Origin of the sequence: Bacillus sp. es.036 (genome assembly GCF_002563635.1) — a bacterium.
In the GTDB taxonomy this organism is placed as follows: domain Bacteria; phylum Bacillota; class Bacilli; order Bacillales; family Guptibacillaceae; genus Guptibacillus.
The window spans coordinates 113,437-171,107 of sequence record NZ_PDIZ01000003.1 but is presented as its reverse complement, the minus strand read 5'-3'; the positions used below and the strand labels follow the sequence as shown (position 1 = coordinate 171,107).

At 43.0% G+C, this 57,671-nt stretch carries 47 protein-coding genes, 16 tRNA genes, 5 rRNA genes and 2 riboswitches (2 of these 70 only partly in view); of the genes, 7 read left to right on the top strand and 61 right to left on the bottom strand.

What is annotated here, in order from left to right; translation table 11 throughout:
- The 9 genes from ATG70_RS19640 to ATG70_RS19600 form a co-directional block, all read right to left on the bottom strand.
- Positions 1–1,522: ribosomal RNA gene (locus tag ATG70_RS19640) — 23S ribosomal RNA — on the bottom strand (it extends 1,408 nt beyond the left edge of the window).
- A gap of 155 nt (positions 1,523–1,677) precedes the next feature.
- Positions 1,678–1,753, bottom strand: a tRNA-Ala gene (locus tag ATG70_RS19635).
- 12 nt (positions 1,754–1,765) lie between these two features.
- A tRNA-Ile gene (locus tag ATG70_RS19630) sits at positions 1,766–1,842 on the bottom strand.
- 174 nt (positions 1,843–2,016) lie between these two features.
- A 16S ribosomal RNA gene (locus ATG70_RS19625) occupies positions 2,017–3,569 on the bottom strand.
- The 16S and 23S rRNA genes sit together here with 2 tRNA genes alongside, the layout of an rRNA operon.
- A gap of 571 nt (positions 3,570–4,140) precedes the next feature.
- Complete coding sequence (locus ATG70_RS19620; RefSeq protein ID WP_098446103.1) at positions 4,141–5,436, bottom strand: NCS2 family permease; 1,296 nt, start codon at positions 5,434–5,436, stop codon at positions 4,141–4,143.
- A 184-nt stretch (positions 5,437–5,620) separates the two neighbouring features.
- Positions 5,621–5,722, bottom strand: a riboswitch (purine riboswitch).
- 85 nt (positions 5,723–5,807) lie between these two features.
- Positions 5,808–7,346 (bottom strand): glutamine-hydrolyzing GMP synthase, encoded by a 1,539-nt coding sequence (gene guaA / locus ATG70_RS19615; RefSeq protein WP_098446102.1) that lies wholly within the window; start codon positions 7,344–7,346, stop codon positions 5,808–5,810.
- A gap of 150 nt (positions 7,347–7,496) precedes the next feature.
- Positions 7,497–7,598: riboswitch (purine riboswitch) on the bottom strand.
- A 37-nt stretch (positions 7,599–7,635) separates the two neighbouring features.
- The gene (locus tag ATG70_RS19610) at positions 7,636–9,807 is read right to left on the bottom strand and encodes a DUF4129 domain-containing transglutaminase family protein (protein ID WP_098446100.1); all 2,172 of its coding nucleotides are present in this window, start codon (positions 9,805–9,807) and stop codon (positions 7,636–7,638) included.
- Entirely contained in the window at positions 9,794–11,044 is a 1,251-nt protein-coding gene (locus ATG70_RS19605) for a DUF58 domain-containing protein (protein WP_098446099.1), read from the bottom strand. The genes ATG70_RS19610 and ATG70_RS19605 overlap by 14 nt, the downstream gene beginning before the upstream one ends.
- Positions 11,041–12,015: an AAA family ATPase gene (locus ATG70_RS19600; RefSeq protein WP_098446097.1), complete on the bottom strand. Its 975-nt coding sequence runs from the start codon at positions 12,013–12,015 to the stop codon at positions 11,041–11,043. Before ATG70_RS19600 ends, ATG70_RS19605 begins: the two co-directional genes overlap by 4 nt.
- A gap of 363 nt (positions 12,016–12,378) precedes the next feature.
- Between ATG70_RS19600 and fdhA the strand changes: the two genes are divergently transcribed.
- Positions 12,379–13,596 carry a formaldehyde dehydrogenase, glutathione-independent gene (fdhA, locus tag ATG70_RS19595; protein ID WP_098446096.1) on the top strand — a complete coding sequence of 406 codons (1,218 nt, stop codon included), beginning with the start codon at positions 12,379–12,381 and terminating at the stop codon, positions 13,594–13,596.
- A 94-nt stretch (positions 13,597–13,690) separates the two neighbouring features.
- Positions 13,691–14,044: a DUF488 domain-containing protein gene (locus tag ATG70_RS19590; RefSeq protein ID WP_098446095.1), complete on the top strand. Its 354-nt coding sequence runs from the start codon at positions 13,691–13,693 to the stop codon at positions 14,042–14,044.
- 73 nt (positions 14,045–14,117) lie between these two features.
- Here the strand turns inward: ATG70_RS19590 and ATG70_RS19585 are convergent, their stop codons facing one another.
- The 9 genes from ATG70_RS19585 to groES form a co-directional block, all read right to left on the bottom strand.
- Positions 14,118–16,085: a catalase gene (locus ATG70_RS19585; protein ID WP_098446608.1), complete on the bottom strand. Its 1,968-nt coding sequence runs from the start codon at positions 16,083–16,085 to the stop codon at positions 14,118–14,120.
- Positions 16,086–16,307: 222 nt separating this feature from the next.
- On the bottom strand, positions 16,308–17,567 hold the full coding sequence (locus tag ATG70_RS19580; protein WP_098446094.1) for an MFS transporter: 1,260 nt from the start codon (positions 17,565–17,567) through the stop codon (positions 16,308–16,310).
- Between the two features lie 140 nt (positions 17,568–17,707).
- On the bottom strand, positions 17,708–18,415 hold the full coding sequence (locus ATG70_RS19575; protein ID WP_098446093.1) for a LutC/YkgG family protein: 708 nt from the start codon (positions 18,413–18,415) through the stop codon (positions 17,708–17,710).
- Positions 18,415–19,839 carry a LutB/LldF family L-lactate oxidation iron-sulfur protein gene (locus ATG70_RS19570; protein ID WP_098446092.1) on the bottom strand — a complete coding sequence of 475 codons (1,425 nt, stop codon included), beginning with the start codon at positions 19,837–19,839 and terminating at the stop codon, positions 18,415–18,417. Before ATG70_RS19570 ends, ATG70_RS19575 begins: the two co-directional genes overlap by 1 nt.
- Before the next feature lie 12 nt (positions 19,840–19,851).
- Positions 19,852–20,568 (bottom strand): (Fe-S)-binding protein, encoded by a 717-nt coding sequence (locus tag ATG70_RS19565; protein WP_098446091.1) that lies wholly within the window; start codon positions 20,566–20,568, stop codon positions 19,852–19,854.
- Positions 20,569–20,647: 79 nt separating this feature from the next.
- Entirely contained in the window at positions 20,648–21,352 is a 705-nt protein-coding gene (locus ATG70_RS19560) for a FadR/GntR family transcriptional regulator (RefSeq protein ID WP_098446090.1), read from the bottom strand.
- 77 nt (positions 21,353–21,429) lie between these two features.
- Positions 21,430–23,016, bottom strand: a complete 1,587-nt coding sequence (locus ATG70_RS19555; RefSeq protein ID WP_098446088.1) for an L-lactate permease — start codon at positions 23,014–23,016, stop codon at positions 21,430–21,432.
- A 262-nt stretch (positions 23,017–23,278) separates the two neighbouring features.
- Positions 23,279–24,922: a chaperonin GroEL gene (gene groL, locus ATG70_RS19550; RefSeq protein WP_098446087.1), complete on the bottom strand. Its 1,644-nt coding sequence runs from the start codon at positions 24,920–24,922 to the stop codon at positions 23,279–23,281.
- A 41-nt stretch (positions 24,923–24,963) separates the two neighbouring features.
- Entirely contained in the window at positions 24,964–25,251 is a 288-nt protein-coding gene (groES, locus tag ATG70_RS19545) for a co-chaperone GroES (protein WP_048313430.1), read from the bottom strand.
- A 336-nt stretch (positions 25,252–25,587) separates the two neighbouring features.
- Between groES and ATG70_RS19540 the strand changes: the two genes are divergently transcribed.
- Both ATG70_RS19540 and ATG70_RS19535 read left to right on the top strand, forming a co-directional pair.
- Entirely contained in the window at positions 25,588–26,298 is a 711-nt protein-coding gene (locus ATG70_RS19540; RefSeq protein ID WP_098446085.1) for a CPBP family intramembrane glutamic endopeptidase, read from the top strand.
- A 17-nt stretch (positions 26,299–26,315) separates the two neighbouring features.
- A complete protein-coding gene (locus ATG70_RS19535) occupies positions 26,316–26,519 on the top strand; it encodes a YdiK family protein (protein ID WP_373560802.1) in 204 nt (67 codons plus the stop codon).
- A 27-nt stretch (positions 26,520–26,546) separates the two neighbouring features.
- Here ATG70_RS19535 and tatC read toward each other — a convergent pair whose 3' ends face one another.
- Genes tatC through moaC form a run of 4 tightly spaced genes read right to left on the bottom strand, consistent with a single transcriptional unit; the run spans position 26,547 to position 28,702 of the window.
- Positions 26,547–27,314: a twin-arginine translocase subunit TatC gene (gene tatC / locus ATG70_RS19530; RefSeq protein WP_098446082.1), complete on the bottom strand. Its 768-nt coding sequence runs from the start codon at positions 27,312–27,314 to the stop codon at positions 26,547–26,549.
- A gap of 20 nt (positions 27,315–27,334) precedes the next feature.
- On the bottom strand, positions 27,335–27,517 hold the full coding sequence (locus tag ATG70_RS19525) for a twin-arginine translocase TatA/TatE family subunit (protein WP_048313069.1): 183 nt from the start codon (positions 27,515–27,517) through the stop codon (positions 27,335–27,337).
- Positions 27,518–27,541: 24 nt separating this feature from the next.
- On the bottom strand, positions 27,542–28,180 hold the full coding sequence (locus ATG70_RS19520; RefSeq protein WP_142329620.1) for a redox-sensing transcriptional repressor Rex: 639 nt from the start codon (positions 28,178–28,180) through the stop codon (positions 27,542–27,544).
- Between the two features lie 39 nt (positions 28,181–28,219).
- Complete coding sequence (gene moaC / locus ATG70_RS19515) at positions 28,220–28,702, bottom strand: cyclic pyranopterin monophosphate synthase MoaC (protein ID WP_098446081.1); 483 nt, start codon at positions 28,700–28,702, stop codon at positions 28,220–28,222.
- A 264-nt stretch (positions 28,703–28,966) separates the two neighbouring features.
- On the opposite strand from moaC, the gene ATG70_RS19510 reads away from it, so the two are divergent.
- Positions 28,967–30,889 (top strand): ABC-F family ATP-binding cassette domain-containing protein, encoded by a 1,923-nt coding sequence (locus ATG70_RS19510; RefSeq protein ID WP_098446080.1) that lies wholly within the window; start codon positions 28,967–28,969, stop codon positions 30,887–30,889.
- A gap of 297 nt (positions 30,890–31,186) precedes the next feature.
- Here the strand turns inward: ATG70_RS19510 and tsaD are convergent, their stop codons facing one another.
- From tsaD to ATG70_RS19390, 24 genes are all read right to left on the bottom strand, one after another.
- A complete protein-coding gene (gene tsaD, locus ATG70_RS19505) occupies positions 31,187–32,203 on the bottom strand; it encodes a tRNA (adenosine(37)-N6)-threonylcarbamoyltransferase complex transferase subunit TsaD (protein ID WP_098446079.1) in 1,017 nt (338 codons plus the stop codon).
- Complete coding sequence (gene rimI / locus ATG70_RS19500) at positions 32,193–32,651, bottom strand: ribosomal protein S18-alanine N-acetyltransferase (protein WP_098446077.1); 459 nt, start codon at positions 32,649–32,651, stop codon at positions 32,193–32,195. Before rimI ends, tsaD begins: the two co-directional genes overlap by 11 nt.
- Before the next feature lie 10 nt (positions 32,652–32,661).
- Positions 32,662–33,357 carry a tRNA (adenosine(37)-N6)-threonylcarbamoyltransferase complex dimerization subunit type 1 TsaB gene (gene tsaB, locus ATG70_RS19495; protein WP_098446076.1) on the bottom strand — a complete coding sequence of 232 codons (696 nt, stop codon included), beginning with the start codon at positions 33,355–33,357 and terminating at the stop codon, positions 32,662–32,664.
- Positions 33,338–33,808, bottom strand: coding sequence for a tRNA (adenosine(37)-N6)-threonylcarbamoyltransferase complex ATPase subunit type 1 TsaE (gene tsaE, locus ATG70_RS19490; RefSeq protein ID WP_098446075.1), 471 nt, complete (start codon positions 33,806–33,808; stop codon positions 33,338–33,340). The genes tsaB and tsaE overlap by 20 nt, the downstream gene beginning before the upstream one ends.
- 9 nt (positions 33,809–33,817) lie before the next feature.
- Entirely contained in the window at positions 33,818–34,798 is a 981-nt protein-coding gene (gene thiL, locus ATG70_RS19485) for a thiamine-phosphate kinase (protein WP_373560795.1), read from the bottom strand.
- A 189-nt stretch (positions 34,799–34,987) separates the two neighbouring features.
- Positions 34,988–35,063, bottom strand: a tRNA-Asp gene (locus tag ATG70_RS19480).
- Positions 35,064–35,074: 11 nt separating this feature from the next.
- A tRNA-Met gene (locus ATG70_RS19475) sits at positions 35,075–35,151 on the bottom strand.
- A gap of 146 nt (positions 35,152–35,297) precedes the next feature.
- Positions 35,298–36,437, bottom strand: coding sequence for a trans-sulfuration enzyme family protein (locus ATG70_RS19470; protein ID WP_098446074.1), 1,140 nt, complete (start codon positions 36,435–36,437; stop codon positions 35,298–35,300).
- 660 nt (positions 36,438–37,097) lie between these two features.
- Positions 37,098–37,214, bottom strand: a 5S ribosomal RNA gene (gene rrf / locus ATG70_RS19465).
- A 176-nt stretch (positions 37,215–37,390) separates the two neighbouring features.
- A 23S ribosomal RNA gene (locus tag ATG70_RS19460) occupies positions 37,391–40,320 on the bottom strand.
- A 237-nt stretch (positions 40,321–40,557) separates the two neighbouring features.
- Positions 40,558–42,110, bottom strand: a 16S ribosomal RNA gene (locus ATG70_RS19455).
- A gap of 170 nt (positions 42,111–42,280) precedes the next feature.
- A tRNA-Ile gene (locus ATG70_RS19450) sits at positions 42,281–42,357 on the bottom strand.
- An 8-nt stretch (positions 42,358–42,365) separates the two neighbouring features.
- Positions 42,366–42,439 (bottom strand) — tRNA-Gly (locus ATG70_RS19445).
- 8 nt (positions 42,440–42,447) lie between these two features.
- A tRNA-Pro gene (locus ATG70_RS19440) sits at positions 42,448–42,524 on the bottom strand.
- Between the two features lie 19 nt (positions 42,525–42,543).
- Positions 42,544–42,620 (bottom strand) — tRNA-Arg (locus tag ATG70_RS19435).
- Between the two features lie 10 nt (positions 42,621–42,630).
- Positions 42,631–42,716, bottom strand: a tRNA-Leu gene (locus ATG70_RS19430).
- Between the two features lie 39 nt (positions 42,717–42,755).
- Positions 42,756–42,840, bottom strand: a tRNA-Leu gene (locus ATG70_RS19425).
- Positions 42,841–42,847: 7 nt separating this feature from the next.
- Positions 42,848–42,923: transfer RNA gene (locus ATG70_RS19420), tRNA-Lys, on the bottom strand.
- A 4-nt stretch (positions 42,924–42,927) separates the two neighbouring features.
- Positions 42,928–43,002: transfer RNA gene (locus ATG70_RS19415), tRNA-Gln, on the bottom strand.
- Positions 43,003–43,036: 34 nt separating this feature from the next.
- A tRNA-Asp gene (locus ATG70_RS19410) sits at positions 43,037–43,112 on the bottom strand.
- Between the two features lie 50 nt (positions 43,113–43,162).
- A tRNA-Glu gene (locus tag ATG70_RS19405) sits at positions 43,163–43,237 on the bottom strand.
- A 7-nt stretch (positions 43,238–43,244) separates the two neighbouring features.
- Positions 43,245–43,335: transfer RNA gene (locus ATG70_RS19400), tRNA-Ser, on the bottom strand.
- Positions 43,336–43,338: 3 nt separating this feature from the next.
- Positions 43,339–43,413 (bottom strand) — tRNA-Asn (locus tag ATG70_RS19395).
- A gap of 175 nt (positions 43,414–43,588) precedes the next feature.
- Entirely contained in the window at positions 43,589–44,041 is a 453-nt protein-coding gene (locus ATG70_RS19390; RefSeq protein WP_098446073.1) for a SprT family protein, read from the bottom strand.
- 101 nt (positions 44,042–44,142) lie between these two features.
- Between ATG70_RS19390 and cmpA the strand changes: the two genes are divergently transcribed.
- Positions 44,143–44,256, top strand: coding sequence for a cortex morphogenetic protein CmpA (gene cmpA, locus ATG70_RS19385; RefSeq protein ID WP_098446072.1), 114 nt, complete (start codon positions 44,143–44,145; stop codon positions 44,254–44,256).
- A 15-nt stretch (positions 44,257–44,271) separates the two neighbouring features.
- On the opposite strand, the gene ATG70_RS19380 is transcribed toward cmpA, so the two are convergent.
- The 15 genes from ATG70_RS19380 to acpS form a co-directional block, all read right to left on the bottom strand.
- The gene (locus ATG70_RS19380; protein ID WP_179886380.1) at positions 44,272–46,440 is read right to left on the bottom strand and encodes a Tex family protein; all 2,169 of its coding nucleotides are present in this window, start codon (positions 46,438–46,440) and stop codon (positions 44,272–44,274) included.
- Between the two features lie 162 nt (positions 46,441–46,602).
- Positions 46,603–47,205 (bottom strand): PP2C family serine/threonine-protein phosphatase, encoded by a 603-nt coding sequence (locus ATG70_RS19375; protein WP_098446069.1) that lies wholly within the window; start codon positions 47,203–47,205, stop codon positions 46,603–46,605.
- 2 nt (positions 47,206–47,207) lie between these two features.
- Complete coding sequence (sigB, locus tag ATG70_RS19370) at positions 47,208–47,999, bottom strand: RNA polymerase sigma factor SigB (protein WP_098446067.1); 792 nt, start codon at positions 47,997–47,999, stop codon at positions 47,208–47,210.
- Positions 47,968–48,423: an anti-sigma B factor RsbW gene (gene rsbW / locus ATG70_RS19365; RefSeq protein WP_048313049.1), complete on the bottom strand. Its 456-nt coding sequence runs from the start codon at positions 48,421–48,423 to the stop codon at positions 47,968–47,970. Before rsbW ends, sigB begins: the two co-directional genes overlap by 32 nt.
- Positions 48,424–48,446: 23 nt before the next feature.
- Entirely contained in the window at positions 48,447–48,776 is a 330-nt protein-coding gene (locus ATG70_RS19360) for an STAS domain-containing protein (protein WP_098446066.1), read from the bottom strand.
- 75 nt (positions 48,777–48,851) lie between these two features.
- Complete coding sequence (locus tag ATG70_RS19355) at positions 48,852–49,862, bottom strand: PP2C family protein-serine/threonine phosphatase (protein ID WP_098446065.1); 1,011 nt, start codon at positions 49,860–49,862, stop codon at positions 48,852–48,854.
- Positions 49,863–49,878: 16 nt separating this feature from the next.
- Positions 49,879–50,280, bottom strand: a complete 402-nt coding sequence (locus tag ATG70_RS19350) for an anti-sigma regulatory factor (protein ID WP_098446064.1) — start codon at positions 50,278–50,280, stop codon at positions 49,879–49,881.
- 3 nt (positions 50,281–50,283) lie between these two features.
- Positions 50,284–50,640 (bottom strand): STAS domain-containing protein, encoded by a 357-nt coding sequence (locus ATG70_RS19345; RefSeq protein WP_048312990.1) that lies wholly within the window; start codon positions 50,638–50,640, stop codon positions 50,284–50,286.
- Between the two features lie 12 nt (positions 50,641–50,652).
- Positions 50,653–51,474: an STAS domain-containing protein gene (locus ATG70_RS19340; RefSeq protein WP_098446063.1), complete on the bottom strand. Its 822-nt coding sequence runs from the start codon at positions 51,472–51,474 to the stop codon at positions 50,653–50,655.
- A 276-nt stretch (positions 51,475–51,750) separates the two neighbouring features.
- Entirely contained in the window at positions 51,751–52,101 is a 351-nt protein-coding gene (ndoA, locus tag ATG70_RS19335; RefSeq protein WP_048312992.1) for a type II toxin-antitoxin system endoribonuclease NdoA, read from the bottom strand.
- Between the two features lie 4 nt (positions 52,102–52,105).
- On the bottom strand, positions 52,106–52,390 hold the full coding sequence (locus tag ATG70_RS19330) for a CopG family ribbon-helix-helix protein (RefSeq protein WP_048312993.1): 285 nt from the start codon (positions 52,388–52,390) through the stop codon (positions 52,106–52,108).
- Between the two features lie 128 nt (positions 52,391–52,518).
- Positions 52,519–53,685: an alanine racemase gene (gene alr, locus ATG70_RS19325; RefSeq protein ID WP_098446062.1), complete on the bottom strand. Its 1,167-nt coding sequence runs from the start codon at positions 53,683–53,685 to the stop codon at positions 52,519–52,521.
- A gap of 177 nt (positions 53,686–53,862) precedes the next feature.
- A complete protein-coding gene (locus ATG70_RS19320; RefSeq protein ID WP_098446061.1) occupies positions 53,863–54,864 on the bottom strand; it encodes a LolA family protein in 1,002 nt (333 codons plus the stop codon).
- 62 nt (positions 54,865–54,926) lie between these two features.
- Positions 54,927–56,456, bottom strand: coding sequence for an NAD(P)H-hydrate dehydratase (locus ATG70_RS19315; RefSeq protein WP_098446059.1), 1,530 nt, complete (start codon positions 56,454–56,456; stop codon positions 54,927–54,929).
- A 57-nt stretch (positions 56,457–56,513) separates the two neighbouring features.
- The gene (acpS, locus tag ATG70_RS19310) at positions 56,514–56,873 is read right to left on the bottom strand and encodes a holo-ACP synthase (protein WP_098446058.1); all 360 of its coding nucleotides are present in this window, start codon (positions 56,871–56,873) and stop codon (positions 56,514–56,516) included.
- Positions 56,874–57,040: 167 nt separating this feature from the next.
- On the opposite strand from acpS, the gene ATG70_RS19305 reads away from it, so the two are divergent.
- A protein-coding gene (locus ATG70_RS19305; protein ID WP_098446057.1) for a rhomboid family intramembrane serine protease crosses the window boundary here: on the top strand, positions 57,041–57,671 show its 5' portion. It continues 131 nt past the right edge of the window; the window shows 631 of its 762 coding nt (coding positions 1–631); its start codon is at positions 57,041–57,043; its stop codon lies beyond the right edge, outside the window.

Sequence of the window (57,671 nt, the reverse complement as noted above, 5' to 3'; positions counted from 1 at the left end):
CCTAATCGCTTGGACGCGCATTTCCAGCAGCGCGCTCTCCCTATCTTTCTGCGTCCCCCCGTCGTTCAAACGGAAAGGAGGTGGTACAGGAATATCAACCTGTTATCCATCGCCTACGCCTTTCGGCCTCGGCTTAGGTCCCGACTAACCCTGAGCGGACGAGCCTTCCTCAGGAAACCTTGGGCTTTCGACGGACAAGATTCTCACTTGTCTTTCGCTACTCATACCGGCATTCTCACTTCTAAGCGCTCCACCAGTCCTTTCGGTCTGACTTCACAGCCCTTAGAACGCTCTCCTACCATTGTCGTAAGACAATCCACAGCTTCGGTGATACGTTTAGCCCCGGTACATTTTCGGCGCAGCGTCACTCGACCAGTGAGCTATTACGCACTCTTTAAATGATGGCTGCTTCTAAGCCAACATCCTGGTTGTCTAAGCAACGCCACATCCTTTTCCACTTAACGTATACTTTGGGACCTTAGCTGGTGGTCTGGGCTGTTTCCCTCTCGACTACGGATCTTATCACTCGCAGTCTGACTCCCGCGGATAAATCGTTGGCATTCGGAGTTTGACTGGATTCGGTAATCCGGTAAGGACCCCTAGTCCAATCAGTGCTCTACCTCCAAGATTCTTGCCGCGAGGCTAGCCCTAAAGCTATTTCGGAGAGAACCAGCTATCTCCAGGTTCGATTGGCATTTCACCGCTACCCACACCTCATCCCCGCATTTTTCAACATGCGTGGGTTCGGGCCTCCATTCAGTGTTACCTGAACTTCACCCTGGACATGGGTAGATCACCTGGTTTCGGGTCTACGACCACGTACTATTTCGCCCTATTCAGACTCGCTTTCGCTGCGGCTCCGCCTTATCAGCTTAACCTTGCACGGGATCGTAACTCGCCGGTTCATTCTACAAAAGGCACGCTGTCACCCATTAACGGGCTCCAACTAGTTGTAGGCACACGGTTTCAGGTTCTCTTTCACTCCCCTTCCGGGGTGCTTTTCACCTTTCCCTCACGGTACTGGTTCACTATCGGTCACTAGAGAGTATTTAGCCTTGGGAGATGGTCCTCCCAGATTCCGACGGGGTTTCACGTGTCCCGCCGTACTCAGGATCCGTCTCGGAGGGCAGCGGATTTTGACTACAGGATTGTTACCTTCTGTGATGGACCTTTCCAGGTCGCTTCGTCTATCCGTGCCTTTGTAACTCCAAAGAGACGTCCTACAACCCCAGAGGGCAAGCCCTCTGGTTTGGGCTGATTCCGTTTCGCTCGCCGCTACTCAGGAAATCGCATTTGCTTTCTCTTCCTCCGGGTAATGAGATGTTTCAGTTCCCCGGGTCTGCCTTCCATTCCCTATGTATTCAGAAATGGATACCATCCTATTAAAGATGGTGGGTTCCCCCATTCGGAAATCTCCGGATCAAAGCGTACTTACAGCTCCCCGAAGCATATCGGTGTTCGTCCCGTCCTTCTTAGGCTTCTAGTGCCAAGGCATCCACCGTGCGCCCTTAGTAGCTTAACCTTCGATTTGTTAGGCATTGCTGCCATAACGCATCAGTTATTACTAAGTTCTTGCATAAAAATAATTATTGGATGTCGTTGTTTATGCTATCTAGTTTTCAAGGAACAATGGCTACTAGTTAATTAAACGTTTGTTTAACTATATAGTAGATGTGTTGGTGGAGCCTAGCGGGATCGAACCGCTGACCTCCTGCGTGCAAGGCAGGCGCTCTCCCAGCTGAGCTAAGGCCCCAGGATTCTTTTATGGTGGGCCTGAGTGGACTCGAACCACCGACCTCACGCTTATCAGGCGTGCGCTCTAACCAGCTGAGCTACAGGCCCACAAAAGAAAAGCAAATACCCCGACATAGCCATTAGCCGGAGGTGTTTCTACGAAGAGACTTGCTCTTCTTCAAAACTTACCTTTTCAGTTGAAAGAAGTAATCATTCTTTCAAAACTAAACGAAACGCTCATGTAAGGTTGGTAACGTAAGTTACCTTCGTAATTCTCCATAGAAAGGAGGTGATCCAGCCGCACCTTCCGATACGGCTACCTTGTTACGACTTCACCCCAATCATTTGTCCCACCTTCGGCGGCTGGCTCCATAAAGGTTACCCCACCGACTTCGGGTGTTACAAACTCTCGTGGTGTGACGGGCGGTGTGTACAAGGCCCGGGAACGTATTCACCGCGGCATGCTGATCCGCGATTACTAGCAATTCCGGCTTCATGCAGGCGAGTTGCAGCCTGCAATCCGAACTGAGAACGGCTTTATGGGATTTGCTTCACCTCGCGGTGTTGCTGCCCTTTGTACCGTCCATTGTAGCACGTGTGTAGCCCAGGTCATAAGGGGCATGATGATTTGACGTCATCCCCACCTTCCTCCGGTTTGTCACCGGCAGTCACCTTAGAGTGCCCAACTAAATGCTGGCAACTAAGATCAAGGGTTGCGCTCGTTGCGGGACTTAACCCAACATCTCACGACACGAGCTGACGACAACCATGCACCACCTGTCACTCTGTCCCCCGAAGGGGAACGTCCTGTCTCCAGGATTGTCAGAGGATGTCAAGACCTGGTAAGGTTCTTCGCGTTGCTTCGAATTAAACCACATGCTCCACTGCTTGTGCGGGCCCCCGTCAATTCCTTTGAGTTTCAACCTTGCGGTCGTACTCCCCAGGCGGAGTGCTTAATGTGTTAACTTCAGCACTGAGGGTGGAACCCCCCAACACCTAGCACTCATCGTTTACGGCGTGGACTACCAGGGTATCTAATCCTGTTTGCTCCCCACGCTTTCGCGCCTCAGCGTCAGTTACAGACCAGAGAGCCGCCTTCGCCACTGGTGTTCCTCCACATATCTACGCATTTCACCGCTACACGTGGAATTCCACTCTCCTCTTCTGCACTCAAGTCCTCCAGTTTCCAATGACCCTCCACGGTTGAGCCGTGGGCTTTCACATCAGACTTAAAAGACCGCCTGCGCGCGCTTTACGCCCAATAATTCCGGACAACGCTTGCCACCTACGTATTACCGCGGCTGCTGGCACGTAGTTAGCCGTGGCTTTCTGGTTAGGTACCGTCAAGGTACCGCCCTATTCGAACGGTACTTGTTCTTCCCTAACAACAGAGCTTTACGACCCGAAGGCCTTCGTCACTCACGCGGCGTTGCTCCGTCAGACTTTCGTCCATTGCGGAAGATTCCCTACTGCTGCCTCCCGTAGGAGTCTGGGCCGTGTCTCAGTCCCAGTGTGGCCGATCACCCTCTCAGGTCGGCTACGCATCGTCGCCTTGGTAAGCCATTACCTTACCAACTAGCTAATGCGCCGCGGGCCCATCCTGCAGTGTTAGCTCAGAAAGCCAACTTTCAACATTGCACCATGCGGTGCGATGTATTACCCGGTATTAGCTCCGGTTTCCCGGAGTTATCCCAGTCTGCAGGGCAGGTTGCCCACGTGTTACTCACCCGTCCGCCGCTAAGATCAGGGAGCAAGCTCCCATCTCTTCGCTCGACTTGCATGTATTAGGCACGCCGCCAGCGTTCGTCCTGAGCCAGGATCAAACTCTCCGATAGAAAGCTTAATCTAGCTTTTAAAACAATTTTTGTTTCCGTAGAAACAACTACTTACATGGCGTTTCGTTCAGTTTTCAAAGAGCAATTCGTTTCTTTCGTTGTCGTTTTCAGCGACCCAACTAATATATCATGTTGTCCCGTTTGATGTCAACAACTTTTTTAAAATGTTTTGAATGGTGTTACGCGCTTTATTTCAGCGGCAACGTTATCTATAATACATGAAGATTAAAATGAAGTCAATCATTTTTTTATGTGTTTGCTGTCGTTTTCTTAACAACGTTCTCTACTTTATCAGTAAAGTACGATATGGTCAATGGTATTTAACAAATTCAAAGAAAACATTCTAGTAAAGGTTGCTTAAAACAGAACAGGTAAAGTAAACTCTTTTCACATTTACTCATTTCCATTTAATGAAGTTTTTCTTTTAATTCAGTAAGTGAATCAATTTTTTTATGATTAAACAAACGTTTGATTAGCTTCTCTCCGCTTCAAGAATAAATGATTCTTTCAATGACTCCCTTTGCTTTTACCCCACAAAAAAAAGCAGCCGGTTTGGCTGCTTTTAAACTTACTATGCTAAAAATACAAAATAGGCGATAAACACGAAGAACAGTCCGTACATAATTGGATGAATGTTCTTTCCTTCCCCTTTTACAACCATCGTGATCGGGTACATGACGAATCCAAGCGCAATTCCTGTTGCGATGCTATAAGTCAGCGGCATCGCTATAATGGTTAGAAACGCGGGAACCGCAATCTCAAATCGTTTCCACTCAATGTTACCTAGTACGCTCACCATCAGGACACCTACGATAATCAACACTGGTGCTGTGACCGAAGGAGTCACGACTGCTAATAATGGAGAGAAGAATAATGCAAGCAAGAAAAAACCTGCTGTTACGACCGAAGTAAAACCAGTTCGTCCTCCAGCCGCTACTCCTGATGATGACTCAATGTAGGCAGTCGTTGTTGACGTTCCAAGTACAGCGCCAAGAACTGTTGCAGATGAATCTGCAAATAAAGCTTTTCCCGCTCTTGGGAGTTTATTGTCTTTCATTATCCCAGCTTGTGTTGCTACAGCAATTAAAGTACCAGCCGTGTCAAAGAAATCAACGAATAAGAAGGTTAAAACAACGACAAGCATGTCAATCGTTAACAAATCACCAAGGTGACCAAAAGCGACGCCGAACGTTGGTTCAAGGCTTGGCACACTTCCCACAATGCCATCTGGTATTGGTACCTGATTAAAGATCATTCCTACGATCGCTGTAATCACCATTCCGTAAAAAATACCACCCGTAACGTTACGGACCATTAGAATAACCGTGATAATTAATCCGAATACAGCAAGCAACGTTGGTCCCGCAAGAAGGTTCCCTAGCTGTACAAGGGTAGAATCGTTATTTTGAACGATTCCTGCACTTTGAAGACCAATAAATGCAATAAAGAGTCCAATTCCACTCGCGGCTGCATATTTTAATTCCATTGGAATGGCGTTAATAATCATTTCTCTTATTTTAAAAATAGTAATAATAATAAAGATAATTCCTGAAACAAGTACCCCGGCAAGGGCTGTTTCCCATGGTACACCCATAACAGTGACAACTGAGTAGGTGAAGAACGCATTCAATCCCATTCCTGGTGCTAGAGCAATCGGATATCCAGCTAACACACCCATAATTAATGTACCAAGAGCTGCAGCAAGAGCTGTAGCGGTAAACACGGCGCCTTGATCCATTCCCGCGTCAGCCAATACTGCCGGGTTAACGAATAGAATATAAGCCATTGATAAGAACGTCGTTAATCCCGCAATTGTTTCTTTTCTATATGTTGTATTGTGTTCTTGGAAGCGAAAAAAACGATCCATTTCTTAATTCCCCCTTTTTCCCTTCATCCATCTTTCTAACAGGCTCGTTACCTTTGCTTATTCTCTGCTAAGGAAGGTTAACCATTCCTGAAAAAGAAAAAAAGCCCCGGGTTCTCTACCCGGAGCGGACTAATAGGAAAAGAGAGAACGGCTTAAGAGTCGCTACAGGAGCATACTCTTTCACCACTTCCTCTGTTTCCTTCGTAGTCAGGTTATTTACGGTAACCTGGTAGAGACTTTCGGGCCTTATTCCCGATGTTATACGATGGATGGTCGTTCTATTTATTTACTTTTGTAGTGTATCAGCAATCAGACACGCCGTCAACAAAAAACACGAACATTTTATCTATTTATTATATTTTTGTTCGTGTTTATTCCCACTCAATGGTAGCTGGCGGCTTAGAAGTGATATCATACACAACGCGGTTAACATGATCAACTTCATTGACGATTCTCGTAGATATGATTTCAAGAATTTCAAATGGAATGCGAGCCCAGTCTGACGTCATTCCATCAATAGATGTTACAGCACGAACACCGATTGTGTAATCATATGTTCTTGCATCTCCCATCACCCCTACACTTCGGAAATCAGGAAGGGCTGTGAAGTATTGCCAGATATCACGATCAAGTCCTGCTTTTTTAATTTCTTCTCGAAGGATGGCATCAGAATCGCGAACGACTTTAAGCTTTTCTTCCGTTATTTCGCCAATCACACGGATTCCAAGACCAGGGCCAGGGAATGGCTGTCTCCAAACGATTTCATCAGGAAGACCAAGCTCAGTTCCTACTTTACGTACTTCATCTTTAAACAGCATGTTCAACGGTTCAATTAAATCAAGCTTCATGTCTTCAGGAAGGCCGCCTACGTTGTGATGAGACTTAATTGTTTGAGCAGTAGCCGTTCCACTTTCAACGATATCTGTGTAAAGCGTTCCTTGAGCTAGGAATGACATATCCTCAAGCTTTTCAGACTCTTCTTCAAACACATAGATAAACTCGTTTCCAATGATTTTACGCTTTTTCTCTGGATCCGTTACGCCTTTAAGCTTTGTAAGAAAACGATCGGCTGCGTCAATTTTGATCAGGTTCATTTCAAACCCTTCACCAAATGTTTTCATGACGCTGTCTGCCTCACCCTTACGAAGAAGACCATGATCAACAAACATACATGTTAGCTGGTCACCAATCGCTCGGTGAATTAACGCCGCTACTACAGAAGAATCGACTCCTCCACTTAGCGCACAAAGAACCTTTTTATTTCCAACCGCTTCACGGATTGTATCGATTTGCTCATCAATGAAGTTCTCCATTGACCATTCACCTTTGCATTCACATACCTTGTAAACGAAATTCTTTAGCAATTCATTTCCGTACTCTGTATGACGAACTTCAGGGTGGAATTGAACACCATAAAGATGACGAGAAACGTCACTCATAGCTGCTACTGGACATGATGGGTTCGTTGCCGCTACTTCAAATCCTTCTGGTGGAGCTTTCACTAGATCTCCATGGCTCATCCAAACAGATTGTTCTTCAGGAAGACCATCATATAAAGGAGATTTATCGTTAATGGTTAGCATAGCCTTACCATACTCACGATGCGTTGCTGCTTCTACACTTCCACCAAAATGATGCGTCATCAGCTGCATACCATAACAGATTCCAAGAACCGGAATACCAAGTTCGAAAATTTCTTCATCACAGCGCGGTGCGTCTTCACCATAAACACTGTTCGGACCACCTGAGAAAATAATTCCTTTTGGATTAATCTTCTTAACTTCTTCAGCTGTAATGGTGTTCGGATGCAATTCACTAAATACGCCAAGATCACGAATACGTCTCGCAATTAGTTGGTTGTACTGTCCACCAAAATCGAGGACAATAATGGATTCCTGTTCTTCTAACATCTAATTCCCTCACTTCTATTTAGTCTCTAGTAGCATTTCCTAAATCCAATTAAAAAACGAAAGATTGCTAAGTTATTCTACTTCTTCCCTCCCAGGTTACACAAAAAAGCCAGAACTCTGCCATGGTACAAAGGCAGAATCCTGGCTTATACTAGGAGTATCTGCCTTCATAGTCAGATCATTTACGGTGATCCGGTAGAGACTTCTGGGCCTTATTCCCAGGGATATACGAAGGTTACAACTTGCTGTTTAAACTATGGATTCATTCTATCAACCGTCTATACAACGGTCAAGATTGCATCTTTTTAATTAAATTTTCCCACAATTGCTTCATTTCATCCCAGGCATCACCGTTCGTTTTCCCGCGATAGTAATTTTCTTCATAACGACGTGTTAATTCTTTCATCTCTTGGGTTTGAAGCTTCTGATCAACTTGAACAGCATACTCTCTAAGCGTTTGGTTTGCACCTCGTTTAATACCGTGTAAGTCGAGCAGCCATAGTAGTCTGAAGTAAGCTTCAGAAATTACTTTCCCATCATCACGTTTCTTATATTTTGAAATGATATAGCTCTTTAACCATTTTTTATAGTTCTTAAAAGCGACGTAGCATACAAGCAAAAGAACGACAGTTATCAAGATGGTGTACCATACAGACCATTCAAAGGAGGAAGAAGAGGTTCCGGATGCTTCCTGTTCCTCTGGCATTTGCTCCTGTTGCTGGGGCTGCTCTTCTTCAGCTTGAGCTGGATCAGACGTTTCTGTATTTGATGCTTCATCCTCATTATAATCACTAACAAAGTCAGCCTGGTTAGAGAATCCACGAGTGGGTTCAAATGGAACCCAGCCTACTTCAGGAAAATAAGCTTCGACCCATGAATGAGCATTGTTATTCGTTACTTCATATTCACGATAATCACCTGCTACGTCAACAAATTCTCCTTCAGTAAAGCCTTTCACCCATCTCGCAGGAATTCCAATACTTCTTAATAGAACGGTCATTGAACTAGAGAAATTATCGCAATAACCAAGCTGAGTTTCGAAAAGAAACTGATCTACATAATCATCATTTTCGCCTGGAATAGCGACATCAGATGTTTCATACACAAATCCATTCCCGACGAAGTAATTTTCAATCGCTCGCGCTTTATCATAAAGATTCTCTTCATCACTCGTAATCTCTTCCGCCAGATCACCAATTCTTCCTGGAAGAGATTCTGGTAATTGAAGATATGTGTTTGCTAAACGCTCCGGATATTCAGCTGGTGCTTCTCTTAACATCTTTTCTGAAAAAGTAGGTGAATCATAGTCTAAATTGTAATTATCAAGCACAACTGATTCGCCAAGATTTTGCGTAAAAACTTTTCCACTCAAAGGATTTTCAAGGAGTTGCACGTCTTGTCCTGTTTCGACCTTTGTTACCTGGCCAGGATGGACGATAAAGTCAAATTCCTCGTTACCAGTCATATTCATTTTCATATCATAGGCTTCTACTTCCACGCCATCTTCAAACAACGTTTCGGTGTTACCTTCGAACATAACACGGTCCTGAACAGACGATTCCCACCCTTTTCCGGTATACACGTCTTTTGTTTCAACCCGCCAGTATCCGCGCTCTTTAATTTGCGCTGTAAAAACCGGCGTATCATCCATTACGAAAGGCCCACCAAGACGGGAGTCATCCTCTCCATATCCAATCTTATTAATGCCGTTCCCATTCCCACCTTCTCCGTCATCATCACCAGTCGTTTTTTTCAAAAAAGGAACGGGATCTGGCCATAAAGGTTCAGCTTTTGGCGCAATATAGCCAAATAAAGAAGAGAACGCAATCACAACAATAAGCGGCATAAGCCAATAAACAGGAAAACGCCCTTTTGAGAATGAAACTCCTTCCTGTTCTTGAATGCGTAAAATTTGTAAAAGACCAAGTAGCACAAAGCCTATTATCACAATGCGTATGATGGCATTATCCGCTTGATAGGTTGTGAACGTATCAATCACTGAGATGTAGACAATTGTTACGAGTAGAAATAAAAAAATACGTCTCGTTTGGATTAGCCAATACTGCATCAAGTAGCTAATAAGCCAAAGCAAAATGAAAAACAGCAACGTTCGAAAGACATTCGAAAGACGATCAAAACGGCCATCAAATAATAACCCGATATTCTTAGAAAAATCCGATAGAAAATAATCGAGCCATAAAAAATCAAAGAAAGGTCCAGGGAAAAACATGGCATGTAGCGCATAAACCATTGCTATCCCTTTAATTGGAAAGGACAGCCAAAAAGGCAGTTGGAAATACGAGAGTAAGAACAAGAAAGCTGTAAACAAAATAAAAATTTCCGTTTGACCCGTATCTGAAATGATCGAGAGAGGTCGTAACCATTCCCAAAATAACAGAAAACCTAATCCGTAGAGGAGAAGAGCGTAAAGCCAGTCCGTTTTTTCATTAACTTGTTGCACGCTTCCCACCCCCCTTTAATTCCTCATTAAACGAATTTCCCGCAATCACATGCGCTTTAATTCCATACTGCATAAGCTGGTTGATCTCTGCTTGTTGTTCTAGTGTAATATGCTCGGTAACAAAGAAGAACTCAACTTGAACCTTCCTAGCAACAAGCTCTTTTAATGTAGAGGTGAAGGCCCCATCAAGCGAAGGACTAATCATCAACACACCTGTTCCTGCTGGAAAATGATGAGCTTCCCTTTTCACAACCGTATCAAATGTTGTATTTCCATTCGCTTGAACGCGCGCAAGATGATGAAAGACTCTCCTTCTTTGAGCCTTCCCTCCATTTATGCTTAGAACAGAGTGATCCTTTCCTGATGAAACAAGTCCAATCATCGCATTTTGCTTTAAAGCAGCATTTGTTACAGAAGCGGCAAGCCTTACCGCCTTTTCAAACAAAGGGGATTCAACTCGCCCATAGTGAGCCGTTTCTCGATCAAGAAAGACCATGTAATCCTGACTGATTTGCTGTTCGAACTGCTTGGTTAATAGTTTTGACCCCCTGGCTGTTGCTTTCCAGTCGATCCACGATAGTTTATCTCCAGGTACATAATCCCGTACGCTGACGGCAGTTGAATAATCTAAATCTGCTTTTCTTGGAGATGGCCTTGTTCCCGAAAGCTGTTGATTATAGGGAGACCAGGAAATCTCTTGATAGTTTGGGAGAACATAAACGGCTTGCTCGCGCGCAACCTTATTCTCATGTTGCACAAACCCAAACAAATCGCCTGTTTTACAACGAATTTCACTGAATTGATATTCTCCCCTCGGAATCGATTTAACGGCATAGCGATATGTTAAGTTCCTTCTAAACATAGGAAGCAATAATGCTAGTGAACGTTTTTGATAGTTTGACGACGACTCCTTCGCAAAGGAAACAAGTCTTTCCGGTAGCACATCTTCTACTACTAAATAGAAAAGTGGAAAGTAGCTTTTTCGTTCAATTCGAATCGATATTGTTAACTCCTGACCATCCGTTAACTCTGTATGACTAATATCACGCGTCATCTTAATCGATTGAAGTGGATAAAAAATGAGAAGGAGAGAATAAATACCAAAAGGAAGAAAGCTATAGAAGAGAAACCAACTAACAAACCCTCCCTGAAACATTGCATAGGAGAAGGTAAGCAGAAAGAGGAGGCCTAAAAACAAGAATTTTAACACTCTATTATTGGCAAACTTGTCCCTCATTTCACTTTCTCTTCCCTCCGAATTGGTACACGAACGCGGTGAAGAATTTCTTTAATAATCTCCTCAGGCTTTTGTCCTTCAAAAGTCGCTTCCGATTTAAGTATGACGCGATGAGATAAGACATAAGGCGCTAAGAATTTCACGTCATCTGGAAGAACATAATCACGATTCCTCATAAATGCATACGCCTGACAACCTTTCATTAATGAAAGAGAACCACGCGGACTTGCTCCGAGATAGATCGACGTATTATTTCGCGTTCGACTTACAATATCAATAATGTATTGTTTGACCGATTCATCTACAAAAACAGCTTTCACCTTTTTCTGCATATCAAGCAGTTCTCCAAGCTCGAGAGCCGTGCCAATCGAGTCAATTGGATGGGCGTGTTCTGTCCGGTTCAACACTTCAAGCTCTTCTTCAGGAGAAGGATAGCCCATTCGCAACTTTAATAAAAAGCGATCAAGCTGTGCTTCAGGAAGTGGATAGGTTCCTTCGTACTCAATTGGGTTTTGCGTCGCCATTACAAAAAAAGGCTGTGGTAGAACATGTGTCTCTCCATCAACCGTTACATTCCCTTCCTCCATTCCTTCAAGAAGAGCTGATTGTGTTTTCGGTGATGTTCGATTAATTTCATCTGCTAGAATAATATTTCCTAACAAAGGCCCTTTCCGAAATTCAAATTTCATTTCTCGTTGATTAAAGATGGAAACCCCCGTTAAGTCTGAAGGCAGTAAATCTGGCGTAAACTGAATGCGGTTAAACTGAGCACCAACGGACTTCGCTAAGGCACGGACCATCATCGTTTTTCCCACGCCAGGTACATCTTCAAGAAGCACATGACTTCCGGCAAGCAATGCTACTAAACTTAACTCAGTCACATCTCGCTTCCCTACCATTACCTTTTCAATATTCTCAATCACTTGCTGTACAGCTGGGTGGTACGCATCAAACTGGTAAGATGAACTCATCATTGATTCCTCCAATAATCTTAATCTTCCATAACTAGTATAAAAATAGGTCTCATTCCCTATCATTTTTCCATAACACGATCAAAAACAAATGTCTGAATACTCATAACCTTATTGTAACAAAAAATACTTTAGCGACGTTAATAAGAAGCGCGTTTTCCTATATTTTCATTTTCCTTTGATACAAAACGATAACTAGCACCAATGAATTCCGTTTTAACCTGGATGAAAAAGGGAATCCCTCTTACAGAGAATAACATCACAAGAATTCATAATCTTCAAACTATCATATCGAGGTGAGTACATAAGGTCACGCTACGCCTCTCGTCCCTCTTGTCTAAAGCGAAAAAGGAGGAAGTACAAATGGCAGGTAATCGCGGTGTCGTATATACAGGTTCAGGTCGTGTTGAAGTTCAGGATATTAGCTATCCAGATTTAGTTCTTCGTGAGGGTCCTGGTGTACCCAAAAGCAATGCTGGTCGTAAATGTGAACATGGCGTGATCTTAAAGAATATCGTGACAAATATATGCGGAAGCGACCAGCATATGGTTCGTGGCCGCACAACGGCTCCCTCTGGTTTAGTTCTTGGTCATGAAATCACAGGAGAAGTGATTGAGGTTGGACGAGATGTTGAGTTTATTAAAAAAGGGGATATTGTTTCCGTTCCATTCAATGTTGCTTGTGGTCGATGTAAGATGTGTAAACGTCAGGACACCCACATTTGTCAAAACGTGAATCCTGAACGCCCGGGTGCTGCTTACGGATACGTTGACATGGGTGGCTGGGTTGGTGGCCAATCCGAATATGTGATGGTTCCTTATGCAGATTTTCAATTGCTTGCCTTTCCTGATAAAGAGAAAGCGATGGAGAAAATCCTCGACTTAACGATGCTATCCGATATTTTTCCTACCGGCTATCACGGAGCGATTAGTGCAGGAGTAACGACAGGGTCAACCGTGTACGTTGCCGGAGCAGGACCAGTTGGACTTGCTGCTGCTCATTCCGCTCAGTTACTCGGTGCCGCTGTTGTAATCGTAGGTGATTTGAAAGAAGAACGTCTCGCTCAGGCACGTAGCTTCGGATGTGAAACGATTAATCTCAAAGAACACAATGATCCAGGTGAACAAATCGAACAAATTCTCGGCATACCTGAGGTGGATTGTGCGATCGATGCGGTTGGATTTGAAGCTTATGGACACGGAACTGATAATGACGAGCAGCCGGCCATTGTACTAAATACGATGATGGATGTTGTAGAAGCTGGAGGGAAGATGGGTATCCCAGGCTTATATGTAACTGAGGATCCTGGAGCAGATGATAAAGATGCTAAGCAAGGCTCGCTTAAAGTAAGGTTTGGACTTGGCTGGTCAAAAGCTCATCATTTTGTGACAGGGCAAACACCTGTCATGCAGTATCATCGTCAATTAATGATGGCGATTTTAAATGGAAAAGCCGATATTGCAAAGGCCGTAAATGCAACCGTTATCAGTCTCGATGAAGCCCCTCAAGGGTACAATGAGTTTGATAGTGGTGTAGCGAAGAAGTTTGTGATTGACCCACATGGGATGTTGAAGAGGTAAATCATAAAAAAAGTCAATCCTATTCGCTAGGATTGACTTTTTTTCTCGTGATAGACGATTAAAACGTAAGCAACAAAACTGGAAGGTGATTTAGATGTCAGTTATCCTTAGACGAATTTATGCAGAAGACCCCCCTGTCGATGGGACTCGTATTCTAATTGACCGCGTATGGCCGAGGGGCATATCAAAAGAGAAAGCGAAATTAGATGACTGGATGAAAGAAATTGCACCCAGTTCTTCGTTACGAAAATGGTTTGAACATGATCCTGATAAGTTTGAAGACTTTAAGAAAGCATACCAAAATGAAATTAATGAAAGTGAGATGGCTCAGATGAAATTACAAGAACTGAAGAAAATGGCTACTAACGAAAGACTCGTTCTCTTATTTGGTGCCAAAGATATGACCCATAATCATGCGGTAGTGTTAAAAGAGATGATCGAGGAGTAATCAGGATTTGTCGTTTTTTTTCCAAAGTAAAAGAGAGAGGGCTTTCCCCTCTCTCTTTTTGCATTCTATTCCATTAAACTAGTTTACGATCCCAATGACGATGCGTCGCGATCGCTTCACTGAACTCATTTACAAATTTATTCATATCTGTGCCAGTGACAACCCCTGACTGCCCGACTAAGTCGTTATTCTCTAACCACTTCATACCTTCATGCGTTCCGCCGATTGGTTTAAAGTGTGAGAATGCTTCATTGATAAAGTAATTAGCGGATTGATAGAATCCTTTACTTTCCTGATTCCCACCAACCGCGTAAATGGCATCAAACAAGACAGAATCACAAGTGAGGAATGTGTGATCAATCTCGGCTTCAGCGCCATCAGTAGCTGTTTTCACACCGCGCTTATCGCTAATGAGCTCAGGCTTAATGCCTTTTTCTTTCAGTTCATTCAGTACTTGAATGAGCTCTTCTCCATTAAATCCATTGTCTACAATTACGCCTACTTTTCGAGTATCAGGCGTAAACGTTGTATTTAATTGGCTAAGTGCAGGTGATGTTTTTGTAATATCTGATCCGCCTTCTTTAGGTTCCTTCGCTCCGATATTTTGAGCGACGGTTTGAGAAAGGTCTAAATTGATATTCGCAAGCATATCCACGACTTGTTGCTGAACGGACTTACTTGTCAGCTTACCTAACTCAAAGCTAAAGGCATTTTTAATGTGCTCTTTCTCCACATCGCTCATGCTGTTAAAGAAAAGAACGGCCTGAGAGAAATGATCTTTAAAGCTTTCACTGCGAGCACGAACCTTATGACCGTCAACTTTCTCCTGATAATGAACGTAGCCACCTTCTTCTTCTGTCGCTGGTTCTGGCTGATTATCAGCAAGAGAGTTTTTGTGGTAGCTTACTTGGCCTTTGTTAATCGTTTGGCGCATAAAACCATCACGTTGATTGTTGAAAAACGGGCAAACCGGGCGATTAATCGGCAACTCATGATAGTTCGCACTGCCAAAACGGTTAATCTGTGTATCTGTATAAGAGAACAAACGTCCTTGCAGTAGTGGATCATTCGAAAAATCAATTCCTTTTACAACGTTACCTGGATGAAAAGCAACCTGCTCATTTTCAGCAAAGACGTTTTCGACATTTCGGTTTAACGTCATTTTCCCAACGATTTTGACAGGGATGTCTTCTTCTGGCCAAATTTTTGTTGGATCAAGTACATCAAAGTCAAATTTAAATTCATCTTCTTCATTAATGATTTGAACGCCTAGTTCCCACTCAGGGTAGTCACCGTTTTCAATGGACTCATATAAGTCGCCACGGTGGAAATCAGCATCTTTACCCGAGATTTTTTGTGCTTCATCCCACACAAGTGAATGGATACCTAACTTTGGTTTCCAGTGAAACTTAATAAAGCGGGCTTCTCCTTTGGCGTTTACAAAACGGAATGTATGAACGCCGAATCCTTCCATCATACGTAAGCTTCTAGGAATGGCTCTGTCCGACATTGCCCACATCGCCATATGAGCAGATTCTTGATTATTCGCAATAAAATCCCAGAAGGTATCATGAGCGGAAGCCGCTTGAGGCATACCATTATGAGGTTCGGGTTTAACCGCATGAATTAAGTCTGGGAATTTAATAGCGTCCTGAATAAAAAATACAGGCATGTTATTCCCAACTAAATCATAGTTTCCCTCATCCGTATAGAAGCGTGTGGAAAACCCTCTGACATCTCGTACCGTTTCAGCAGACCCTTTTGAACCTGCTACTGTTGAAAAGCGAACAAAAACGGGCGTTTTTCTGGAAGTGTCCTTTAAGAATTCAGCGTCTGTGATTTCTTCAAGCGACTCATAAACTTCAAACTCACCATGTGCAGAGAAGCCTCTAGCGTGTACAACACGTTCAGGAATACGCTCATGGTCAAAGTGCGTCATTTTTTCTCTAAAATGAAAATCTTCCATTAGCGTTGGGCCGCGTTCCCCTGCTTTTAGTGAAAATTCGTCTTCCGAAACCTTCAATCCCTGATTTGTCGTCATTTTACCTTTATCATTGGTGCTATATTGGTCTAGCTGCTTTTTTTTCTTATTCTCGCTCACTACAATTCCTCCCGCTATATCGATATGTAAAATCTTATATAGAGCGGTTCCCTAACTGACTAATATCAAACCTCGTTTTTTCAAATTTTTAGGTTCTTCTCCAAACAAAAAAACCCATTATCTCCGACGATAATGGGTTGGGGAAAGCATCCATTTGGTCTGTTAATCAACATTTCTCAGCTCATGAAACTTCGCATAAACAAAGCAAGCATACAAGACAACTAACATAGCACCTCCAGCCATTATTTGATCAATACCGATTCCAGTAGAAAGCAGAAGGGCTGTCATAGCGTAGCTGACTGGGATAAGGCCCATAGAGGCAAGGGAGATCAGCCCCATTACTCGGCCTAAGACCCTTTCCTCAATCATGCCTTGTATGGCCGATATAAAAGGAATGTTGCTGGCAGAAAGACATGCGCCAAAAATCACAAGCATCAGAATACTCATCCAAAGCACAGTTGAAAAGCTCAGTCCGATAAAAGCAAGCCCAGAGAAGATGAGCGTAATTAACGCGATCTTTCCCCGCTTTTTCGTTAAATTTAGAACGCCAACAACAATAGAACCAATTAACATCCCCACTGCCGCCCCAGCTTCTAATAAACTAAACGTCATTGCATCACCACTTAGAATGGTTTTAACGAATAGCGGAAGCCCCATCGACATTGGACCAACAAGAAACAAATTCATAAAAACTGTCGTCAGTACGACAACGACTAAAACTCTTGATTCCTTTACATAAAGAAGTCCTTCTTTAAATGTCTCAAAAAAAGATTGGTCGCTCGTTTCCTGTTCCACTTTATGCTTTGGAATTTTCATCAGATAGATAAGGATACTGCCAAGAAAAAGCATCATTGCCGTTATCGCAAAGACAATTTCATAACTCCCAAAAGCAATGATTAAGCCTGCCAGCATAGGAGCGATAATAAAAGAAGCCTGGTTTGTCATTTGAATTATGGAATTTCCTCTAGTAAGATTTTCTTTACGAATGATTGATGGAATGACGGCACTTTCAGCAGCCCAGAAAAAAGCGTCAAGAATACCAAAGAAAAAAGCAACGCCGACAAATGTCCAGAGCGTCACGTCTCCGAAAATAAACCAGAGAACAAGCCCACCAAGTAAAACGCCTCTTGATAGATCGGAGAGAAACATCATTTTTGTTTTACTCATCCGATCCGCAACCGTTCCGCTAATCAGCATAAACAATAGTCTTGGAATGCTCGATGCAATATAGATAAGACCAAGTGAAGCTTCAAGGTTTAAAACATTGACGACATACCAGCTCTCCGAAAAAAGAAAAAAGGAAATACCAAAACTCGATAAAAATGCGGCTCCCCATAAAAGAAGAAAGTTTTTATTTCTAAAAATAGAATCGACTTGCACTGTGCGTTCATTTTGTTCAAGAACGTTCTCTTTTAACGCCATCCCCAACACCTCTGCTTTTTTGATAGCTTAAGTGTATCGAAAAACAGTATATGTCGACGATGACCCGGGGTTTGATATCCCCTCCGCCTTAAGGCGGATTATGAACTACATACTTTCTTAAGATTTAATTTAAATTAACATCATAAGTCGTCCACCACGATATACGTTGCTTTCACTGGCCCATGAACCCCAACGATTAGGTTCATCTCTATGTCAGCACTATTGCTTGGACCAGTAACAAAACTGACGCACGATGAAACCGGGTTTCCTTTCTTCTCTTCCTCATGAATCAATTGACTCGCCTGCGTCATTCGAGGTACGAGCGTACTCTTTGGAACGATGGCAATGAATGTTTCCGGAAGTAAGCTAATGGATCGACCGTTAAAGCGATCATTAAACAAGGTGACGGTGCCTGATTCTGCGAGCGTAATATCACTGAACACGATTCCTGCTCCTGCTTGTTCAGCAAACGTTATGTTTTCTTGTCCTTTCTTTTCATCCCAAATGTGAATCTCATAACCTTCAGCTTGAAATTCCGTGTATACGTTGCTTAAACCCGTTTCGTCATTCCTTGGGCCACTGGCTCCGACTACTTTGGTAACATCATAGTTTTTAAGAACCGTTCGTAAGGTTTCTGCAAGTCCATCTAAGTTCGTTCTAGTAAATGAAGTGTGAATCACCTTACACTGTTCCTCTAATTTCTCAACTAGCTCATCTTGAGTTGCCCCTTGGAACACTCGCTCCTGCGGGTGAACAGAATAGACAGATGATTCCACTTCCGTTCGTCGCGTTCGACCAAGTTGCTCAGCCAGGTTATTCAAAAACCTTTCACGGTTATGAATGGCCATCACTGATCACTCCTTTGCTGTCGTTTTTGATACCAATCGCGGAAACGTTCCTTCGATGGAGCTGGGAAATCTCGTTGCTCCGTCCAGCCTTTCATTGGACCTGGACCTTTTTCGATATAGTCATCTTTTGTCCAGGGTTTCAGCGTTGTTCTAGCCATTTTCGTGGATAGTTTATAGGCCGCTGGTGTTGAAGCCCATTTAGCGAAACCCGTCATCATCATTTTTTCCGCTTTGGTCGTCATTTTTTCGCGTTCCACGATGATTTCTCGGTGTCTGATCAAATGCTCATGAAGCGGAATTTTGACAGGGCATGCTTCAGTACATGCAGCACATAAGGTCGAAGCATATGGAAGGTCCTTATGATCATCGTATCCATCCAGCAAGGGTGTAAGCACAGCTCCAATCGGTCCTGGATAAATCGATCCATATGAATGCCCACCAACGTGACGATAAACAGGACAAGCATTAATACACGCAGCACAGCGAATACAATGAAGAGCTGACTGAAACTCAGTTCCTAGTATTTTCGACCGTCCATTGTCGACAATAACCAGATGAAAATCTTCCGGACCATCTACTTCATCTTCAAGCCGCGTTCCAGTTAATGCTGTAATATAGCTCGTAAGCTTTTGTCCTACAGCTGCACGAGTCAACAAGCTCACAACGACTTCTAAGTCCTCCCAAGTGGGCACAATTCGCTCCATGCCCATCACAGTAATTTGGGTTTCTGGAAGAGACGTTACCATTCTCGCATTCCCTTCATTTGTAACAAGCGTGATTGCACCAGATTCCGCAACCGCAAAGTTACACCCCGTGATCCCAATATCTGCTTTTAGAAAATCCTGGCGCAATTGTTCCCGAGCAAAAGCTGCGAGCTCAACAGGATCATCCGACCCAGTATAGCCTTTCTTCTTCATAAACGTTTCGCGAATTTGCTCTTTATTTTTATGAAGCGCTGGGGTCACGATATGAGAAGGAGGATCTTCATCCAATTGTAAAATCCACTCACCAAGGTCCGATTCAACTACCTCACACCCACTTTTTTCAAGAGCCGCATTTAATCCGATTTCTTCTGTCACCATTGATTTCGATTTAACGACTTTCTTCGCTTGTTTTTTCTTCGCGATTTCCTGAATGTACTCGTTCGCTTCTTCCGCAGTTTCTGCAAAAAAGACGGTTCCGCCACGTTTTTCCACCTGCTCACTCAATTGATGCAAATAATAGTCCAGGTTTTCCATCGTGTGAGAACGAATCTCTTCACCAAGGGTTCTCCACTCTTCCCAATCCCCAAGTTCTTCTGCTGCTTTTAAACGTCCTGAACGGAACCGCCCCTGGGCACTGGAAACAGCTTTTCTCATAAAGGAATTTGCAATACCGTCTTGAATTCGATCAGCATAAGGTTTATGACCAATTTTAATACTCATCTATACCCCTCCTTAACGAGTGTTTAATATTTGTGCGATATGAAGAAATTTCACTTCCTGTCCATTTCTGCGTAATCGTCCACCCATATTCATTAAGCAGCCCATATCTCCACCAATTAAATAGTCGGCTTGCGTTTCTTCAATATGATCTGCCTTCTCTTGCACCATCTGTCCGGAAATCTGTGAATTTTTCACAGCGAAGGTACCTCCAAATCCACAGCAATCCTCTTTCATTGGCAAATCAATAAGGTTCAGCCCTTTCACATTCTCCAATAGAATTCTCGGAGCGTCCTTAACGCCTAACAAACGCGTCATATGACAGGAAGGATGATACGTTGCCGTTCCAGTAAATGTAGAACCTACGTCTTTTACTTTTAGCACATCAACCAAAAACTGTGTTAATTCAAACGTTTTATCCGATAGGTTACGTGCTCTATCACGCCACTCCGGTTCCTCTGCCAATACTTTCGGATATTCTTTCAACATCTGTACGCAAGATCCCGAAGGCCCAACGACATATTCGGATGATTCAAAAGCCTTGATCATTTGTTTCATCGCTTTGACCGACTCACTCTTGTACCCACTGTTATAAGCAGGTTGCCCACAGCACGTCTGTCCAGCTGGAAAATTGACTTCACACCCAAAGCGCTCTAACAGTTCCACCGTATCCTTCCCAACATCAGGTGTGAACGTGTCACATAAACATGTAATAAATAACGAAACCTTCATAATAGTACCTCCCACTTTAAACATAAGGTCATCAGATGACTAAATGAAATAAAAAGGAAACTGCTTAAATCAGATCCCTTTACTTCATAAAATTAGCTAACGACTCTTCTACATTGTTAAGATGTGCTAACATTGCTTCTCGAGCTTTATCCTCATCACGAGTTTCGATGGCATCTAATATTCTTTGATGTTCTTGTAACAAGCGTTCTGTCCCTTCCGGAGTATGCAGCAATTTACGCGTTTCTCGCATCGCCTGCATCATAATTTCAGAAACACTGTTCATTAAGTTAATCAGCATTTGATTGTGACTCGCTTTGACCAGCGCCATATGAAACGCTAAATCAGCCTGATCCCCGAGCTCACCACTGCCTTTTGCCTCTTCCATCTTCCCGATTGCATCTCTCATCGGGGATAGATCTTCACTCTTATATGAAGCTGCCGCTGCCCCAGCTGCGCCTACTTCAAGTATCTTCCGTACTTCCAATAGTTCTTGCAGATCTTCTGATTTCATTAAAAATGCAACGGATACTGGTAAGGAAAAACGCGAAGCATCAAAGGATTTAACATACGTTCCTTCTCCCTGACGCATTTCAAGAATTCCCATGGCACGAAGCGCACTTAATGACTCTCGAATAGCCGACCTTCCGACATTAAAGTTTTTCGCCAAAACTTCCACGCTATCAAGCTTATCTCCTGACTTCAATGTCCCATTTTTCAACGATTCGAGTAGAGAATCTGCGACTTGCTCATAAATCTTTTTCGATCGAATCGGTTTGTATTCCACCATTTCCCCTCCAACTTCCCATCGTGTGTTACTTTTATTTTACTCTAAATAGAAGAATTGGAAAAGTGACGAAGTAATTAAAACAGCACTGTCATGAATAAAGCAGCTACCCCTACCAGAAGTCCGTATAGCAAAGCTGGTAAAATCGTTTTCCGAATAATATCTCCCTCTTTTCCAGAAAGTCCAACCACAGTTCCTGCTGCAACAACGTTATGAACACAAATCATATTACCAGCGGCAGCCCCAATAACTTGAAGCGATAGAATTGTATCCTTTGCGAGACCAGTCTCTTTCGCAATGCTATATTGTATGGGAGAAAACGTGAGTGTCGATACTGTTGCACTCCCTGTAATAAACGCTCCCAATTCTCCAAGAAATGGAGCTGCGAGCACCCACATGGAACCAAACCCACTCGCCAGGGTTTGAGCTATGTATTGAGGCATGCTAATCAAAGCGTTCATATTCATTCCTGAATTTGTAAACACTTGCACAAGAGCTAGTGTGGCGATTAAAGCTAACGCTGCATCTTTCATCGATATAATTGATTCCTTTGCAGCAGCTGAAAAATTCCGGAATGATTTTCGTTGAATGAGTACCGCTAAAATCGTTGCAAGCACGAGCACAGTTCCCGGTGAATACAATACTTGCCACTTGGAAGTAATGCCTTCAACACCTAAAATATTCGTCCACGTCAAGTCCACCCAACTTAACGTAAAGTCTTTTACGGCAGGTACAATTCGAGTCATTAACAATAGCGCAACAATAATCAAGTAAGGAGACCACGCTGATGCTAATCCCATCTTTGAGCCTTTTTCGTCAATAACAAAATCTTCTTGAAGTGCTTCTTGCCATGAAGATTTCGGAAGCAAAAAACCTTTCTTTGCCGTGAGTGTCGCTACGACTAACCCGGTAAGAGAAGCTAAGATGGCAACAAACTCGTGACCGAACAATACAGCATAGAGATAAGCAGATGACGTATAAGTAATTCCGATCAATAATGTCCAAGGGAGCATTTCAATTGCATCTTTCCAACTCTTCTTCATACCAAAAAAAACGGTTAGAACAACGACTAATATAAACGGAATGAAGGTACCCGCAAATAAATCGAAGAAAGCAATTTGAACACCGATATCTTGATAAAAAGATAAACCTGCGTCTGGTAGATTACTAAGCCCCACTTGAATTGGCGTACCGACAGCACCATAAGATACCGCTGAACTATCTGCAATGAGAGCAATTGCCGCTGCTGCCATTGGGGTAAAACCTAACGCTACCAACAGCGGTCCGGTGAGCGCCGCTGGAGTACCAAATCCTGCAGCACCCTCGATTAATGCACCGAATAAAAAAGCCACGATAACAATTTGCACTCGCATGTCTGTTGATATATTTCGAAACCCTTGATTAATTCGATTCACAGCACCTGTATGACGAAGTGTATTTAATAAAACGATCGCACCGAACAAAATAAATAAGATGGTTAACGCCTTATGCGATCCTTCCAAAACAGATGCAACTATAACCTCTCCCTCTACTCCCCAAACAAAAAAAGCTAAGATAATAACAATTAACGCACTGAAGAACATTCCTTTCTTAGCAGGCATTCGAAGGAGCACTAAAAAGATAAATGGGGCTAAAATGGCACTTAAAGCAACAAGTAATAACATCAACATTCCTCCGTTTACATAGTTTCACTTTTGTTAGCGCTTTCAGTTTAGGTGATAAAACAACAAGTCATCAGATGACCTGTTGTTTTATTTTATACTGATAGACTTACTGTTACAAGTGTTTTTTGTTATATAGACAGAATAAGATGTGATTTATTCCTTCTCACATTTAATGCACAAAAACATAAAAAAGCTCCCTCCAGTCATAAACTGGAGGAAGCTTTCCATTTACTCAGATATTCTGAGCAGCTGGGAGCATGAATTACATCATGCCGCCCATACCGCCCATTCCACCCATGCCGCCCATATCAGGCATGCCACCGCCGCCTGCATTTTCTTCAGGCTTATCAGCGATTACTGCTTCAGTAGTAAGAATCATAGCAGATACGGATGCTGCATTTTGTAGAGCAGAACGAGTTACTTTAGTTGGGTCAACGATACCAGCGTCAACCATGTTTACCCACTCGCCAGTAAGGGCGTTGAAGCCAATACCGATTTTCTCGCCTTTAAGGCGCTCAACCACAACAGATCCTTCAAGACCAGCATTGTGAGAGATCTGGCGGATTGGCTCTTCAAGAGCACGAAGAACAATCTTAACGCCAGTAGCTTCGTCACCAGTAGCTTCAACAGCTTGAACAGCCTTAACGACGTTCACTAGTGCTGTACCACCACCGGATACGATTCCTTCTTCAACCGCTGCGCGAGTTGAGTTAAGAGCATCTTCAATGCGAAGTTTACGCTCTTTCAATTCAGTTTCAGTTGCTGCACCAACTTTGATGACAGCTACGCCGCCAGCAAGCTTAGCAAGACGTTCCTGAAGCTTTTCTTTATCGAACTCAGAAGTTGTTTCTTCTAGCTGAGCTTTGATTTGGTTTACGCGACCAGCAATTTTATCAGTTTCGCCAGAGCCTTCAACGATTGTTGTGTTTTCTTTCGTTACAACAACTTTCGAAGCGCGACCAAGCTGAGTAATGTTCGCTTGTTTAAGATCAAGACCAAGATCTTCAGTGATCACTTCAGCACCAGTTAGTGTACCGATGTCTTCAAGCATTGCTTTACGACGATCACCGAAGCCAGGAGCTTTAACAGCCACTGCGTTAAACGTTCCGCGAAGCTTGTTCACAACGAGTGTTGCAAGAGCTTCACCTTCAACGTCTTCAGCAATCATAAGAAGTGGTTTACCTTGTTGTACAACTTGCTCAAGTACAGGTAGTACATCTTGAATGCTAGCGATCTTCTTATCCGTAATCAGGATATATGGATCTTCTAGAACAGCTTCCATTTTATCGGAATCTGTTACCATGTATGGAGATGCATATCCACGGTCGAACTGCATACCTTCTACTACTTCAAGCTCAGTAGCAAATCCTTTTGATTCTTCAACAGTGATAACGCCGTCGTTACCAACGCGCTCCATTGCTTCAGCAATCAATTGACCTACTTCTTCGTCAGCAGCAGAGATTGACGCAACCTGTGCGATTGACTCTTTGCCTTCGATTGGCTTAGAAATATTTTTAAGCTCTTCAACAGCAGCTCTTGTAGCTTTCTCGATACCCTTACGGATAACCATTGGGTTCGCACCAGATGCTACGTTTTTAAGACCTTCGCGTACCATAGCTTGTGCAAGAACTGTTGCAGTTGTTGTACCGTCACCGGCAACATCATTCGTTTTGCTCGCTACTTCTGCTACTAGCTTCGCACCCATATTTTCGAATGCATCTTCAAGCTCGATTTCTTTCGCGATCGTTACACCATCATTCGTGATAAGTGGAGATCCGAATTTCTTCTCGAGGACAACGTTACGTCCTTTTGGTCCGAGTGTAACTTTAACTGCGTTCGCAAGAGAATCAACACCGCGAAGCATTGCGCGACGGGCTTCTTCACTGAACTTAATATCTTTTGCCATTTGTTACCCTCCTAAATGTATGTAGTGCTTTTATTTTGTGTTTACTTACCTACAACTGCAAGAATGTCATTTTCACGAAGGATTAGATACTCTTTACCGTCATACTTTACTTCAGTACCAGCATACTTGCTGTAAATAACTGCATCGCCTTCTGATACTTCAAGAGCGACGCGCTCTCCACCATCAGTTAGTGCACCGCTACCTACAGATACGACGCGACCTTCTTGTGGCTTTTCTTTCGCAGAATCCGGAAGCACGATCCCGCTAGACGTTTTTTCTTCTAATTGAATTGGTTCGATGACTACTCGATCACCTAAAGGCTTTAACAACTCAAACACCCTCCTCAGATGGAAATTATGGTTTGATTCGTTTTTTAGCACTCACCATCGTCGAGTGCTAACACATGTATATAATAAATAATTCAGTATCCTTTTGCAAGTAGTAAAGTTGATTTTTTTTCAGTTTTTTCTTTTCTTACCTACTCGCCACGATCTGACATAAAATACTAAGACTTCTGTCCTGCTTTTCGATAAGTTTCGCTTCGATCGTTCTAAACAGTTTATGAAGTCTTATGAACGGCATTCCCTTTTAAAAGTGTGTTAAACTAATACGAGTATGCGCAGTGCCTTTTAAGGCATGCAAACCATTTAAAGGAGTTATGATTCTTGGCCAAACATTATTGGACTATACTAATCACCTATATTGTCATGCAGCTTTCAGGGGTTGTAGGCGTTCCTTTACTTCAGCAACTTAACGTCGCTGATCCCATTGTCACCTGGTCAGTTTTTAGTTTTCTTACTGCCCTAATTATTATGTTGTTTCTTCTCCGCTCGACTCCTGATGTTCCATTTGAACGCTCTGCTCGCGTTTCACCTGGCCAGGCAATCGGATGGAGTGTGCTAGGCGTATTTATGGCCTATGCTTCCCAAATTATTGCAGCTATGATCGAGATGAATGTATTTGGCATTGATCCTGGTTCTGAGAACACCGAAATGCTTATTGAAGTGGCAAAGGCTTCCCCTATTTTTATCATTGTAACGTCCATTATTGGACCAATTCTTGAAGAAATCGTTTTTCGAAAAGTTATTTTCGGATCATTATACAAACGATTTAACTTCTGGATCGCCGGCATTCTTAGCTCAGTTATATTTGCAGCGATTCACTTTGACTTTTCCCACATACTCATCTATACAGCAATGGGTCTAACCTTTGCCTTTCTATATGTGAAAACAAAGCGTCTGATCGTACCGATTATTGCACACATGACAATGAATACATTTGTTGTGTTAATTAACGTCTATTTTGCTGATGATATTATGGAGATGGAAAAGCAGCTTAATCAGACGCAATCGTTTATTGGAGGACTCTTTTCATGAAACTCTCACCAACTGTTATGGGTTTTTTCTATTTAGGACTCGGGTCGCTATTTACGTACCTTGCGATCCAAAGCGCTAGTAGTAACGGCGAAATGTGGAGCTTTTATACAATTCTATTGATGGTTCTTGCCACAGTGGATTTCGTATATGCTATTCGTTTTTTCGTCCTTAGAAAACGGATCACACAACTTAAGAAAAAAGATGAAAACAAAAAGCGGTAGGAATTCCTACCGCTTTTTGTTTTGCATTTATTGATTTTCTTCTTCCTGAGCTTCCTCAAGAATCCTTTTTGCTTCAGCCTGTAACCTCTTCCGATAACCGTATCGGGACACAATAATACTAAATTCGTAAAGTAGTAAAAGCGGTACAGTTACCATAAGATGTGAAATAATTTCAGGTGGTGTAATCATCCCCGCTATAACGAGAAGGACAAAGTACGCATATTTTCTAATCTGTACAAGCATTGCTGGATTTAACATACCAAGCCTTGTAAAGAAAAGAACGATGACGGGCAACTGAAAGACAAATCCAAAAGGCAGTGTTAACTGAAACAAGAAGCTAAAATATTGATTCGCTCCATACATCTCTTGAATGTTAAGGCTTTGTGCAAGGTTCCCCACAAAATCGATCACAAATGGAAAGAGAACAAAATAGGAAAAGGAAACTCCGCCAAGAAATAAAATGAACACCGCTGGTATATAAGATAATGTTACTTTGCGTTCATGTTCAAACAATCCGGGTGATATAAACGCCCAGAGCTGGTAGAGCGCAAGTGGTGATGTCATAATAAAAGCAATTAAAAAGGCGAAGCTGAAATACACTTTCAATGGGTCAGTCAGATGAAACGCGTTCATCGGTATACCCTGCGCTTCAGGAGCATGCTGCAGGAACACAATGACTGGCTTAGCCAGAAACAGTCCCGCAATAAAGGAAAGAATTAAGAAAACGACAGTAATAATAACCCGTTTTCTTAATTCCTCTAAATGATCATAGATGGATTGCTTCTGATCCTCCATTCACTATCCGTCCTAACCGATTACTTGTCGTTATTTTTCTTATCATTTGGTTCATCGTCATCATCCGCTAAACCTTTTGTTGCGTTTTTAAACTCACGAAGCGTGTTACCTGCTGCTTTACCTAGCTCAGGTAATTTCTTCGGTCCGAATATTATCAAAGCAACCACGGCAACTAATGCGATACTTGCGCCACCCATTCCCATGCGTGTCACCTCCTTATCATGTCGTTATACTGGATAATGCTTCATGAAATAGACGAGTGCTTGTAATTCGACTGCTAGATCAATATGATGCACTCGTATATGATCCGGAACAGTTAGACGAGCTGGGGTGAAATTTAATATTCCTTTGATGCCTGTCTCATCCATTTGATCGGCAATTGACTGAGCTACATGGACAGGGACAGTTAAAATAACAACCGTTACGTCATTTTCTTTAAGTCGCTTTTGAAATTCATCAATATGATAAACGGGTACTCCGCCAATTTCCTGTCCGACTTTTTCGGAATCGGCATCAAAAGCGAGCTCAATTTTTGTATTATTATTTTTTATAAAATTGTAATGTAGAAAGGCCGTTCCAAGATTACCTACGCCAATCAGCGCAACCTTTGTCGTTTCATCCTGATCAAGGGTCTTACTAAAAAAGGATAACAAATAATGGACGTTGTACCCATACCCTTTTTTACCAAGTGCACCAAAATAGCTGAAATCTCTGCGGATTGTAGCGGAATCTACCTTAATGGCATCACTAAGTTCTGCTGAGGAAACACGCTGTTTTCCAGATGCACTTAGATTTTTTAAATATCGATAATAGAGCGGCAGTCTTTTTGCTGTCGCCTGCGGAATTTTTGCTTGATCAATATCCATACACTACCTCCATATTGATCTCCGCGCTCCATCGTCACCTTATTCGCGCGTATAATCCCCGCTTTTACCTCCTGTTTTCGTAACAAGATAGGTTTCCCCGATAACGATGCCTTTATCCACCGCTTTGCACATATCATAAACGGTTAATGCCGCCGCTGATGCTGCCGTCAGCGCTTCCATTTCAACGCCAGTACTCCCGCTCGTTTTCACATGAGCCTCGATGATCAGCTCATAAGATGGCGAATGATCCTGCCAGTCAAAATGAAGGTCAACGCCAGAAAGCGCTATCGGATGACACATAGGGATGAGATCAGATGTTTTTTTTGCTGCCATAATACCGGCAATTTGAGCGACTTGAAGTACATCGCCTTTTTTCATCGTTCCCGCTTGGATACCTGAATAAATTAGTTCACTCACCTGAACGCTCGTACGTGCGGTAGCCGTTCGAACCGAGGGAGTTTTATCAGTAATATCGACCATTCTAGCTCGGCCTTCTTCATTAAAGTGAGTAAATGAACTCATGTTTGCCCCTTTCCTCATACTGAGATGATTGAAGGATATTGCTGCTACTTGTGACTATACACCATTTCCTGCGATTTTGCTGTTTTTTTGATGACTTTTTTTGTTAAGTCATGAACATTCGTTTAGTTGCTCAGCTTGTCCTCTCTGCGGTAAACTTAAAGGAACGTCGGATAATGCCGAACGATCGGTGATACACGAGGAGATCAGCTTATCCTTACAACCCGCTTTTCACGGATATAAGGAAGGAAATAGAGGTGAACGAACATGATCGTATTGCAAGTAAATGGACTCACCAAATCATTTGGTGCTGATACCATTTTATCGAATATTAAATTAGAAGTACAATCACGAGACCGCGTTGCGCTTGTTGGGCGGAACGGCGCTGGTAAATCTACTCTGCTAAAGATGATAACCGGGCAACTTTCATATGATTCAGGCGATATTATTAAACCAAAAGATGTAGCAGTTGGTTATATGGCGCAAGACACTGGACTCGAATCTGGACTTTCGATCTGGGATGAAATGCTAAGCGTCTTTGAACGATTTCAAAAGATGGAATCAGAACTTAGGGAATATGAACAAAAGATGGGTAATCCAAAAGTTTACGAAAATCAGATTGAATACGAGCGAATTTTAAAAGAATATGACGAGCTTCAAGTTGCCTTTAAAGATCAAGGTGGTTATAAGTACGAAGCAGACATTCGTACCGTATTACACGGACTTAACTTTAAAGATTTTGATTACAGTACAAAAATCTCAACGCTTAGCGGTGGACAAAAGACACGACTCGCTCTCGGAAAGCTTTTGCTTACAAAACCTGAGCTACTTATTCTAGATGAACCGACAAACCATCTAGATATTGAAACACTTACATGGCTTGAAGGCTACCTTCAAAACTATTCTGGTGCCTTATTAATTGTCTCTCACGATCGTTATTTCCTCGATAAAATTGTAACTAAAGTGTACGAGATTTCTAGACATCGTGCGGAACGTTTTGAAGGTAACTATAGTTACTATCTTGATGAAAAAGAACAGCGTTATGAGCAGCAGCTTAAGGAGTTTGAGAAACAACAAAAAGAAATTGCGAAGCTAGAAGACTTTGTTGCGAAAAACATTGTCCGCGCTTCAACAACGAAACGCGCGCAAAGTCGTCGCAAACAGCTCGATCGGATGGAACGTCTGGATAAGCCTAAAGGCGATGAAAAATCAGCCAACATTACATTTGGTATTGATAAACAGACTGGTAACGATGTCCTAACCCTGAGAGAATTATCGATCGGGTACCCTAACAATGTCATAAACGATCATCTAACATTTGATTTAAAGCGACAAGAAAGTGTCGCTCTTGTAGGTCCGAACGGAATAGGTAAATCAACATTGCTAAAAGCAATCGTATCAGGGGAGACACTACTCGATGGCGATATTCATTACGGAAGCAATGTTCAAATCGGTTTTTATGACCAGGAACAAACCAATCTCCACTCGAACAAGACCGTTTTAAAAGAACTTTGGGATGATTTCCCTCTTACCGATGAGAAAGATATTCGCGCCGTACTTGGTCGCTTCTTATTTACCGGCGATGATGTGTTGAAGAACGTTTCTGATTTAAGTGGGGGCGAAAAAGGCCGCCTTGCTCTCTCCAAATTAATGATGAAGAAATCCAATCTTCTCATTCTGGATGAGCCAACAAACCACCTTGACCTTGATAGCAAAGAAATACTGGAAGACGCGCTGATTCAGTTCCCAGGTACAATCCTATTTGTCTCACATGATCGATACTTTATTAACAGAATCGCAACGCGTGTGATCGAGCTTTCAACGGATGGTGTTACACCTTATCTAGGGGACTATGATTATTATGTTGAAAAAAAGCAGGAACTTGCTGAGCTTGCAGCGCTTGAACAACAAAATAATGAAGTTACTCAATCTCTTTCATCTGGTAAATCTAGCTTTAAGCAAGATAAAGAAACCAAACGACAAGAACGTCAAATGCTCCGACGAATTGAAGAGATTGAAAAAGAAGTGGATGACGCTGAATTACGCATTGCTGCAATCGAAGAAGAGCTATGTATTCCAGACGTCTTCGAAGATCATGAAAAAGTAATGAAGTTAAATGAAGAAATGGATCATTTGCGGTATGTGACGGAAACACTCATGGAAGAATGGGAACAATTACAGGAAGCCTAATAAAAAAACAGTCCACAGTGGACTGTTTTTTATTAGGCAAGAATTTTCCGACATATTCACACTATCCACACACTTATGCACAATTGAAGAGCTGACAAACCTCATTTTCTAAAAATTATTAACATTATCAACAAGACATCAACTAGTTATCCACAAATCAAGAGAACCTCATTGAATTAAGCTTTCTCTTATAATGTCCACACTATTCACCTGATTGTGGATAACTGTTCTTATTAACATCCTCTTTCGCGTTCAACCCAAACGACATTTATGTGTTTTATAACAAAAAAACCGGGATTAGATTCCCAGTTCTAATCCCGGATTTGCGTTAAGTTGAAGGCTAGAACGTTTTCCTTTTCGATAAGCGATCGTTCCAGCAGCTGCAATCATCGCAGCATTATCCGTACAATAATACAATGGTGGAATCACAAGCTCTCTACCGCTACCTTCAAAAGCTTCTATTAAAGAACTTCTTAGGCCTTTGTTTGCTGCTACACCACCAGCAAGAAGAACTTGTTTCACGCCATACTCTTCAGCCGCTCGCAACGTCTTCGTAACCAGTACTTCGACAACAGAAGCCTGAAAACTTGCCGCAAGATCCTCCGGTTTCAGTTCTTCGTTACGTTGTTTCGCGTTATGAACAGTGTTGATAACCGCCGATTTCAAACCACTAAAGCTAAAATCATATGACCCTTTTTCAAGCCAGGCACGAGGCAGTCGAACTGATGGTTCTCCTTCTGCTGCCAACCGATCAATATGTGGTCCTCCAGGGTAAGGAAGCTGTAGCGTTCTTGCGACTTTATCATAAGCTTCTCCAGCTGCGTCATCACGTGTTTCACCGATTACCTCAAACTCACCTTCAGACGGCATATAAACAAGCTCCGTATGTCCACCAGACACTACCAGCGCTAGCAGTGGATAAGTTAACTCTGCTACAAGCTGATTGGCATAAATATGCCCTGCAATATGATGTGTACCGATTAGTGGCTTCTGGTGAGCGAAAGCAAGCGCTTTGGCTGTATTCACACCGATTAAGAGTGCTCCCACAAGTCCGGGGCCCTCTGTCACAGCAATGCCATCAATCTCATCCATTGTAAGTCCTGCTTCATTTAAAGCTTCTTCAAGAATCAGTGTCATCTGCTCCACATGATGCCTTGAAGCAATTTCAGGCACGACGCCTCCAAAACGTTTATGACTTTCAATCTGAGAAGCCACCACGTTCGCTAATACTTCTTTCCCATCTTTTACGATCGCAACTGCTGTTTCATCACAGCTTGTTTCAATTCCTAAAATAATTTCATGTTTATTTTCCATTTAAATTCACCCACATTACTAGCGCATCCTCTTGATTATCTGTGTAATAATTTTTGCGAATGCCGCCTTCTTCAAAACCAAATTTCCGATATAGATTTTGCGCTACGATATTCGACACGCGAACTTCAAGCGTTATTTTTAATGCGCCGCGTGATTTTGCAAAATGAATTGCTTTGTTTAGGAGCGCTTCTCCTAGTTTCATCCCACGATACTCTGGATGAAGAGCAATATTCGTAATATGCGCCTCATCAATAATGACCCATACCCCGCAATAGCCTGCTACTTCTTTTCCAACTTCCAGTAGAAGATAAGTCGCGAAATGATTTATGACGATTTCATTATAAAAAGCAGATCTGCTCCATGGTGTTGGAAAGGTTGCGTGCTCAATCCGCATCACAGCCTCAATATCTTCAATGGTCATCGATCGAAACGATACCGTATCATTCATCGCAAATCCCCTACTTTTTCTGTGAGGCTAGCCACTTTGCTTCAGCTTCAGCCATTCTTACATAGTTTGGTGTAAACTGATGAACATCTTCCACCGGTTCATGACTTGCCCCTAACCTTGCAAGATCAGCAGGCCTAGCATTTAAACTACTCGAGGGTGCGAACACTGCTTTGTCACCCAATATTGCTTCAATTCCTTCTTTGTGCATAGTTAGATCTCCGCTAATAAATAAAAAACGCTCATATCGATCTTTATTTTCCTGAAGCCACTCTTCAAATAGCACAATCTGATCTTCCGTTTCTCTTTCAACTTCTATTCCATTCGCTTTGTACACACTCATATACACTTGTCCGCGTCTGGCATCAAAAAATGGAACGATGGCTCCAGAGAAATAACGCCCATTCTGCGCCAGTACTTCTAAACTAGACACTCCGACAAGAGGTTTGGATAACGTCCACGCTAACGTCTTAGCAATGCTAATGCCAATGCGCAGTCCTGTATAAGAACCCGGTCCTTTTGCCACTACGATTCGATCAAGGTCAGCAGGCTTCACTTGAACTTCTTCTAACAGTTGCTCAATAGCTGGCATTAACCGAACCGAATGGTTTTTCTTTATATTTGTTATCAGTTCTCCGACAACCGTGCCATCCACCATAATGGAAACACCCATACAGTAGTTCGAAGAATCAATGGCTAGTACTTTCATGTTGTAACTCCTTACATAACGACTCATAAAAAGAACCAAATGGTCTTAAGATAAGCCGACGTTCTGAATCTCTTTGATGATAAATTTCTACTCTGAGGAGTTGTTTTGGCAGCATATCCTGAATGAATTTTGCCCATTCGACCACTGTCACGCCTTCTCCTTCAAAGTATTCGCTAAAACCAAGGTCTTCATCACTCTCTTCAAGACGATAAGCGTCCATGTGAAAAAGAGGAATGTTTCCTTCATATTCTTTTATAATCGTAAAGGTAGGGCTATTCACTATTTTCGTAACCCCTAACCCCTTTCCGATTCCCTTCGTAAAGGTTGTCTTGCCAGCACCTAAATCTCCTTCAAGTGTTAACACACAGCCTGGCTTTAGCTTCTCAGCAAGCTTTCTGCCAAACGCCATCGTTTCTTCTGGAGATTTCATGATGAAAGCATATCCACTCATGTTCATCACCTATTCTTTAGACGAGAAGTGATTGTAACCCTTCTTGTCCAATTTGAATTTTTGATCTTTATAACTCATCCATACACTTGTTCCTTTATCTTCTACATGGCCAATTTTATAGATGGATTCCTGGTGTTCTTGAAAAAGTTCAACCACTTTTGCCCAGTCATCCTCCGCGACAGTGCCGATCAATTCATAATCTTCTCCGCCATTTAACATCCATTCTAACCTTTGAAAAGAGGAGTATGCCTCAAACCCTTCAGGCGCCGGAATCGAGTCTTGATTAAGTACAATGGAAACGTCACTTGCTTCTGCAATCTCGTGAGACTCACTTGCTATTCCGTCACTCACGTCGTTTAACGAAATGCGATATCCACTCTTCGCGAAAATACGCCCTTGTTTGACACGAGGATGGGGATCCTGGTGGAACTGAACATATGCTCCATCACTGCCCTCACCCTTAAGTAATGAAGAAAGTCCAGCAGCCGAACCACCCACAGGTCCAGTAAGAAATACGACGTCACCTGCCTTCGCATTACTCCTAAGAAGTTTACGTCCTTTTTCGACTTTACCGATAACAGTAATAGCAATATGAAGATCGCCTCTCGTAGATACTGTATCGCCACCGATCATGTCCATCTCATATAGGTCACCGATCTCTTTAATTCCCTTGTATATTTCTTTTAGCTGTTTAGATGACCATCCCGTTTGTGGCACAGAAATTGATACAAGATAAAACATCGGAATACCACCCATTGCAGCAATATCACTTATATTAACAGCAAGCGCTTTTCGACCGGTTTGAAAAGGGGATAACGTACTCTTCTTAAAATGGATTCCTTCGACCATAGTATCGGTACAGGCGATTTCATCCCATTCTGATTCAATGTGATAAAGAGCCGCATCGTCTCCAATCCCCTGAATCAATTCTTTTCGAAATGTATAAGCTGGCGTAATGGATTGAATAAACGCAAATTCATCTTTCACCACACTCATCTCTCTTTCTATTTTATAAAAAAACCTTAGGAATTTCATCCTAAGGTGCTTTTTCTATCAGTTTATCTTACTTGACAACAAATTCACATATTTGTTTCAAAAAACTTATATTTTCTTCTGATATTTAAAAGGGTACATAAATTTAAGTATAAAAAAAAAGCGATCCAATCGCTCTTGAAAAAATGGCGGTCTCGACGGGAATCGAACCCGCGATCTCCTGCGTGACAGGCAGGCATGTTAACCGCTACACCACGAGACCAAATTCATAATTGGTTGCGGGGGCAGGATTTGAACCTGCGACCTTTGGGTTATGAGCCCAACGAGCTACCGAACTGCTCCACCCCGCGACGATATAAGTAAAAATATGCTGCACCTGCTTCATAATGCTGTGCATGTTATGACATGAATTAGTATGTCATATGGACACAAGTAATACTATACCAGATAAATGTAATGAATGCAAGCATTAGAAACAAAAGAAAAAAACCCCTGGTTACAGGGATTTTTCCACAGCATTTTTGAATGCATCAACAATATCATTTTCGTTTTCAATTCCTACAGAAATGCGAACGAGCTGTTTATTGATCCCAAGCTTCTGTCTAGTATCTTCTGGTACTGTTCGGTGGGAAGTAGCAATCGGATAAGAAACCGTTGTATCTAGCCCAGCCAGAGTCGGTATAATCTTTACCCATCCTAGGGACTTGAAGAATGTTTTCACATCGGTTTCATCATCTAGCTCAATGGAAACCATAGCTCCCGAACCTCTTTCAGCTACATATTCAGGATAATAAACATTTTTAATCCCATTAACATTTTTTAATTCACTTGCAAGGATAGCTGCATTCCTCACGTGACGTTCCATTCGTACACTCATCGTTTTTAACCCACGGCAACCTAGCCACGCTTCAAATGGACTGAGATTAGCTCCAAGGTTAATCACTTTGGCTTTTGCCTTGGCCATCAGATCTTCTCTTCCTACTAGTACACCTGCTGTTACATCACTATGACCGCCAATATATTTTGTTGCGCTATGTACAACAAGATCAATTCCTAGTTGGTAAGGCTGAAGAAGATAAGGTGTAGCAAACGTATTGTCTACCATAGTAACAAGTTTATGTTTTTGGCCAAGATTTTTTAGAAGGTCTAAATCCTCGACTCTTAATAGAGGGTTTGTGACAGATTCAGTATAAAGCAATTTCGTATTTGGTCGTATCGCACTCTCAATTTCTTTTTTGTCTGTAAAATCTACAAAAGAGACTTCTATTCCGAAGTCAGGAAGTTCTCCATGAAAAAGCGAATAGGTTCCTCCGTAAAGATCTTCACAAGCGACAATGTGATCGCCAGCTTTGACAACGGAAAGCACCCCCGCAAGAATAGCAGATAAGCCCGAAGAAGTCGCAATACCCTTAGGAGCACCCTCGAGGTCTGCTACACCCATTCCTAGATCATCTGTATTAGGATTACTAACGCGTGTGTACAAATAGTCTTTTTTACCTTCATAAAATGATTCCAAATCATCGAGATCCTCAAACACAAATGCAGAGGTTTGATAAATCGGCTGGACTTTACTTGCTGTATCGGCTTTCGGCTTTCTTGGAAAACGTACGGCTTTTGTATCAAAATGAAAATCCATTTATTTTCCCCTTCCATTAAATAAAATTCTTTTTCATTAACTGTACGTCTTCTAAGCGTTAATTTCAAGAAATAGCGTTCGAAATTTTCGATTTATTCTCTTTAAAAAGATAAATGCTCTGTATTGATAGAGATGAATTTCTTTTTTATCGTTTTTATTCCGCGTTATTTCAAATAATTCCGCGGAAATCGGATTAATTCCGCGCTTTCGAATGATAATTCCGCGAATTTGAGATTAATTCCGCGAACGTCATGAATGAGGGATTTGAGCTAGTGAAAAGTCATCCATAAAACCATACAAAAAAAGCGAGAAACCATTTGGTCTCTCGCCTTTCTTTCTTTGCCCAGCGACGTCCTACTCTTGCAGGGGGAGATCCCCCAACTACCATCGGCGCTAGAGCTTAACTTCCGTGTTCTCATACTGGGGGCGCGATTAGCGGCGAACTTCTTCGTCAGCTGCGCGCTGTCAGATCCTCATGGATCTTCAAATATCCACTCCGGTCTGACATCACTTGCTTCCTCGAATTTCTTGCTTCTCCCACCCCTACGTAGCTTTCGAAGAAGCTTTCTCAGATGATTCAGGAGGAAGAACAGAAAAATTAAAACACTAAACCATACAAAAAAGGCGAGAAACCGTTTGGATTCTCGCCTTTTTTTCTTTGCCCAGCGACGTCCTACTCTTGCAGGGGGAGATCCCCCAACTACCATCGGCGCTGAAGAGCTTAACTTCCGTGTTCGGCATGGGAACGGGTGTGGCCTCTTCGCCATCGTCACTAGACTATTCAGGTGTTCCCTGAAAACTAGATAGCACGCACAACGTATTCCAATAATGTGTCCAGCTACGTAAGCCAAATCCTCGATCGTTTCACCTTTTGATTCTGACGCAAAAAGCGCGTCTGATTCAAAAGCTTCCAACGCTTGTCGGATTTAAACGGCTTACTTCGCTTTTCGTTTTAGGTTAAGCCCTCGATCGATTAGTATTCGTCAGCTCCACGTGTTGCCACGCTTCCACCCCGAACCTATCTACCTCATCATCTCTAAGGGATCTTACCAGCTTAATGCTGTGGGAAATCTCATCTCGAGGGGGGCTTCATGCTTAGATGCTTTCAGCACTTATCCCTTCCACACGTAGCTACCCAGCTATGCTCCTGGCGGAACAACTGGTACACCAGCGGTGTGTCCATCCCGGTCCTCTCGTACTAAGGACAGCTCCTCTCAAATTTCCTGCGCCCGCGACGGATAGGGACCGAACTGTCTCACGACGTTCTGAACCCAGCTCGCGTACCGCTTTAATGGGCGAACAGCCCAACCCTTGGGACCTACTTCAGCCCCAGGATGCGATGAGCCGACATCGAGGTGCCAAACCTCCCCGTCGATGTGGACTCTTGGGGGAGATAAGCCTGTTATCCCCAGGGTAGCTTTTATCCGTTGAGCGATGGCCCTTCCATGCGGAACCACCGGATCACTAAGCCCGACTTTCGTCCCTGCTCGACTTGTAGGTCTCGCAGTCAAGCTCCCTTGTGCCTTTACACTCTGCGAATGATTTCCAACCATTCTGAGGGAACCTTTGGGCGCCTCCGTTACACTTTAGGAGGCGACCGCCCCAGTCAAACTGCCCACCTGACACTGTCTCCGCACCGGATCACGGTGCTGGGTTAGAATGTCAGTACAGCCAGGGTAGTATCCCACCGACGCCTCCATCGAACCTGGCGGTCCGACTTCTATGGCTCCTACCTATCCTGTACAAGCTGTACCAAAATCCAATATCAGGCTACAGTAAAGCTCCATGGGGTCTTTCCGTCCTGTCGCGGGTAACCTGCATCTTCACAGGTACTATAATTTCACCGGGTCTCTCGTTGAGACAGTATCCAAGTCGTTGCACCTTTCGTGCGGGTCGGAACTTACCCGACAAGGAATTTCGCTACCTTAGGACCGTTATAGTTACGGCCGCCGTTTACTGGGGCTTCGATTCAGAGCTTCTCCCGTAAGGGATAACCCCTCCTCTTAACCTTCCAGCACCGGGCAGGTGTCAGCCCCTATACTTCGCCTTACGGCTTTGCAGAGACCTGTGTTTTTGCTAAACAGTCGCTTGGATCTTTTCACTGCGGCTCCCCTGGGCTATTAACCCGAGGAAGCACCCCTTCTCCCGAAGTTACGGGGTCATTTTGCCGAGTTCCTTAACGAGAGTTCTCCCGATCGTCTTAGGATTCTCTCCTCGCCTACCTGTGTCGGTTTGCGGTACGGGCACCTCTTTCCTCACTAGAGGCTTTTCTTGGCAGCGTAGAATCAAGGATTTCGGTACTAAATTTCCCTCGCCATCACGACTCAGCCTTCACGGTGAACGGATTTACCTATTCACCAGCCTAATCGCTTGGACGCGCATTTCCAGCAGCGCGCTCTCCCTATCTTTCTGCGTCCCCCCGTCGTTCAAACGGAAAGGAGGTGGTACAGGAATATCAACCTGTTATCCATCGCCTACGCCTTTCGGCCTCGGCTTAGGTCCCGACTAACCCTGAGCGGACGAGCCTTCCTCAGGAAACCTTGGGCTTTCGACGGACAAGATTCTCACTTGTCTTTCGCTACTCATACCGGCATTCTCACTTCTAAGCGCTCCACCAGTCCTTTCGGTCTGACTTCACAGCCCTTAGAACGCTCTCCTACCATTGTCGTAAGACAATCCACAGCTTCGGTGATACGTTTAGCCCCGGTACATTTTCGGCGCAGCGTCACTCGACCAGTGAGCTATTACGCACTCTTTAAATGATGGCTGCTTCTAAGCCAACATCCTGGTTGTCTAAGCAACGCCACATCCTTTTCCACTTAACGTATACTTTGGGACCTTAGCTGGTGGTCTGGGCTGTTTCCCTCTCGACTACGGATCTTATCACTCGCAGTCTGACTCCCGCGGATAAATCGTTGGCATTCGGAGTTTGACTGGATTCGGTAATCCGGTAAGGACCCCTAGTCCAATCAGTGCTCTACCTCCAAGATTCTTGCCGCGAGGCTAGCCCTAAAGCTATTTCGGAGAGAACCAGCTATCTCCAGGTTCGATTGGCATTTCACCGCTACCCACACCTCATCCCCGCATTTTTCAACATGCGTGGGTTCGGGCCTCCATTCAGTGTTACCTGAACTTCACCCTGGACATGGGTAGATCACCTGGTTTCGGGTCTACGACCACGTACTATTTCGCCCTATTCAGACTCGCTTTCGCTGCGGCTCCGCCTTATCAGCTTAACCTTGCACGGGATCGTAACTCGCCGGTTCATTCTACAAAAGGCACGCTGTCACCCATTAACGGGCTCCAACTAGTTGTAGGCACACGGTTTCAGGTTCTCTTTCACTCCCCTTCCGGGGTGCTTTTCACCTTTCCCTCACGGTACTGGTTCACTATCGGTCACTAGAGAGTATTTAGCCTTGGGAGATGGTCCTCCCAGATTCCGACGGGGTTTCACGTGTCCCGCCGTACTCAGGATCCGTCTCGGAGGGCAGCGGATTTTGACTACAGGATTGTTACCTTCTGTGATGGACCTTTCCAGGTCGCTTCGTCTATCCGTGCCTTTGTAACTCCAAAGAGACGTCCTACAACCCCAGAGGGCAAGCCCTCTGGTTTGGGCTGATTCCGTTTCGCTCGCCGCTACTCAGGAAATCGCATTTGCTTTCTCTTCCTCCGGGTAATGAGATGTTTCAGTTCCCCGGGTCTGCCTTCCATTCCCTATGTATTCAGAAATGGATACCATCCTATTAAAGATGGTGGGTTCCCCCATTCGGAAATCTCCGGATCAAAGCGTACTTACAGCTCCCCGAAGCATATCGGTGTTCGTCCCGTCCTTCTTAGGCTTCTAGTGCCAAGGCATCCACCGTGCGCCCTTAGTAGCTTAACCTTCGATTTGTTAGGCATTGCTGCCATAACGCATCAGTTATTACTAAGTTCTTGCATAAAAATAATTATTGGATGTCGTTGTTTATGCTATCTAGTTTTCAAGGAACAAGGCTACTACTTGAATCAGCGTAAGCTTCATCACTTCACCTGTTTTGAAAGAATACAATCATTCTTTCAAAACTAAACGAAACGCTCATGTAAGGTTGGTAACGTAAGTTACCTTCGTAATTCTCCATAGAAAGGAGGTGATCCAGCCGCACCTTCCGATACGGCTACCTTGTTACGACTTCACCCCAATCATTTGTCCCACCTTCGGCGGCTGGCTCCATAAAGGTTACCCCACCGACTTCGGGTGTTACAAACTCTCGTGGTGTGACGGGCGGTGTGTACAAGGCCCGGGAACGTATTCACCGCGGCATGCTGATCCGCGATTACTAGCAATTCCGGCTTCATGCAGGCGAGTTGCAGCCTGCAATCCGAACTGAGAACGGCTTTATGGGATTTGCTTCACCTCGCGGTGTTGCTGCCCTTTGTACCGTCCATTGTAGCACGTGTGTAGCCCAGGTCATAAGGGGCATGATGATTTGACGTCATCCCCACCTTCCTCCGGTTTGTCACCGGCAGTCACCTTAGAGTGCCCAACTAAATGCTGGCAACTAAGATCAAGGGTTGCGCTCGTTGCGGGACTTAACCCAACATCTCACGACACGAGCTGACGACAACCATGCACCACCTGTCACTCTGTCCCCCGAAGGGGAACGTCCTGTCTCCAGGATTGTCAGAGGATGTCAAGACCTGGTAAGGTTCTTCGCGTTGCTTCGAATTAAACCACATGCTCCACTGCTTGTGCGGGCCCCCGTCAATTCCTTTGAGTTTCAACCTTGCGGTCGTACTCCCCAGGCGGAGTGCTTAATGTGTTAACTTCAGCACTGAGGGTGGAACCCCCCAACACCTAGCACTCATCGTTTACGGCGTGGACTACCAGGGTATCTAATCCTGTTTGCTCCCCACGCTTTCGCGCCTCAGCGTCAGTTACAGACCAGAGAGCCGCCTTCGCCACTGGTGTTCCTCCACATATCTACGCATTTCACCGCTACACGTGGAATTCCACTCTCCTCTTCTGCACTCAAGTCCTCCAGTTTCCAATGACCCTCCACGGTTGAGCCGTGGGCTTTCACATCAGACTTAAAAGACCGCCTGCGCGCGCTTTACGCCCAATAATTCCGGACAACGCTTGCCACCTACGTATTACCGCGGCTGCTGGCACGTAGTTAGCCGTGGCTTTCTGGTTAGGTACCGTCAAGGTACCGCCCTATTCGAACGGTACTTGTTCTTCCCTAACAACAGAGCTTTACGACCCGAAGGCCTTCGTCACTCACGCGGCGTTGCTCCGTCAGACTTTCGTCCATTGCGGAAGATTCCCTACTGCTGCCTCCCGTAGGAGTCTGGGCCGTGTCTCAGTCCCAGTGTGGCCGATCACCCTCTCAGGTCGGCTACGCATCGTCGCCTTGGTAAGCCATTACCTTACCAACTAGCTAATGCGCCGCGGGCCCATCCTGCAGTGTTAGCTCAGAAAGCCAACTTTCAACATTGCACCATGCGGTGCGATGTATTACCCGGTATTAGCTCCGGTTTCCCGGAGTTATCCCAGTCTGCAGGGCAGGTTGCCCACGTGTTACTCACCCGTCCGCCGCTAAGATCAGGGAGCAAGCTCCCATCTCTTCGCTCGACTTGCATGTATTAGGCACGCCGCCAGCGTTCGTCCTGAGCCAGGATCAAACTCTCCGATAGAAAGCTTAATCTAGCTTTTAAAACAATTTTTGTTTCCGTAGAAACAACTACTTACATGGCGTTTCGTTCAGTTTTCAAAGAGCAATTCGTTTCTTTCGTTGTCGTTTTCAGCGACCAAACCATCATACCATGATGTGTTTGTCAGTGTCAACAAGTTTTTTAAGAAAAGATGGTGGGCCTGAGTGGACTCGAACCACCGACCTCACGCTTATCAGGCGTGCGCTCTAACCAGCTGAGCTACAGGCCCATCTTTAATGGAGCGGGTGATGGGGATCGAACCCACGACATCAGCTTGGAAGGCTGAGGTTTTACCACTAAACTACACCCGCGATATTGATGGTCGGGAAGACAGGATTTGAACCTGCGACCCCTTGGTCCCAAACCAAGTGCTCTACCAAGCTGAGCTACTTCCCGACATTTTTTAAAAGTAATATGGTGCGCCCGAGAGAAGTCGAATCCCTAACCTTCTGATCCGTAGTCAGACGCTCTATCCAATTGAGCTACGGGCGCATATTATATTTGGTGCGGTTGAGAGGACTCGAACCTCCACGGGGTTTCCCCCACTAGCCCCTCAAGCTAGCGCGTCTGCCATTCCGCCACAACCGCACATCGTAACTTGATGAAACGTTCGTTTATAAAAGAAATTGGTGCGGGTGAAGGGACTTGAACCCCCACGTCGTAAGACACTAGATCCTAAGTCTAGCGCGTCTGCCAATTCCGCCACACCCGCAAATAAGTGGTGAGCCATGAAGGACTCGAACCTTCGACCCTCTGATTAAAAGTCAGATGCTCTACCAACTGAGCTAATGGCTCAACATGGCTGGGCTAGCTGGATTCGAACCAGCGCATGACGGAATCAAAATCCGTTGCCTTACCGCTTGGCTATAGCCCAACAAGTTATATAATCAGATTAGTTTTAGAAATAATGGCGGTCTCGACGGGAATCGAACCCGCGATCTCCTGCGTGACAGGCAGGCATGTTAACCGCTACACCACGAGACCTTTATAACTGATTACATATCATGTTGTTAAAACATTTTTAAGAATTAAGTTGGTGACCCGTACGGGATTCGAACCCGTGATACCGCCGTGAAAGGGCGGTGTCTTAACCACTTGACCAACGGGCCATAAAAATGGCGGAGAAGGAGGGATTTGAACCCTCGCGCCGCTCACGCGACCTACACCCTTAGCAGGGGCGCCCCTTCAGCCACTTGGGTACTTCTCCGTTTGGCTCCACAGGTAGGATTCGAACCTACGACCGATCGGTTAACAGCCGATAGCTCTACCACTGAGCTACTGTGGAATAACATTTAAGTTGTTGCCTCCGTTATCGGCGACATTTAATATAATAACTCATCCTGCAAACAAAGTCAACAGTTTTTTAAAATTAATTAACTGTCATGTGTTTGATTAAGACGTGCTCTCCGAAGAGACTTTATTAATTTACCACATACAATCTAGGTCGTCAATAACTACTTTTAATTAATTTGAATTAATTTACCTCTGCATTTTCCACATACGTACCGTGTTATGTCCATCTTTCTTTTTCTACTATACTTCGTCTTACATTCTCCACATTCATAAAAATGCTTAAACGGCTCAACTCTACGTTGCCCAGGTACTACCTGACAGTATCGCGATCCACCTACTTCCTTAAGAAGTCGTTTAAAATCTTTATCCTGATGTTTGTAACCTTTTTTCTGAAGGTGAAGGTGATAGTGGCATAGCTCGTGTTTAATAATACCAATGAGTTCGTCTTGACCAAACTCGTCATAATGCTTTTGATTAAATTCGATATTATGAGACCTGAGCATATAACGTCCGCCCGTTGTTTTTAATCGAGCATTGAACATCGCCTTATGACGAAAAGCGAGTCCAAAAAACTCCTCAGAGATCGTTTCAACTAGCTGTTGTAATTCCTTTTCGTTCATACGCTCTTCATCCTTTCTCTTTCGAACACATACAAGCCGTTTCTCATAAACTAATGTACATCAACATTTAAGATGTGTCATCACTTAAGGAGGGGATTACGTTGCCTGTTTGGTTTAAAAACCAATTGAAACAAGCTTATCTTGAGAAAGATCGACGCCAAATCAAGTTATTAAACCAGTGCTGGTTTTTCTACAAAAGAAAACACCGCCCCTGAGGGCAGTGCTTATGCTTAGGACGGGTGAAGCATCGTCAAAGCAATTCGCTCACGCTTAAGGTCAACTTGATCAACCCAGACAGTCACTACTTGTCCCACGTGGACGACTTCCATTGGATTCTTCACATAGCGATTCGTTAACTTCGAAATGTGAACAAGCCCATCTTGTTTCACACCAATATCAATGAATGCTCCAAAATCAACAACATTCCTTACTGTACCTTCTAACTCCATTCCCTGTTCTAAATCTTCCATTTTTAAAACGTCTGTCTTTAGAATTGGTTGAGAAAGTTCATCCCGCGGATCTCGACCAGGCTTTTGAAGTGAAGTTACAATATCTTTAAGAGTCACCTCTCCTATATTTAAAGCAACGGCTGTATCCTTCAATGAGACCTGAGACAAAGATTCCACTAATTTTTCTGTACCAATATCCCCTGGTTTACACTCGATGCGTTCCAAAAGTGCTTTTGTAGCGTCATAGCTCTCCGGATGAATTTCAGTTTGGTCCAGAGGCTGTTTCCCTCCCATTATTCTGAGGAACCCAATACACTGTTCATATGTTTTGGCACCTAGTCTCGGAACTTTTTTTAATTGGACCCGGCTCGTGAACTTTCCTTCTTCATCACGTTTCTTCACAATGTTCATCGCAACAGCTCTAGACAGACCAGCTACATATTGCAATAGAGATACCGAAGCTGTATTTACATTAACACCTACCTGATTTACGGCGGTTTCTACCACAAACGTTAATTGATCATTTAACTTTTTCTGTGAGACATCGTGTTGATATTGGCCGACACCAACAGATTTCGGATCAATTTTCACAAGTTCAGCCAATGGATCTTGAACCCTTCGCGCGATGGAAACTGCAGAGCGCTCCTCTACTTGAAGATCCGGAAATTCTTCGCGTGCTAGATCAGACGCTGAATAAACACTTGCTCCCGCCTCATTGACAATGAGATAAACGACCTTTTTTTCAACTTCTTTAATCACATCTGCAATAAACTGTTCTGTTTCACGTGATGCCGTTCCGTTCCCGATCGCAATCATTTCAATATCATACTTCTTGATCATTTGTATGACAGCTGCTTTTGACTTTTCTACTTCTGATTTAGGTGGCGTTGGGTAAATGACTGATACTTCTAGCATCTTACCTGTATCATCCACAACAGCTAGTTTGCATCCTGTCCGATAGGCGGGATCTACACCAAGTACACGCTTCCCCTTTAGTGGAGGCTGCAATAAAAGATGCTTTAAATTCTCTGAAAAGATGTGAATAGCCTGATCTTCAGCTCTTTCTGTTAATTCTTTGCGTATCTCTCTTTCTACTGAAGGTTGAATAAGACGTTTATAGCCATCAATAATCGCTTCCTCAAGCAGAGTCACGCAATTTTTTTGCTGATTATTAATTGTTTTTCTTTTTAAATACTCGTGAATTGAATCAGTTGGAGGTGTAATTGATGTTCTTAGAACTTTTTCCTTTTCACCTCTGTTAATGGCAAGGATACGATGGGGAACAATTTTTGAAATGCCTTCTTGGTAGGAATAATACATCTCAAAAATTTGTTTAGGATCATCTTCCTCTGATTTAACAACCGTTTGGAGTAATCCATGTTGGAATGTTTTCGCTCTTATCCATTTTCGAGCGTCAGCATCATCAGAAATCCATTCTGCAATGATATCCTGGGCACCTTGAATCGCTTCTTCCTCCGATAAGACTTCGTTTTCTTCTGATATGTACTTTTTAGCAACTTGTGACGGATCACTATTTCCATCTACTAGTATCCATTGAGCAAGAGGTTCTAACCCTTTTTCTTTAGCAACCGTAGCCTTTGTCCGCTTTTTTTGTTTATATGGACGATAGATATCTTCTATTTCTTGAAGCTTTGTAGCAGCTTTTAATTGCTTCTTTAGTTCATCCGTTAATTTATCCTGCTCTTGAATAAGACGGATCACTTCTTCTTTTCGCTGATCTAAATTTTGAAGGTATGTCCACGCTTCCTGTATATCTCTTAGTTGAACTTCATCAAGCCCGCCCGTTAACTCTTTACGATATCGCGCGATAAAAGGAACAGTATTCCCATCATTCAATAACGTAATCACTTCTCTTACACTTCGTTCAGCAAGCTTCAAATTTTGAGCAACTTTACGAAGATGTTCTGATTGTTTTTGATCTACTGTCATTTCCAAAACAATTCCTCCTTAAGAGCCTTCTATACTAGTATCAGTTTACCGGATAAGTTGATTTGTTAAAAGCTTCCCTCTAAAAAACCACAATTAGTCCTGTACATGTCTTTTTAATGAAAATAAAAAAAGTTCTTCCTTTATCGAAACGGAAGAACTTTTTTATACGGTTTTCCCTACAAGGAGAGTGATATCATCATTTGTAGACGGAAGCGTATCAGTTAAATGTTGAAACGATTCATGCACTGAGTCGAAACGAGCAATCATTGAATAGTTTTTCGAACTTATTTGAACGCCATCAGAATACGTGACGAACGAAGAACCTGAAGGGTAATCAATGGTTTGCACTTTCACTTTTTGAAGCTTACCTGACAAGTAGCCTGAATAAGAAATCGGGCGAATAATTTTCCCGTCTGGTTGATAGATAATCAAATTAATATTCCCTATTCCACTATACTCAAGTTGCCTCGTCTTTAGATCAAGCTTAAAAACAGAAAGAACACAGCCTCGTTTTCCTCGCATCTCTTCATTCGCTCGTACCATTAACGATTCTACGTCTTCTTCTTGATAGTCCTTCACTGCATTTATAGCAGCTAAAGAAGAATCCTTGGCCATGTCACCACTGCCAAGACCATCTGCTACAGCACAAATGAAATAATCGGATGTTTCAGCCACAAAATAGCTATCCCCGCACATCTGATTACCCGCCTTTGGCTTTTGGTATGCAGCAACAGTAAGCTTCTCAAAATCATGATGATGGATCATGACTAGAAGGCCTCCGTAGGTTCAATTCGAATTGCCTGTCTTAATTTTTCTAGGGCTCTTCTTTGCAAACGGGAAACATGCATTTGTGAGATACCCAACTTCTCACCTGTTTCTTTCTGACTCATATTCTCAAAGTACGTACAGTTCAAAATTTCTTGCTCTCGTTCTGTGAGTACTGCAAAAGCCTTTTTAAGAAGCATCTGTTGGTCAACAAGATCAAATCCTTGTTCTTGATCGCCAACAAGATCGAGTAATGTGACCGTACTACCCTCTTGATCAGCTTCAATTGAACTATCGACAGAAAGTGCTTGATAACTTTTGCCCATTTCCATCGTCTCAAGGACTTCTTCTTCAGATACATTTAAATACTCAGCGAGCTCATCAACTTTTGGAGACCGTTGAAGTTCATTAGTAAGTTCTTCGACTGCCTTCTTAATACGTGGCCCTAGTTCTTTAATCCTTCTTGGAACGTGTACGCTCCACGTTTTGTCTCGAATAAATCGTTTGATTTCCCCAACGATTGTGGGTACTGCGAAAGATTCGAAACTTCTACCAAATTCAGGATCATAACGACGAAGCGCAGCAAGCAATCCAATCATCCCTACTTGAGAAAGATCGTCGTGAATGCTTTTCCCTTTAGAGAATTTACGGGCGAGTGACTGAACGAGATCTTGATATCGCTCCACTAGCTTTAATTGCACGACTTCGTCTGTTGGATCCTTTTGATACTGTTCAATCCACTCATATACTTCGTTGTTATTGTTATTGCGGGGATGATGAGATTGTGTCGGCATCTACTTCCACCCCATCTCTGTGGAGGAACTTTGTCATCATGACTACTACTCCGTCCTCTCCACTGATTTCCACTTTGTCCATTAGTGATTCAATCAGAAAGAGTCCCAATCCTCCCTCACTGAGTTGTTCAACTGACTTGTCGCTATCAACCGGTCCTAGTTTTTCAGAAACCTTTGTATAGTCGAAGCTTTGTCCACGATCAAGGACCATCATTTCTAAACGGTCTTCATAAATACCAAACCCAATGGTAATTTGTCCTTTTTCATCTTCTTTATATGCGTGGTTAACAGCGTTTGTACATGCTTCTGATAGTGCTATTTTAATGTCCTCGATTTCATCATAGGAGTAGCCCATGCGATTCGCAATTCCAGAAACCGTTAATCTTGTTACACCAACAAATTCTGCTTGAGCAGGGATTTTCATTTCAACAAAATCTGAAATGTTTATCACTTTGATCCCCCCTTTACGTCTTCAATGTCAATCACTTCATCAAGTCCAGTGATTTCAAATAGACGCTGAACGCGTGAAGTCATTCCAGTTAGTTTCAACGAGCTACCGTGCTCTTTGGAAGATTTCAGCGCACCAACAAATACACCTAAACCTGTGCTATCCATATAATTAACATCACCAAGATGAACGAGCGTTTCATGACCTTCTTTTCCAGTTAGCGGAAGTAAAGCCTCTCTTAACTGTGGCGCTGTGTACGCGTCAATCTCTCCACCTATATGTAAATGATGTGTATTCTCATGATCTTCTTGTTTGATCTGTAAATTCATAACATTACCCCCTGTTAGGTTGCTTCTAATTATTAGTTAAAGTCATTATTTCCTTATTCCACTTTTAGAAAGAAGTTAAACCTCGCGTCTTAAAATAACCAGAGTGAAATCATCTCTGAGTTCAAACTCCTGCAGACGCTCAAGTTCTCGGTAAACCTCTTCCACAATTTCTTGTGCTGAGAGGTGAATATATTTACGAATCAACGCTACGATTTCATCCCGTTCAATAAAACCATTTGTTGAACGGCATTCTGTAACACCGTCAGAAAGCATGATAACCATATCATTTCCATTAAGTACGCGCTGATATTCTTGATAGGATGTTTTCTTTGAGACACCAAGCACTAGTCCTTTTGTAAAGAGCTCTTCAAATTCATCCTTTTCCGCATCGTAAAAAAAGCCCGGCTCATGACCGGCTCCAGCGTAATAAAATGAATGCACCCTTGGATCATACAATCCATAAAACATCGTAATAAACATATTAGGATCAACATTTTGTTCCACTACGCGATTAAGGTTCTCAAGAACAGCTCCAGGCTGCATTCGCTGCTCTGGTGCGCTATCCATTGTGTACTTAATCATACTCATACAAAGTGCGGCAGGAATACCTTTTCCAATGACATCTGCAATCGCTACACTTACACAATTATTCTCGTCTTGAACAAAGTGATAGTAATCCCCGCTCATTTTCTGGGCGGGTTTATTAATGGCACCAATATCAAGATTGGGTACTTCAGGTTTATCGCCCGCTAGTAACGTTTGTTGCATATTTGCAGCAATTTCAATTTCAGATTCCAACTGCTGCTGTCGACTACGAAGACTTTGATGCTCTCGATAGGCGAATCCGTACCCAATCATCATTTCAAGCAAAAAATCATACGAGTTTTTAAGCGGCTCAGGAATATCAGGAAATAGTTCCTCTAGAACACTTACATGGAGACTAACTGCTTCTTCAGGGGAGATCTTTTGTTCAATCATCTTCCGACTAAACTGCTGTCCCTTATATAAGGTTTGCTCAGATTGCTCTTCTAAATAATTTTCTAATATTGCTTTATACTTTTGATATTGAAGATCTCGGTCGTCCATTATGCTCGATCCCTCCTTAACGGAGCCATTTAATAGAAGTGATAACTGTACCTTCGTTCTCTTTCGAATCAATTGTAAACTCATCCATCAATCGTTTAACACCAGGTAAACCAGCTCCAAGACCACCAGAGGTTGTAAAACCATCTTCCATTACTTTTCTAATGTCTTTTATTCCTGGGCCCGAGTCGGAAGCTTCAATTTTAAGACCAAATTTTCCACCGTTTTCTACACGTTCAATGGCTACTTCGCCACTTCCAGCATAGAGGTATATGTTACGCGCGAGTTCAGAAATAGCCGTGGTAATGCGAGCTTGATCGACCGTACCGAAGCCAAGTTCTTTAGCAATATTCCTACCAGACTGCCTCGCTGTCACGATATCCCACTCATTTCGTACTTCCACACAGGATTGGATATTCATAACTTATCCCCCCAATTCCTGTTGTAATTTCTCTAACCCCTGTTCTAAATCTAATGCAGTTGGGACGTTTTTCATCATAATACCTAAATCAATTAGCGTAATAGCAACAGCAGGTTGGATTCCTGTCAGCACTACTTTTGCCCCCATTAAATTTGACATGCGCACCACATCGCCTAAAACTTTAGCAATGAAGGAGTCAATCATATCGACAGATGTTAAATCAATTACAACGCCTTTTGCTCCTGTTTCATGAATCTTCTCGAGCAAATCCTCCTGAAATTGAAGTGCTGTTTTGTCATCGAGATCAACTTGAATTGTAATTAGTAAATATTGATTCAATTTTAATATAGGAATTCGCATTGTCTTCCCCCCTTACTCAATCTCAATCATTTTGCGTTTTGTCATTTCTAATGCAGTTTTCATGCCTTTAAATAACGTGCTTTTCGTCGGGAATTGACCAAGATCGATCCCCAGGTTAACGATTGTTTGAGCAATTTCCGGTCTAATTCCAACTAGAATACACTGCGCCCCAACGAGACGAACTGCTTCTGCTGCCTGTATAATATGATGAGCTACCATTGTATCGACTACAGGCACTCCAGTAATATCAATAAGGACCACTTGTGATCGATGTTTAATTACACCGGTTAACAAATTCTCCATGATCAGCTTTGCTCGCTCAGTATCAATGGTTCCGATCAGTGGCATGACACTAATATTCTCAAATACCGGAATAAGCGGTGCCGACAATTCTTGAAGAGCGACCTTTTGAATAGAAACTGTGTTTTCCCAGTTCTTTGCACTTTCATTAATCAGCTGGTTCACAATAGGGTCAATCCAACGATCAATTTCATCATACATACTGTATACTTTTTCATTCGATTGATTCGCATCTAATAGAACTGCTAAAATAATTCGACGGAAGTTTTGCAAACCTTGCGTTATATAGCTAAGTCTCCAACCAATCTTCATTAGATGTTCAGCAAACTCTGTCATTCGATCTGTTGGCTTATGAACATTTTGCTCGATATGCGTGTAAATGATTTCAAAAAGCTCTTTGTTCGTTTTTTCATAGGCTGTATCCGTTATTGATTGTAGCCGATGCTCATCACGAACCCTCTCCATCTCATCCATCCACCTGGTGTAGATTCGTTCACGACTTTCATTCAATAATTGTATGACTAACTTGTCCATCTTGCTCCTCCCTACGATCTTTCTACATTCATTTATCTTCTCATTGCATGGAACGTCTCGCAATAATTATGCTTTCGTAGTCTTAGCACATTACATCATTTTCATCTTAACACACTTTTCGACATAACTAGAAAATTCCCTGCTGTCCTCACTACTAAATGTTCGGGATTAAAGGGGTTTATGTGACTAATATTCCCAATAATTAACTTACGTTTGAATGGATTGATATAAAAAAAACTGCTCATAGGAGCAGCTTCGTTTGGGTATTATACGTTTTCAAAAATCAATAAGTCCAAGGCTGATTTGCAAAGCTTCTTGTACCCTTTGCATCATACCCTCATCAAGGTGAGTGATTTTATCAGTTAGACGCTGTTTATCAATAGTACGGATTTGTTCTAGCAGTATAACCGAATCACGTTCAAATCCATAGCGCTTCGCATCGATTTCGACATGTGTGGGAAGCTTTGCTTTCTGAATTTGCGCAGTGATTGCAGCAACAATGACAGTAGGACTAAAACGATTCCCAATGTCGTTCTGAATAATCAAGACGGGTCTTACGCCACCTTGTTCAGAACCTACAACAGGAGAAAGGTCAGCAAAATACACATCACCTCGTTTGACAATCAAGCCACTACACCCCGCTTACTAAGCGGTCCACGGTGTGCTCTGCTTCCTCCTCAACAAGAAAGGCTTCTGCTGCAAGGTTCAAATTAATCTTAGCCATCTCCATGTATCCCTGGCGCATGGCATCACGAATTTGTCGCTTCTTTCGTTCGCGAATATACATTGTCGTGGCCTGTGATATGAACTCGTTACGATCAAGCTGTTCCTGTTGAATAATACCATCCACCTCATTTAAAATATGTTGTGGGAGAGTTACAACAATCGATTTTTTGTTTGCCTCTGACACAAACATACACCTCCGAAGCACTGCTACTCATATTGTATTCCACCATTAATCTTACCATTGCGCGCGACGCATTGCAAAACAACTTTCCACAAGACTATTTCATCATATTCTTGCAAAATCCTTCTTTTATTTTACTATTTTTTTAAAATTGTATTCATTACGCCTTTTTTTTCTCCATTTTCGAGAAAAAGTCTCGGAACACGCGGTCCAATCATACAAGGAATTTCATAGTTTATCGTCTCAAGTCGCTCAGCAATGTCATCTATTGTAATTTCTTCTGCGCCCTCTGTTCCTATCAGCGTCACCTTCGTACCAACCTCTACTTGCGAAGGCAAGCGAACCATGAATTGATCCATACAAATACGCCCTACGATCGGAGCACGCTCACCGTTTACGAGCACATACGCTTTACCTAGCTTGCGTATCCATCCATCAGCATATCCAATCGGAATCGTTCCAATCCATTCACCTTCAGCCGTGTGATACGTAGAACCATAGCTAATCGGTTCTCCAGCCTTCATTTTCTTTACGTGCACAAGCTGGCTATAGAGGCAAAACGCAGGCTTTAATGCAAAAGGTAGTATTGGCTTCATTTCTTGAGAGGGACTTAGCCCATACATCGAAATGCCTAGACGAATAAGATTGCCAATCCGTTCGGGAACACGTAACGATCCAGCGCTATTTCCAAGATGGATCCACTTTGGTTGCAAACCATTCTCCTTAAGAAAGGAAGTGATGTCTTCAAATTTCTTTATCTGCGTTTCAATAAAAGAATTACTAGGCTCATCTGCTGTTGCAAAATGTGTATAAAAACCTTCTATATGAAATGAAGCAAAGGTATTCAAACACTCAATGATTTGCTTGGCTTCCTTTTTTCCCTTAATGCCAAGTCGTCCCATACCAGTGTCTATTTTTAGATGCACGTTCAGCAGCATTCCGTCCAATACTGCAAAAGCTTCCTCTAACCATTTTTCTTGAAAAACAGTAAGGGTGATCTCATTCACAGCCGCTACTTTAGCATAAATAGGCGGCACCCATCCCAATACAAGAATAGGAGCTTGAATGCCTGCTTCTCGTAGAGCAATCGCTTCGTCTAAAATCGCTACCGCTAAATAGTCAGCCCCAGCGTGTAAAGCCTTCTCGGCAACTGCAACCGCTCCATGTCCATATCCGTTGGCTTTCACAACAGCCATAATCCCTACTTCATCCGATACGTATCGTTTATAAGACTTTACATTCTCTTCGATAGCATCGAGGTCTACCTCAGCCCATGTCCCACGATAAAACACTTGATTGTCCATTCCAACTTCCTCCCACAACAATACACTCTGCCCTCTATTTTAGGAGATTTTAAGAAAAGCGCAAGCGTCTTGTTTATCCCCGACAAGCTTAAGGCGGATCTCTAATGTGGTGGGTTGGGTACTTCATATTTCCAAAAAAGGTCCAGCCATTTGTCATAGCTGAACCTCTTTGAAGTATTATTTAATTTCCGTCATGCCGTACACAGACCTCGCTACGGCAGCCATTTCTTCTTGAGATAAATCATCTGACGCAAGGAAGAAATCAACTCCATTGTGATGCCAGGAGACAGTCGTATCAGTCATAACTCCCATCGTAAAACCTAAATCAATGGGTTGCCCGCCACTTACATTAACAGGAGCACTCGTTTCAACAGCAGCCTCACTTTTCTCTTCTATTAACGTGAAAGATTTTTCTCCCGTAAAACTTAGCATGACTTTATTGGTTGCCACTTCTTTCTCATCAGTTAAACCAGTTCCTTGCGGCTCATACATTGGATACACAACTTCAAAAGGCTCATTCGTAGTTGCAAGCACCGGCACTTCCAGTTGAGCAGCAGTCATGTTTCGCTCCATATCAAAAGCACCTTTATCAAAAGAAGCATTGAATTTCATATCCGAAAATTCAATATCAACAAGAGGCTTTTGATCTTGATTCATAATGGTTACTTTTTCTGGTGCAAGGTCCTTTTTATTTAATTGAATCGATTGGGTCGATAAGTTCTTGTTTTGGTAATTTGTTTTCGTTGTAAAAACATAATCATTTTCCTTCGCTTCGAATTGAGCTCCTGAATCATTTAAAATATCCTGCACGAGCGTATTATACAGATAGGCCTGGCTACCATTTTCAGGCCAATCACTTTGGAATCGAAAACTTTTATTCAATGCGGGGGTGAGAACAAAAACTCCTTCATCATTTCGCAAGATAATTTGACTTTGCTCTTTTGATTCGTTTTTCAATTCAACTCGATAATAAGATGGCTTTTGGTACCAGATCTCTACATCGTAACGCTGTGGTTCTTCTCCTGTTTCAAGCGTCATTTTTGCGTTAACTTTATACCCTTCCATTTCGTTCAATTTCTTATCAAGGGCATTAACCACATCTTCCTGACTTTTTTGTCCGCAACCTGCAAGTACCGCAATCAATATCCCAATTAATAAAACTGCACCGAACTTTTTCACTCTATCCCCAACTCCTTTGCCTCATTTAAAACGACAAAGGAGGTTCCTGTATGGTGAAAAACCTATCCGTGGTGTTGCTCGAGAAATGAATGCAGAACGGTTGGTATTGTAGCAATGACGTCAGTTGCCAGTACATCAAGAGTAGAATGAGCGGTTTGCACTAGAGTATCTGCTGATTGACCGTGTAAATAAACGGCATTGCTTATCCCCTCTTGAAGAGACGCGCTGTGCATGACAAAGGCAAGAATCATGCCAGTTAAAACGTCACCAGATCCACCCTTAGCGAGCGCAGGATTACCTGTTGTATTCACATATTGACTTCCATCAGGAGCAGTTACAATCGTATAAGGGCCTTTTAAAACAAGATAAACACCGAACTCTTTAGCAAATGCTCGCGAGATGTCGAATCGCTTCCTTTGCACTTCCTTGATCGACAGCCCAGTTAACCTCGCCATCTCACCAGGATGAGGTGTCAAAACAGTTGGTGCTTCTCTTGCCTTAAGGCGCTCTTTCAACTCAGCTAAGTGGTACAAGGCATCTGCGTCCAAAATGAGGAGCGAATCTGTCGCTAACATCGTTTCAACGATTTGTTTGCACCCTGGTTGTCTTCCAAGACCCGGACCAACCGCGATTCCGTCAAATGGTGCGAGATCCTCAGGCACCTCACCAGAGAAAAATCCATTACGCGATGGATACCCCTGAAAAATCGTTTCAACTACGGCACCAGCTGTCATCGACAGGATTTCCTCAGGAACAGAAACTTGTATTAAACCGGCTCCGCTTCGATAGGCTGCTTTCGCTGTCATAATTGGTGCGCCAACCATTCCTCTTGATCCGCCAATTACCAGACCTTTTCCATGGCTTCCTTTATGAGAGGATGCCGATCGATCAGAAAGCGTGCGATGTACGTCTGATTTTTGCCAGAGTACTCTATCGCTTGATGAAAAAGCTGCTTGTGGAAGACCGATATCAACAATCTCCAATTCTCCATAAAATTCAGCATCAGGGTAAAGATAAGCTCCAAGCTTCGGGCATTGAATAGTATACGTATAATCAGCACGAATAGGCTCGCACTCCTCTTTGTAACCACCATTTGCCTGTAAACCACTTGGAAGATCGACTGACAAAACCGTCGCACGAGTTTGATTCACTAGCCTAATGACATCATCATATGGTTGACGAACAGCACCAGATAAACCGAGCCCTAGTAAGCAATCAATGATAACCCCATACTCGGGAAGTGATTCTACAAATGCTTTGCCATCTTCATACGGTTTCCACGTGTAGGTCAGATTTTGAAAGATAGCTAGATGGGTTTTAGCATCTCCCTTTACTTTTGAGTATGAGGGAATTAACCAAAGATCAACATCATACCCATGCTCTTTCAAATACCTTCCAAGTACAAAACCGTCGCCTCCATTATTCCCTGTGCCGATTAACAGCGCCATACGCTCATTCTTATGAAGTTTGCTTTTCATCGCTTCAAATAGAGATTTCCCTGCGTTCTCCATTAACATAGCACCAGCTATTCCAATCTCCTCCATGGCAAACCGGTCCGCTTCATACATTTCTTCTCCGGATACGATTCTCACAACAGGTCCCTCCTGACCGTGGTAAATTATATGAGGCAAGTCTCCATCATATGCAGACTAGCTTGACGAGCACTCAATAATGATCTGTGCAACAGCATGTTGCTTTGTATGTGAAATAGAAATATGTACGATCTCATTTTCCTCTTTTGTTTCGATATAAGGAGCACCTTCAGTTGATTTCTGTACACAAATATCTTGCCAGCTCAGTTTCCCGATACCAGTTCCTCTTGCTTTTGCGTATGCTTCTTTTGCAGCAAAACGGCCAGCCAAAAATTCAACACTTCGATGACCATTAAGTAAGTAATAAGTACTTAATTCACTTTCTGTTAGAATGCGCTCTGCAAACGAAGCATTTCGTTGTATGACTTTTTTTATTCGATCAAGCTCAATCATATCAATCCCGATACCTTTAATCATGATCCAACCCCTTCGTACTAAATCATTAAAAGTTAGCATAGTGTTTTCAATAGTGATTTTTCCTTTGGCTATGCTAAACTTATAAGCAATAACCATCTCGATTTTATATAAAGCGAGCAGTCAATTCTAACATTTACACTTTGGTTTCCAAGAAAGGTGGTCGACATATGTTCGTGCGAAATGAAGATTTTCGCTCATTTATTCGTTATTATCCTATCATCTCCATACTTATTGGTATACATATCCTCCTCTTCGTTCTAGTAAACCTGTTTGGAATGTTCTCAATACTCAGGTTGGGGGTAGGTTACAACAGAGCAATTGAACTAGGAGAATACTGGAGACTCATCACTCCAATCTTCCTTCATGGTGGATTTGCCCACGTCCTCTTTAATTCCTTTTCACTTTACCTCTTTGGACCTGCTCTCGAGCAAATGCTCGGAAAAGCAAAGTTCTTGATTGGATATTTTGGGGCTGGGATTATTGCGAACATCGCTACATTCTATTTGCAGGATAGTAACTTTAGTCATGTCGGTGCCTCAGGTGCTATTTTTGGATTGTTTGGCATCTATTTTTACATGGCTTTCTATCGCAAAGAATTAATAGACCAGGCAAATTCCCAACTCATACTTATGATCCTCGGAATTGGACTTGTCATGACGTTCATTAGTCCAAATATTAATATTCTTGGACACCTCTTTGGCTTCATTGGAGGAGCGGCACTTGCACCTATTCTTTTAATTGGTGCGAAGCCTTTTATTAATCGAGGGATCGTTCGCGTAAGGCGAACAGCTGATAGTG

Coding starts and splice junctions, on each gene's coding strand:
- ATG70_RS19620 (WP_098446103.1), bottom strand. CDS start 5,436: ATGGATCGTTTTTTTCGCTTCCAAGAACACAATACAACATATAGAAAA.
- guaA (WP_098446102.1), bottom strand. CDS start 7,346: ATGTTAGAAGAACAGGAATCCATTATTGTCCTCGATTTTGGTGGACAG.
- ATG70_RS19605 (WP_098446099.1), bottom strand. CDS start 11,044: ATGAGGGACAAGTTTGCCAATAATAGAGTGTTAAAATTCTTGTTTTTA.
- ATG70_RS19600 (WP_098446097.1), bottom strand. CDS start 12,015: ATGAGTTCATCTTACCAGTTTGATGCGTACCACCCAGCTGTACAGCAA.
- fdhA (WP_098446096.1), top strand. CDS start 12,379: ATGGCAGGTAATCGCGGTGTCGTATATACAGGTTCAGGTCGTGTTGAA.
- ATG70_RS19590 (WP_098446095.1), top strand. CDS start 13,691: ATGTCAGTTATCCTTAGACGAATTTATGCAGAAGACCCCCCTGTCGAT.
- ATG70_RS19585 (WP_098446608.1), bottom strand. CDS start 16,085: ATGACGACAAATCAGGGATTGAAGGTTTCGGAAGACGAATTTTCACTA.
- ATG70_RS19580 (WP_098446094.1), bottom strand. CDS start 17,567: ATGGCGTTAAAAGAGAACGTTCTTGAACAAAATGAACGCACAGTGCAA.
- ATG70_RS19575 (WP_098446093.1), bottom strand. CDS start 18,415: ATGGCCATTCATAACCGTGAAAGGTTTTTGAATAACCTGGCTGAGCAA.
- ATG70_RS19570 (WP_098446092.1), bottom strand. CDS start 19,839: ATGAGTATTAAAATTGGTCATAAACCTTATGCTGATCGAATTCAAGAC.
- ATG70_RS19565 (WP_098446091.1), bottom strand. CDS start 20,568: ATGAAGGTTTCGTTATTTATTACATGTTTATGTGACACGTTCACACCT.
- ATG70_RS19555 (WP_098446088.1), bottom strand. CDS start 23,016: ATGTTATTACTTGTTGCTTTAAGTGCCATTTTAGCCCCATTTATCTTT.
- groL (WP_098446087.1), bottom strand. CDS start 24,922: ATGGCAAAAGATATTAAGTTCAGTGAAGAAGCCCGTCGCGCAATGCTT.
- ATG70_RS19535 (WP_373560802.1), top strand. CDS start 26,316: ATGGGTTTTTTCTATTTAGGACTCGGGTCGCTATTTACGTACCTTGCG.
- tatC (WP_098446082.1), bottom strand. CDS start 27,314: ATGGAGGATCAGAAGCAATCCATCTATGATCATTTAGAGGAATTAAGA.
- ATG70_RS19525 (WP_048313069.1), bottom strand. CDS start 27,517: ATGGGAATGGGTGGCGCAAGTATCGCATTAGTTGCCGTGGTTGCTTTG.
- ATG70_RS19520 (WP_142329620.1), bottom strand. CDS start 28,180: ATGGATATTGATCAAGCAAAAATTCCGCAGGCGACAGCAAAAAGACTG.
- moaC (WP_098446081.1), bottom strand. CDS start 28,702: ATGAGTTCATTTACTCACTTTAATGAAGAAGGCCGAGCTAGAATGGTC.
- ATG70_RS19510 (WP_098446080.1), top strand. CDS start 28,967: ATGATCGTATTGCAAGTAAATGGACTCACCAAATCATTTGGTGCTGAT.
- tsaD (WP_098446079.1), bottom strand. CDS start 32,203: ATGGAAAATAAACATGAAATTATTTTAGGAATTGAAACAAGCTGTGAT.
- rimI (WP_098446077.1), bottom strand. CDS start 32,651: ATGAATGATACGGTATCGTTTCGATCGATGACCATTGAAGATATTGAG.
- tsaB (WP_098446076.1), bottom strand. CDS start 33,357: ATGAAAGTACTAGCCATTGATTCTTCGAACTACTGTATGGGTGTTTCC.
- tsaE (WP_098446075.1), bottom strand. CDS start 33,808: ATGAGTGGATATGCTTTCATCATGAAATCTCCAGAAGAAACGATGGCG.
- ATG70_RS19470 (WP_098446074.1), bottom strand. CDS start 36,437: ATGGATTTTCATTTTGATACAAAAGCCGTACGTTTTCCAAGAAAGCCG.
- ATG70_RS19390 (WP_098446073.1), bottom strand. CDS start 44,041: ATGAACGAAAAGGAATTACAACAGCTAGTTGAAACGATCTCTGAGGAG.
- ATG70_RS19380 (WP_179886380.1), bottom strand. CDS start 46,440: ATGACAGTAGATCAAAAACAATCAGAACATCTTCGTAAAGTTGCTCAA.
- ATG70_RS19375 (WP_098446069.1), bottom strand. CDS start 47,205: ATGATCCATCATCATGATTTTGAGAAGCTTACTGTTGCTGCATACCAA.
- sigB (WP_098446067.1), bottom strand. CDS start 47,999: ATGCCGACACAATCTCATCATCCCCGCAATAACAATAACAACGAAGTA.
- rsbW (WP_048313049.1), bottom strand. CDS start 48,423: ATGAAAATCCCTGCTCAAGCAGAATTTGTTGGTGTAACAAGATTAACG.
- ATG70_RS19360 (WP_098446066.1), bottom strand. CDS start 48,776: ATGAATTTACAGATCAAACAAGAAGATCATGAGAATACACATCATTTA.
- ATG70_RS19355 (WP_098446065.1), bottom strand. CDS start 49,862: ATGGACGACCGAGATCTTCAATATCAAAAGTATAAAGCAATATTAGAA.
- ATG70_RS19350 (WP_098446064.1), bottom strand. CDS start 50,280: ATGAATATCCAATCCTGTGTGGAAGTACGAAATGAGTGGGATATCGTG.
- ATG70_RS19345 (WP_048312990.1), bottom strand. CDS start 50,640: ATGCGAATTCCTATATTAAAATTGAATCAATATTTACTAATTACAATT.
- ATG70_RS19340 (WP_098446063.1), bottom strand. CDS start 51,474: ATGGACAAGTTAGTCATACAATTATTGAATGAAAGTCGTGAACGAATC.
- ATG70_RS19330 (WP_048312993.1), bottom strand. CDS start 52,390: ATGTTTGTGTCAGAGGCAAACAAAAAATCGATTGTTGTAACTCTCCCA.
- alr (WP_098446062.1), bottom strand. CDS start 53,685: ATGGACAATCAAGTGTTTTATCGTGGGACATGGGCTGAGGTAGACCTC.
- acpS (WP_098446058.1), bottom strand. CDS start 56,873: ATGATTAAAGGTATCGGGATTGATATGATTGAGCTTGATCGAATAAAA.